Genomic DNA, 55,438 nt, shown 5'->3' with positions numbered 1-55,438 from the left:
GACGAGGCCGTCTTCGAACGCGCCAGGCCCGTCATCGACGCCTATGCCCGCATGGTCGGTCTGATGGGGCCGGCAGGTTCAGGCCAACTGACCAAGATGGTCAACCAGATCTGCATCGCCGGCCTCGTCCAGGGACTTGCCGAAGCACTGCATTTCGGCAAGCGCGCCGGCCTTGATATTGAAAAGGTCGTCGAGGTTATCTCCAAGGGGGCGGCCGGCTCCTGGCAGATGGAAAACCGCCACAAGACCATGAACGCAGGCAAATATGATTTCGGCTTCGCGGTCGACTGGATGCGCAAGGATCTCGGCATCGTGCTCACCGAAGCGCGCCGCAACGGCGCCAAGCTGCCTGTCACTGCCGTGGTCGACCAATTCTACGGCGACGTACAGGCGATGGGCGGCAATCGCTGGGATACATCCTCGTTGCTCGCCCGCCTGGAACAGGATGATTTTAGTCCCGGTCGGACTAAAATCTGAATCTCGTTCTAAATTGAAGGGACAGGTGCATGATGCCGAAAACCGCTCACACTTTTCGGCATCATCCTGTAGAAAAATGATCACGCCCGCCTCCGACGCAGCCGAACTGATCGCGCATCTCGAAAAGCTGCGTTCGGAGGAAAATATCGCCGGCATGGCGCGCTTCGGCATTGTCACGAACCGCGCCCTCGGCATATCCAATCCCGATATCAAGGTGGTCGCCAGACTGGCGAAGAAGGATCAAGTCCGGGCAGTTCAGCTCTGGCGAAGCGATATCCGTGAAGCCCGCCTGCTCGCCCTGTACACCGCCGAGCCGAAGCGGCTGACGGCAAACAAAGCCCGGAATTGGGCCAATGATTTCAATTCCTGGGAGATCGTCGATTGCCCCGCCGATCTCTTCATCGAGGCCGCGCTGGACGAGCTCATCCCAGAATTCGCCGACGACGAGCGCGAATTTGTCAAGCGCACTGCCTTCGCCATGATTGCCGGCGCAGCCGTCCATTGCAAAAAGGAGCCCGACGCCACCATCCTTGCCTGGCTGCCGCTGATCAAGGCTCATTCCGGCGACCCTCGAAACTTCGTCCGCAAGGCGGTCAACTGGGCGCTTCGCAGCATCGGAAAGCGCAATCTCGCCTGCCATGCACCGGCGCTGGCCCTCGCAAGAGCCTTGGCCGAAAGCTCTGATAAAACCGCTCGCTGGATCGGCAAGGATGCCAACAGGGAACTGGCCGGCGAAAAGCTGCTGGCACGGCTGCGATAAAGCGGATGCCGGCTTCAAACCTGAAGCCCCTTCTTGGTCAATGCTGCTTCATCAATGCTGCCGGGATTTTTCGACCAGGAAATCGATCAGCACCCGCACAGCCGGCGACATGCCCTTGGCGGTCGTGAAGACGATATAGAACTGGCTCTCCTCCGACTGCCATTCCGGCAGCACTCGCACCAGCTTGCCAGCCTGGAGATCGGCCTCGCAGGCACTTTCGAGCAAAAGCCCGAAGCCGAGGCCGGCACGGGCCGCGTCGAGGATGGCGGTCATGCTCCGACAGGTCAGCCGCGGCTGATGCCGAATCACCTGTCTGGCGTCATCTGGACCGATCAATTCCCAGGTGTGGAACGACACCCATGACGTCATTGCCAGCGTCGGAAGCTCGGCGAGCTCGTCCACACAATTCAAGCAGCCGGTGCGCTCGACCAGCGAGGGACTTGCGACGAGAATACGCCGCGCCCGGTCAAGCTTGCGCATCGTCAGGCTCGTCTGCGTCTCCGGCTCGTTGGTCGCCCTCACCTCAAGATCGATCCGTTCGTTGATGAGGTCAGCGCGCCGGTCGGAGCCGATGATCTGCAGCTTGATCTTCGGATAGCGCTCCAGGAATTCAGGCAGGATTCCGCCGACCGAAATGTCGACGAGACCGAGAGGGCAGCCCATCCGCACCACGCCTTGCGGGTCGGATTGAGCCTCGCTGACGATTGATTTGGCGCGGTCGGCCTCCTGCAAGATGGTCTGGCATCTTTCGTAGAAAGCCTGGCCGATCTCTGTCACCCGGAAGTGACGAGTCGAGCGTTCTATAAGCCTTGCGCCAAGCCCGTCCTCAAGGCGGCTGACCCGCCTGCTCAACTTCGATCGCGGTATCTTCAGATCGCGACTTGCGGAAGCGAAGCCGCCGCTGGAGACGACAGCGGCGAAATAATAGTAGTCGTTGAGATCGTCCATACAAGCTGCCCGAGAGAAGGAAATGAATGCCAGCCCCCTGCAAGGGGTTGTATCGTCTCTCCAACAAAGCTGTAATCACATTGTCGGCATTGGACCTTCTTTTCACGACCTGTTGCGGCCAAGCCTGGCGAGGCCGACTACGAGAAAGGACCAATAGCTCCCTTACGGTGATGCTATCGATCAATCCAGCTCGCTTGAAAATTGAAAAAGGGAGTGCCTCGAGAGACGGTCCACGCAAGAAGCCGGCGTGCAATACGCAACATCCGCTCCGGTTCACCTGAAAAGGCTGTGCTGAAAGACTGCCTTGAAGACTGCGCGTCAAAAACGCTGCAAGGACGGCCCGGCAGGGAAGACCGGACCCGTCCCCGTAGCTGATCGGAGGTCACTCGGATCAGAAACTGATTTGAAGTGCCCCCGGCCCGAAGGCCGGGAGCATTCACTAAGTTGATTAGAACGAACGCTGCAGACGGAAGTAGCCCGTCGTGGAGTCGTCGCCATCATCCGGATCGAGGTACTGAACCGAAGCCTTGGCGTAGAAGTTGTCGACGATCTGGTAATCAACTGTCAGACCGACCTTCCAAGCATCGCCGAGACCGTCGAAGTCATCCGGAACGGCCTTGTCGCCACCGAAGTAGTTGCCGTAGTACTGAACGGCCGGGGTGATCTTCAGCTTGTCGGTTGCCTTGATGGCGTATTCGGCTGCAATAGCCCATTCAGCCGAGGAGTAGTAGGAGTTTGGTCCGGAAGAGTATACGCCAGCGAGGCCGAGCGTGCCGGGGCCGATTTCAACCGTACCCATAGCGCGGATTGCGCCGTCTTCGTTGTCGAAGTCCCAGCCGCCAGTGACCTGGTAGCTGAAGGCACCAGCCGTGCCGCCGACGCCGAAGGCAACGCCAACGTTGTTTGCTTCTTCGTCGCCCTTGTAAACGCCGTCTTCCAGTTCGTCGACGCTGAGGCCAGCGTAGAAGGTGCCGCTTTCATACTGATAGCGCATGGAGTTGTGGAGCGTTACAACCGAACCGATGTCGTCGGTTTCGCCGGAGAGGCCATCGTCCCACCAGCTGTAGAAGAGACCAGCGCGGAAGCCCGCGATGTCGAGGTAAGCGGAGTCGAGAATAGCGTCCTGATCGGTGGCGTTGTCAGCATTGAACTGCATGACGATGACGCCGGTCAGCGGACCATACTCGGTATCGCTCTTGGCCGTGAACTGAACCTGACCGCGCGTAACGGCATCCCAATCGGAGTCGTTAGGATGAGCTAGCGAACCGCCAACCTGATCGCCAACGTTGACCTGGAAACGAATGTAGCCTTCGATCTTGAGGCAGGTTTCGGTGCCCGGGATGTAGAAGTAGCCGGTGCCGTAAGCGTCGCAGACGCGAACGTATTCAACCGGTTCCGGCTCAGCAGCAACGATAGCGTCAGCTGCAAGAACCGGCGTCGATGCAGCAAATGCTGCTGCTGATGCAAGCAAAACCATTCTGATGTTCATTTACCAATCCATTCCTTTGTCGATCGGGGCTGGCTTCCAATCGAATAGTCGATTTGAAGCCGGCCCAGTTTGAACAGCCATCTCGGCGTGCGGATCGATCGAACCGCCAAACCGTCATCACATACAAGGCCCTATCAAGCAATTCTCGATACATGCAGGATGGGGCCCCGACAGTAACTTTCACCGGCGACGTGATTTTTATACAACAATTTCAATTATTTAGACCAAACACACGCCAAACGGCTCCGCGACGGAAATCCTCCATCGCAAGCCGCAAACACTACGCCCCATTTTGTCAAATTCTCCACCATCCGACCCCCGTCGAACATACTGGTGAAGCGCACAAACTCTACCGCCGGCTAATGGACACATACAAGGCAACGGTTTAGAACATGGTGTCCTGAATTCGATTCCAATGAGACAAAATGATGACATGGCGCTCATTGGTTCAATGCAACATACCCCCGTATTCCTTACCAGGCTATGTATTTCGAGAACCTTGGCGCAATTCGAGCGTTTTTTCGCTATTTTTCGGGATTTTCTGCAATCGGGTCACAATCTGCTGAGAGCTTTGCCTTTCGGCTCAGTCACTCTTTTCGTGGTCGGATTGTCTCTGCAGCCTCAATCCAAGGGGAATGGGGCTCACGTGCGGCCGCAGTCTGCAAACCATCTTAGTGGGTTTAGATGATTGCCTCGGGCGCCCGCAGGCCACATCTCGAATCAACCTTATTGGGTAGTCTCCCGTGCGATCGCAGATCACACGGGGAGAGCTTCAATCCTCGTTGGATTTGGCATTATCGAGAAGCATATAGTCGAGCGGCAACTGCGTCGAATACTTGATCTGCTCCATCGCGAAGGCGGAGGAGACGTCGCGAATCTCGATCTTGGCGATCATCCGCTTATAAAAAGCGTCATAGGCTGCGATATCGGGCACGACGACTCGCAAGAGATAGTCGACATCGCCGCTCATCCGGTAGAATTCGACTACTTCGGGGAACTCGGCGACCACCTCGGAAAAGCGCCGCAGCCATTCGATCGAATGGGTGGCGGTGCGAATCGACACGAAGACGGTGACCTTGGTGTTGACCTTCTCCGGATCAAGGATGGCGACCCGGCGCTTGATGACGCCGTCTTCTTCCATTTTCTGAATGCGCCGCCAGCATGGGGTCGTCGAAAGCCCGACTTTTTTGGCGAGATCGGCCACGGCAAGCGTCGAATCTTCTTGCAGCAGACGCAGTATTTTTCGGTCGAGGCGGTCCATGCGCACAACAGTCCTTTCGAATTATTTTCTTTGTATAACTCGATTCCGCGCGACGAAAAGAATTTTGTTTCAGGAAAGCAGCATTTTCGTTCGATCCTGTAGGATCGGGAGCAATTCTTTCTCGAACCACGGATTGCGCTTCAGCCGGCCGCTGTTGCGCCAGCTGGGATGTGGCAACGGCAGCACCGCCGGCAACCGGTTGGACAGAAGACTGTTACGCCACGCCCGCACCGTCTCGGTCATATTGCCCTGTCTTTCGCCGGCCATATGCCAAGCCTGGGCATATTGGCCGATGACCAGCACCAGTTCGATCTGCGGCATCGCCGAAATCACCCTTCGCCGCCAGAACGGCGCGCATTCGCGACGCGGCGGCAGATCCCCGCCTTTGTCGTCATAGCCGGGAAAGCAGAAGCCCATGGGCACGATGGCGAATCGGTCTCGGTCGTAGAAGCTTGCCCTGTCAACGCCGAGCCATGAACGCAACCGGTCGCCCGAAGCATCGTCGAACGGCAAGCCGCTCTCATGGACCCGAAGCCCGGGCGCCTGCCCGGCGATCAGGATTCGCGCGCTCGATGAGATCACCGCCACCGGCCGCGGCTCGTGCGGCAGCCGATATTCGAGGCCTTTCGCCGGCGTGTCACGACAGATGCGGCAGGAAGCTATCTCCCGCCGCAATGTCTCCAGCTCGGCTTCGCCGGTCATGGCTTCACTCCCATCCGACGATCCGCCTGATAAAGCGCAGCGGGCCATCGAAACCGGAACTCTGGCGCGCATGATCACGCACATCGCGCGGCCGCTCGAAAGTGCCGGCCCAGAGGCCCGCCTTCGCAGCCTTCGCCTCGGTCTCTTCCCTGGCATAACCGCCATAGGAGATGGCCATGCCCCGGCGCACCATGGCGGCATTGATGTCGCCGCCCGCCCCGCTCCGGCAGATGACAAGCAGCCTGTCATAACGGTCGCGCCGGCTGCCCTGGCAAAGCGTTCCCGATGCCAGGACCAGGCCTTGCAGCGCCTCGCGCGCCGCCCGGCCGCAGGCCCAGGACTCGCCCGCCCGGATACAGCTCTGGTTGAGTTCCGGTGCATCGATGCCTTCCAAGCGCAAACGTTCGTCTCCTAATGTCAGACTGTCGCCGTCGGCAGCATGGAAAGCGCCCGCATGCTCAATTTTTGCTGCATCGTTGAGTTTGGCGGCGATCAGCGCCACGAGCGCCAGCAGGGCAAAAGCGGTCACGCCGTCACGAATCAGGCGCAGGCTCCGTGTCACGCTTTTGCCTCCTTAAAAAACAAATCCTTGGCAAAGATGGCAAACATCTTCTTAAGAATTGTCGGTTAAGCTCTTATCCACCCTGGGATGAAGTTTCAACGTGCACATGAGTACCGGCGTAAGCACATCGACCGACAAGATCATCGTCGACAGGTCGCGCAGCCACCGCAACAAGGCCGTTTCCAAGGCCGTGCGGCAGACGCGCGAACGTCTTCAGTCCGGTCATGCGTCCAATTCCTCCTTCGACCGTGACGTGCTCAAGATGTATGTGGCGTCGATGCTGCAGGGCGCGACGATCATGCCGCTCTTCGTCGTCATCATCACCGCACTTGGCGTTTATTTCACCCAAGATACGCAATTGCTCTTCTGGGCGCTGCTGACGCTCACCTGTCACACCGGCAATATCCTGCTTGCGCGGCGTGCGCGCCGGCAGGAAATCACCCCGGAGAGCGCCCGCAAATGGCACCGCCTGCTGTTGTTCGGCCAATTCCTGCTCGGCTGCTGCTGGGCCATATTCGCGCTGCAGGGTTGCGATATCTGCGAGCCGTCCAGCTTCATTCTTTATAAGGGCGCGACGCTGCTGATCGCACTCTCCGTCACGGCGATGTCAAACTTTATGCTGACGCCGACGGTGCTCGTCTCCTTCGCGCCAGCGGTCCTGGCGCTCGCCGCCAAGAGCGGCCTGTCGCGCGACCTCCTTGAAATCAGCCTGACGGCGCTCTTCACCACCACCCTCGTCTTCTTCAACTATATCAGCGACCGGCTCTTCAAGTCGAGCCTCAGGATCCTCTCCTACCAGTCGGAGAAGGATGACCTCATTGCCGAGCTTGAAGTGGCGAAATCGATGTCGGATGAGGCTCGCCGCCGCGCTGAAGAGGCAAACCTCGCCAAGTCCCGCTTCCTTGCCTCCATGTCACACGAGCTCAGGACCCCGCTCAATGCCATCCTTGGTTTCTCCGAGGTGATGTCGGCCGAAGTCATGGGACCGCTCGCCAATCCGACCTACAAGGAATATGCCGGCGATATCCACCGGTCCGGCCAACATCTGCTTGATCTCATCAACGAGATTCTCGACCTCTCCCGCATCGAAGCCGGCAAGTACGAGCTGAGCGAGGAGGCGATCTCGCTGCTCGATATCACCGAGGATTGCATCGGCATGGTCCAGCTGCGCGCCCGCGCCAAGAACATCGCCATTTCGGATCAATTCGAACGGCAGCTGCCAGCCATCTGGGCAGACGAGAAGTCGATGCGCCAGGTGGTGCTCAACCTTCTCTCCAACGCCGTCAAGTTCACCCCACAGGGCGGCGAAATCCACGTCAAGGTCGGCTGGACGGCCGGCGGCGGGCAGTACATCTCGATCAAGGACAACGGGCCCGGCATTCCGGAGGAAGAGATCCCCGTTGTCCTTTCGGCCTTCGGTCAGGGCTCGATCGCCATTAAGAGCGCCGAACAGGGCACCGGCCTCGGCCTGCCGATCGTCCAGGCGATCCTTGCCAAGCATGACGGACAGTTCCTGCTGAAATCGAAGCTGCGCGAGGGAACCGAAGTGATCGCCATCCTGCCCGCCAGGCGCGTGCTTCAGAGCCTGCCGGCTGTGGAAGAGGCTCAGGCGGTCGCGCGCAAGCGCAAGAGTTTTGCCTGATCAAGCTGGGCACGATGTTCTGATTCAGCCCCGTAGGATTATCGGCCTGATCACGCCGGGCTGAAGAACAGGTGCCTGCCGAGGACGAAGGCGAGATAGAGGCAGCAGGCGGCGATCATGCAGGTCACCGCGAAGGAACCGAGATCCTTGGCATGTTTGCCGACGATCGAAATCTCCGGCGAAATCCGGTCGATCACCTCCTCGACGGCGGTATTCATCGCCTCCATCGAAAAGAGCCCGAGAAACAGAAGCACCGCAACGACGATCTCCCCGGCAGTTGCCCCCACCAATGCCAGCGTCGCGATCGAAACGACGAAAAAACCGAGTTCCTGGCGGAAGGCTGCCTCTTTCATCACGCGCAGGAAGCCCGCCCAGGAATAGCCGGCGGCGGCGGTGAAATGTCGAAATCCAGTCTCTTTCGTCACCGCAGGCTTCGTCAAGACGCCTCTCTCCTCTTGCAGACTGGGAAAGACTTTGCCTTCCCTTGATGACTCGCAGGTACCCAATCCATTTGATCGGCGCAAGCCAACCCGAGAGCGGATCGGCGACCGACCACTCGCACCAAAGCGCGTCGCGATCTTTCAGATTCGCTTCTCGCGCTTTAGGTCTTTGTTTTTACGCATGTCGCTATCGCAAAACCGCGGCACACTTTTGCGCGACATTCTTTAATGCTTATTCGTGACACCCGCCTGGGCGAAGGTCGCCATGCCGGAATGGCAGGCGGCAGCGGCCTTGACGATCCCTGCGGCAAGCGCTGCCCCGGTGCCTTCGCCGAGCCGCATGCCGAGCGCCAGAAGCGGCGTCTTGCCGAGCATCTCGATCGAGCGCAGATGTCCGGGTTCGCCGGAGACATGGCCGATCAGGCAATGATCGAGCGCGGACGGATTGGCAGCTTTCAGGATTGCCGCCGCCGCGGTCGCAACATAACCGTCGATCAGCACAGGAATGCGTTCCATGCGGGCGGCGAGAATGGCCCCGGCCATCGCCGCGATCTCGCGGCCGCCAAGCCGCCGCATGATCTCGAGCGGATCATCGAGGTGATCGCCATGCAACGCCACTGCCTTTTCCACCGCCGCGATCTTGCGCTCCAGCATCTCGCCTGCCGAACCGGTGCCGGGCCCAACCCAGTCTCGCGCCGAACCACCGTAGAGCGCATAGTTGATGGCCGCCGCGATCGTCGTATTGCCGATGCCCATTTCGCCGATGCACAGCAGGTCGGTGCCGCCGGCGATCGCCTCCATGCCGAAGGCCATCGTCGCGGCGCAATCGCGCTCGGAAAGCGCTGCCTCTTCGGTGATGTCGCCGGTGGGATAATCCAGCGCCAGGTCGAAGACTTTCAACCCGAGATCATAGGCGACACAGATCTGATTGATCGCAGCACCCCCGGCCGCAAAGTTCTCGACCATCTGCTGCGTCACTGCCGGCGGAAACGGCGTGATTCCCTGCCTGGTGACGCCGTGATTACCAGCAAAGATCGCCACCAGCGGCCGGTTGACGGCAGGGGTTCGGCCCGTCCAGGCGGCAAGCCAGAAGGCGATTTCCTCGAGCCGTCCGAGCGCGCCCGGCGGCTTGGTCAGTTGCGCGTCACGTTCGCGCGCCGCCACCAGCGCACGGGCATCCGGCCCCGGCAGGTCACGAAGCAGGGTACGGAAATCGTCGAACGGCAGGCCTGAAACGCTCATCTGTGCGGTTTTCCTATGAATCCGGGTATTCTTGTTTTTTTCACGCAAATCAGCTTCTTTGCGGGTCGCAACTCTCTTAAAGCGGGCCGACGAGGCAAACAACTCCAAAAGCGCGCCCGCGACCATACGCCGAAACCTACGGCAGAACGAAGCAGAATGAAGATCAAGGACCTTGCGGTCGATACCGCCCGCGCCGTCGCCTTCCTCAGCCGCATTCCCATGCCGCAATCGCTGTTCAAAGGCTATGACGGCAGGCTCGGCAGACTGGTGCGCGCTTTTCCCTTCGCCGGCATCGTCATCGGCTTCGTCCCCGCGCTTGCCCTCCTCTTGGCTTTGGGGCTGCATGCCGATCCGCTGATGGCGGCCCTGATCGCGCTTTCGATCCAGGTTCTCGCCACCGGCGCGCTGCACGAGGACGGGCTGGCCGATACGGCCGATGGCATTGGCGGCGGCAAGAGCCGCGAGCACAGCCTCGTCATCATGAAGGACAGCCGGATCGGCACCTATGGAGCGATAGCGCTGATCCTCTCCTTCGCGATCCGCGCCGCAGCACTTGCCGCCATCGCCCGCCACGCCTCGCCGCTCACATCGGCCCTTGCCATTCCCGCCGTCGCGGCGCTCAGCCGCGGGGCCATCGCCTGGCACTGGCAGCGGCTGCCGCCGGCAAAGGCCGATGGCGTCGCCGCCTCGACCGGCCAGCCGGACGAGGCGGCGATGCAGTTTGCGCTCGCTTCGGCCGGCCTCGTTGCAGCACTTCTGATCTGGCCTGCCTTCGGCTTGCGGCCGCTGGTCGCAAGCCTGCTTGCCACCGGCATCGCGGGGCTTGCCTTCACCGCATTCATCCGCCGCAGGCTTGCAGGCCACACCGGCGACACGCTGGGCGCAACGCAGCAAATTTGCGAGATCGCCAGCCTTTGCGCCCTTGCCACGGCTCTTTGAAACTCCGATATATCGCTCATGCAAACACCCTGCATTCACCTCTGCTCCCTGGAGCCTGCCACCGGATTTTGCGCCGGATGTGGCCGGACTCTTCAGGAAATCGGCAGCTGGGTGAGCTACTCCGACACCGAGCGAAGAGGGATCATGGCGCTGCTGCCGGCAAGGCTTGCAAGCGCCGCCGCGGTGTCGAACCACTGGAAGACAGGCCTTTCCAGCCGGCCGGAGCGGCCTTTATGATCCGTTTGACCGTCTTTCTCGTCGTCATCGGCCTCGGCCTTGCAGTGCTGATCGTCAACAATGACAGCAGCCGGATCCTCGGCCTGCAGAGCGATGATTTCGGCCGTGTCGTCTATCTGCTGCCGATCGCACTGATGTTGTCGGCCGGCATTTGGGCCAGCCGGCGCAGCATTGGCGAAACAGTGCGCCAGATGATGATCTGGCTGGTCATCATCCTGACGCTCGCGACCGTCTATCTCTATCGCCAGGAAGCACTCGGCGTCGGCAACAGGCTGCTCGCCGGCCTCGTTCCCGGCCGCGCCGTCGTCGTCACCACCAGCGAGGGCGGCCAGGAGATCATTCTGCACAAGCTGCTGAACGGCCATTTCGAAGCCGATGTCGCTGTCAACGGCCAAACGATCCAGATGCTCGTCGATACCGGCGCCAGCATGGTGGCGCTGTCGCGCGAAGATGCCGAGCGGATCGGCATCGATCTCTCCCGCCTCACCTATTCCATGACCATCATGACCGCCAACGGTCGTGGCCGCGCAGCACCCGTCACGCTCGAACAGGTGGCAATCGGCCCGATCGTCCGCGACAGTGTCGCAGCCAGCGTCGCCGAGGACGGCCGGCTCGACCAGAGCCTGCTCGGCATGAGCTTTCTGGAAACGCTGGGTTCCCTGCAGATGCAGACCGACGAACTGCGCATGCGCGACTGAGGTCTGGCTTTGACGGGCGCTGCGGCCTCGTGCGACCGATTTTCTTGTGGGTTTAAGCAGAGAAGCGTGGCAATCGCGAAGAATTCAAACACGCTGCTGGTTATCATCCCCTTGCCCCCGCGACCGATGACAGCAACGCTGGACATTTTTCGTGTTAAAATTGCGGCGCTTCTTAGCCAAACGCTGCTCCATTGCCGGCCGGTCCTCTTTGCTGATATTCTGCGCCTGCGCAATGCCGGAACCTGACATGACTCCACGACAACTGAAGACGTTCCTTGCGGTCATCCACCACGGAAACCTCACCCGCGCCGCCGCCGAGGTCAATCTCGCCCAATCGAGCCTCAGCGATCAGATACAGGCGCTGGAAGAGGAATTGGGCGCCGAGCTCTTTCTCCGATCCCGGCAAGGCGTCATCCCCACGCCGGCAGCAGCAGCCTTGAAGGCCTATGCGGAAGAGATCTTGGCGCTGAATAGCGAGGCGAAGGACGCCGTCCGCTCTGCCGCCGGCAATGCCGAACAATCTGTCATACTGGGCACGCTCGAAACCATCGCCACTGAAAGGCTGGCGCACTGGCTCTCTCTCTTCGGTAGGCAGAACCCCGGCCTTGCTCTCAAACTCAAGGTTGGCGGCAGTAGCGAATTGCATGCGCAATTGCAGCACGGCTCGATCGACGTCGCCTTCACCTTCGATCGCGGCCAGCAGAACGAGCGCTTCGCGACGCGCCGCATCTCCAGCGAGCCGCTGGTGTTGATCGCCGGCCGCAACTCGCAAGCCCAGCCGCCGGCAAGCCTCTTAGCGCTGCGCACCGCCCCGTTCATCGCGACCGCAGCCGGCTGCATCTATCGCCACCTGTTCGATACCGCCTTTGCAGAAGCAGGCTTGAATGCGCCGGCCATTGTCGCGGAAGCCGACAGCGTCGCAACGATCATCCGCCTCGTTGCATCAGGCGCCGGCTACGGCCTAGTCCCGTGTCTCGCGGTCGGGGCGTCCGCTTCGCGCGACGATGTCGTCGAACTGCCTTGGCCGGGCCAACCGCTGGCCGCCTCGCTGGTGATGATGTGGCGGCGCAGGCGGGTTCAGCCGCCGGCGCTCACCCTCCTGCTGCAATCGGCCAGCGACGAGCTTTCACCGGTCAGACCAGCCGATGCCCGCCTTCGACATGCAGAATAGTGCCTGTGGTGAAACCGTTGCCGATCAGGAAGCGGATCGCATCGGCGATATCTTCCGGCTGGCCGACACGCCCGGCCGGCAGGCGCTGCGCCATCGCCTCGAGCGTTGCCTGCTTGGCGTCACCCGCAACGACGCTCCAGATCGGCGTATCCACCCATCCCGGCGACACGGCATTGATACGGAGCGGTGCCAGTTCGACGGCGAGCGCCCTGACCAGACCTTCGAGTGCCGCATTGACGGCGGCGACCACAGATCCGCGCGCCGCCGGTCGATAGGCCGCGATACCTGACGTAAAGGTGATCGATCCTGACGGCGGCAGATGGGCGGCGCCATATTTCGCCAGCAGCAGCGGCCCGTAGAACTTGCTCTCGACCACCCGTTGCGCTGCGGCAAGCTCGATCGACGGCAGCAACTGATAGGCGCCTTCAATATCGGCGGCCGTGCTGACGATATGGTCGACCGGTCCGCTATCCCGAAACAGCGCCGCGACCTCCTCCTCCCGCGATATATCGACAGCGCACGCCCCGAGTTTCGGATGGTCGCCGAGCTGGCGGCAAGCCGCCGCAAGCCTCTCTTTATTGCGCCCGGCGATCGTCACCGACGCCCCCTCATCGAGCAGGCGCCTAGCAAGCGCCAATCCCATGCCCGAGCTGCCGCCGACGATCAACACCTTCGCACCTTCGATCCTGATTTTAGTCATCTCGCATCTCCATTTGAATGAGAGAGCAGATGCCTCGGGTCGAAGCGGAAGAAAAACGGAAGAAACCGATAGCATCATCGGCTTTCCCGATGATGCTATTCAGGAAGCGATCAATTGCGCAGCCGGTAGCCGGTCTTGAAGATCCAGCCGAGTGTTCCCAGGCAGATCATCAGGAATACCGTGATCATCGCCAGGCTGATCGCCGGGTTGACATCGGCGATCCCGTAAAAACTCCAGCGGAAGCCGCTGACGAGATAGAGCACCGGATTGAGGTGGCTGACCGCCTGCCAGAACGGCGGCAGCATATTGACCGAATAGAAGCTGCCGCCAAGGAAGGTCAGCGGCGGCACGACCAGCATGGGAATGAGGTTCAGCTGTTCAAAATTGCCGGCCCAGATGCCGATCATGAAGCCGAACAGGCTGAAGGTGATTGCCGTCAGCAGGAAGAACAGGATCATCATGAAGGGATGTTCGATCCTGACATCGACGAAGAGATTGGCTGTCAGGAGGATGATGAAGCCGATGAGCATCCCCTTGGTTGCCGCCGCCCCGACATAACCGAGCAGAATCTCCGTCATCGCCACCGGCGCCGACAGCACCTCATAGATCGTGCCGGTGAATTTCGGGAAATAGATCCCGAAGGAGCCGTTGCTGATGCATTGGCCGAGCAGCGTCAGCATGATGAGGCCCGGCGTGATGAAGGCGCCGTAGGATACGCCCTCCACCTCCTGGATGCGCGAGCCGACCGCGGCGCCAAAGACGATGAAATAGAGCGAGGTCGAAATGACGGGCGAGATGACGCTTTGCAGCAGCGTGCGGCGCGTGCGCGCCATCTCGAAGAAATAGATCGATTTGATCGCCTCGACGTTCATTTGTCTGCTCCTACCAGCGCCACGAAGATGTCTTCCAGCGTGCTCTGCCGCGTCGAGAGATCCTTGAAATGGATATTGTTTTCACCCAGCCGGGTCAGCAGCGTCGCGATGCTCTCCTGCTCGTTGTCGGCGTCGAAATCGTAAGTCAGCCGGCTGCCGCCGACTTCCAGTGTCAGTCCGTTGCCGGCAAAACAATCCGGAAGCCGCTCGAGCGGCTCGGTGAGATCGAGAATCAGCTGCTTGCGGCCGAGCTTGGCCATCAGCGCCACCTTGTCTTCGACGAGCAGCAATTGGCCGCCATTGATCACACCGACGCGGTCGGCGATCTCCTCGGCCTCCTCGATATAATGGGTGGTCAGGATGATGGTGACGCCCGAGGCCCGAAGCTCCTGAACGACATTCCACATGTCCTTGCGCAGCGTCACGTCGACGCCGGCGGTCGGCTCGTCGAGGAAAAGGATATCCGGCTCATGCGAGAGCGCCTTGGCGATCAACACTCGCCGCTTCATGCCGCCCGACAGCTGGCGCAGCATATTGTCCTTCTTGTCCCAGAGCGAAAGTGCGCGCAGCACCTTCTCGATATGGGCGGGATTGGCTTTCTTGCCGTGCAGCCCGCGCGAGAAACTGACTGTATTGAACACCGTCTCGAACTGATCGGTGGTCAGCTCCTGCGGCACCAGCCCGATCATTCCGCGGGTGGCGCGGAAATCCTTCACGACATCGTGGCCGGCGACCAGCACCTGGCCGCCGCTCGGATTGGCGATGCCGCAGATGATCGAAATCAACGTCGTCTTGCCCGCACCGTTCGGCCCGAGCAGCGCCAGGATCTCGCCCTTCTCGACGTCGAGGTTGATGCCTTTCAGGGCCTCGAACCCATTGGCGTAGGTCTTGGTGAGATTCTGAACGGATATGATGGGGGCCATGCGATACTCTTGCGGATTCTCAGATGTTACTTTTGGCCCGCTATATAGGCCCTTCATGACGCTTTGACATCCTTGGAGACGTGAACACAGCATTCGCGCCCTGCTAACACCATGGCCGTTAACGCAGCCGGCCCGCCGACATAGCCGGCATCGGATCTTTGAAACGAGCTGATCCCTTCGGCGAAAAGAAAGACAGCAGCCGGTTTCGGATGTCATCATCCGGTGATCTTGATGTCCGATAAGAAAGCCGAGGCCAGCACGGCATCCGCCCCGCCGCCCACCCTTTTGCGGAGCCGTCTCCGGTGTTCTCGTTGCACCCTTTTTCGCTGCCTCGGCATGTAGTGAAAGTTATTGTTCAGTCACGAAGTGCTTGGAACCGGCCAGCATCCCCTGTTCAGCCGCGTTCGTCTTAGCCGGCCTTGCGCCGGCTTTCTTTTTGCGTGCGGGGCGTAGGCCAAAGGCCGGAGCCTCGAAGGACGAGGGCGGGTGGCAGGAAGTGCCCCTCACAACTCGTCATAATTGAACCAGTCGAAATCCGCGACCTTCCCTCGCCCCGACGTATCGAAGGCAAACACACCGGCAAAGGCGCCGGTGAAGGAGCCGTGTTCGCCGCGTCCGCCTTCGTCGGAAATCATGCCGGCGTCGAGGACCGGACCGATCGGCTGCCAGGCGCCCTTGCCTTCGGTCTGCCAGAAGAATTGCAGGTCGTTCTCGCGGATTTCCATGGCGAGCTGCACGCGGCCCTCGGCAGCGATCGCCACACCGCTTTCGGCCGGAAAGCTCAAGCGGCCGTTCGGATAGTCGCCGTTGCAGGAGAGGATTGTCACGCAACGGCCGAGTGTTTCGTGCAGCGTTACCGCGACGGCGTGAAATTTATGGCGGTTATAGTAGTGCGTCAGCCCTGCCACTTGCTGATAGGTGTCGGGCGAGAACTCGACCACGGTTTCGGCGCGGAAGCTGTGATGTTCCTGTCGACGGGCGACCAGCGACTGCTCGAACCAGGAGCCGATGCTTTCGCGCGCAATCAGCCTGAGATGGCCCGGGCGGTCCGTCAGGTTGAAGATGCGCGCGGGCTCGGGCGTGCGCAGCCATTGGAAATCGGCAGGCAGCGCGCCGCCGTCGAAGCTGTATTCGCTGCGCATCGGCCTTTCCGCAGGCACGGCATTAAAAAGGCCCGGCACATCGACATCGGGCACTGAGGTGCCATTTTCGAGATAGAGCCAGTCGTCGTCGCGCCAGACGCATTTCTGTAAGGATGTCTCTCGCCCCAGCGTGCAGCGCCGCTTCGGCGGCAGCGGCCGGCCGCAAAGATGGGTGTGATAGGCCTCACCGTCTGATGTTTCGACATATTGGCCGTGCCCTGCCCGCTGCAGCACCGCGCCCGGATGGTCCTTGGAGGTGATAAGATGCATGTTCGGATGCATCTCATAGGGTCCGTCGATGTTGCGCGAGCGCGCCATGGTGACGGCGTGGTCGTAACCGGTGCCACCCTCGGCGGTGGTCAGATAATACCAGCCGTTCTTCTTGAAGAGATGAGGGCCCTCGACGAGGCCGAGCGGGCTGCCGGCGAAGATATTCTTGATCGGCCCCGTCAGCGCCTTCGTCGCCGGGTCCCATTCCTGCAGCAGGATGCCATCGAAGGCCGGCGATTTTGGCGAGCCGCCATAGCTTTCGGTGCGGTGGTTCCATTGCATGTTGAGGAACCACTTGCGGCCGTCATCGTCGTGGAACAGCGAGGGATCGAAGCCGGAGGAGTTGACATAGACGGGATCCGACCATTCGGCCTCGATCGAGGGCGCCGTCACGATGTAGTTCGGCGCATCCTTGAAACTGCCGTCGAAACGCTTGACATCGGTATAGACCAGCCAGAACTGCCCGTCGGCATAGGAAAGACACGGCGCCCAGATGCCGCAGCTGTCGGGATTGCCGCGCATGTCGAGCTGTGATCGGCGCTCCAGCGGCCGGCGCACCAGCGTCCAGTTCACCAGGTCGCGCGAATGGTGGATCTGCACGCCGGGATACCATTCGAATGTCGAGGTGGCGATGTAGTAATCCGCGCCGACGCGGCAGATCGACGGATCGGGGTTGAACCCCGGCAGGATGGGATTGCGGATCATGGGCGGCTCCTCCGAGGTTATTGTTGTGGTACGTACGTCAGAAGTGGGCCGGGATATGTCACCAATTCGTCCTCCACCCTCATCTCTGTGCTCGTTACAGAGATCCAGCCAGCCCAAGTCCTTGGGCTGAAAGAACTCTCTTCGCCGCGCCGACGCGCGGCGGCTGGATTTCTGTGACATCCCTCGGGCAAAGCCCTGAGGTCACAGGAATGAGGGAGTTGGCGGAAGTGTCCTGCAAACTCCGGCTCGACCTTCCTATTCCCGTTCCGCCGACTTCGCCCAAAGATTGATATCCGCCTCACGGGCATAGACGTCGATCTCGGCAAGCTCCTCGGCCGCGAATTCAAGATTATCCAGCGCCTTGACGCAATCGACGATCTGCGACGAGCGGCTGGCGCCGATCAGCGCTGAGGTCACGCGTCCGCCGCGCAGCACCCAGGCGATCGCCATCTGCGCCAGGGTCTGGCCGCGTCTTTCGGCGATCTCGTTGAGCTTGCGGATATTGTCGATGATCGAAGGACGGATGTAGTCCCTCTTGAGAAAATGGTTCTGCGCCGCACGGCTATCTTCGGGAATGCCGCCGAGATATTTCGTCGTCAGCATGCCCTGGGCAAGCGGCGAGAACACGATCGAGCCCATGCCGACCTCATCGAGCGTATCGAGCAGCCGGTCGTTCTCGACCCAGCGGTTGAGCATCGAATAGCTCGGCTGATGGATCAGACACGGCGTGCCGAGATCCTTGAGGATCGCGGCGGCTTCGCGCGTCCGCTGCGAATTATAGGAGGAGATGCCGACATAGAGCGCCCGGCCGGAACGGACGATATAGTCGAGCGCGCCGCAGGTTTCTTCGAGCGGCGTGTCCGGGTCGAAACGGTGTGAATAGAAAATATCGACATAGTCGAGGCCCATGCGCTTCAGGCTCTGGTCGCAGGAGGCGATCAGGTATTTTCGGCTGCCCCACTCGCCATAGGGTCCCGGCCACATGTCGTAACCGGCCTTGGACGAGATGATCAGCTCGTCGCGAAGCCCGGAAAATTCGGTGCGCAGGATCTCGCCGAAGGCGGTCTCGGCGCTGCCGGGAGGCGGACCGTAATTGTTGGCGAGGTCGAAATGGGTAATGCCGAGATCGAAGGCGGTGCGGCACATGTCGATCTTGCGGTCATGCGACGTGTCGCCGCCGAAATTGTGCCAGAGGCCGAGCGAGACGGCCGGCAGCTTCAGGCCGGAGCGGCCCGTGCGGTTGTATTTCATTTTCGAATAACGGTCTGCGGCTGGTTGCCAGCTCATGAGACTCTCCTTGCTAAAATATCGGTCTTGATGGTCCGCGAGTGCCTGCTTCATACACCACAAGCGATTTTGGCGAACACCCTGTACTTTCGTCACGCTCGGCCTCGTGCCGAACATCTGCCGCGCTGTTTGCAGATCCTCGGCACAAGGCCGAGGATGACGAGTTGGACGGGTGCCGGGCAGACCCCCGGGCATCACCCTATCACTTCAACAGCGCCTGCGCCTCTTCGATGCCAAGCGCGGCCGGCTGGGTGCAGGTCGTGCTCAGGTCGATGAAACGGCCTTCCTCGCCCGATTTCAGGATCGAGGTCATGACGTCGACGCCGTGCAGGGTGCGGTCGAGTGAGCAGCGCGCGTCGCGGCCCTCGATCAGCGCCATCGCCATGTCGGCAAGACCGGCGGTGCGGTAATTGGCGCGCGATCCGTTCGGGCTTTCCTGGTTGATCTTGCCGAACGGATGCTCCCAGGCGTCGAGCGGCTTGATCTCCTTGTCGCGGCCGCTTGCCTCGACAACACCACCGAAGAAGTTCGGATCCGGCACGTAGAGCGAGCCGTCGGTGCCGTAGAGCTCCATGTTGGCATGACGATGCGACCAGACGTCCCAGCTCGCCGTCAGCGTCACGGTGGCGCCGTTGACGAATTCGAGCAGCGCCTGGATCGTCGTCGGCGTCTTGACCGGGATAAGCTCGCCGTTGCGCGGCTGGCTGGTGATCGTCCGGGTCGGCGACGCCATCGAGGTCATGCCGCCGACACGTTTGACCGGGCCGATCAGGTTGATCAGGTTGGCGATGTAATAAGGGCCGAGATCGAGGATCGGGCCGCCCCCCGGCAGGAAGAAGAAATCCGGGTTCGGATGCCACATTTCCATGCCGGGGCTCATCACGTAGCAGGCGCCCGACGTCACCCGGCCGATGCCGCCGTCGTCGATGAACTTGCGGGCGAGCTGATGGGCGCCGCCGAGGAAAGTGTCCGGCGCGCAGCCGACGGCAAGGTTCTTTGCCTTGGCGATGCGGCGAAGCTCCTCGCCCTCTTCGAGCGAAAGCACCAGCGGCTTTTCGGAATAGACGTGTTTTCCGGCCTCGAGGATCGCCTTCGACACGCGGAAATGCGCATCCGGGATCGTCAGGTTGACGACGACGTCGATCTCGTCATTGGCGAGAAGCGCGTCGATCGTCTGCGCTTTGACGCCATATTCCTTGGCGCGCGCCTCGGCCGCCTGGACGTTGATATCGGCGCAGGCCAGCACCTTCAGCCCTCTGAAGAGCGGTGCCAGCGAAAAGTAGGTGGTGGAGATGTTGCCGCATCCGATGATGCCGACGCCAAGTTCCCTGGTCATGATGTGCCTCAATAAGTCTGGAAGGATGCAATCGAGCGGCTGATATTGCGGTCGATATCTTTAGGGTTGTCATGTTCGACGACGAAGTGTTTGGCCTTGGTGGCGCGTAGCGCCGCCATCAGCTTCGCCCACTCGACCTTGCCGTGGCCGACATCGGCCCAGCCGTCCTCATCCGTCGCTTCGCCGGCCGGCGCGATGTCCTTGACGTGCACGGCGGTGATGCGCGGTCCGAGCTTTTCGACCCAGGCGAAGGGATCGCCGCCGCCGCGGATGACCCAAGCGATGTCGGCTTCCCAGGAAATGTCAGGCGCGCCTTCGAAGATGCGCTCGATCGGCCGCGAGCCGTCCTGCAGCTTGAAGAATTCGAAGTCATGATTGTGCCAGCCGAATTCGTAGCCGGCATCCTTATAGGGCTTGCTCATCTCATGCAGGCGCTTGCCGAAGGCGACCCAGCCGGCGGCGTCGGAGGGGCGCTGGTCGGCGGCCAGATGCGGCGCATAGATCGAATCCATGCCGAGAATCTTGGCAATGTTCAGCGACTTCTGCACGTCCTTCTCCAGGAAATCAGGGCTGAAATGACCGGTCGCCATGAGCAGGCCGTTCTTGTCGAGATCGGCGCGAAGGCTGTTCAGGCCGGCATCGTCGAGATCGGCATAGATGCCGCCGAAGCCCTCGACCTCGGCATAACCTGCCTTGCCAAGCTTTTCGAAAATCGCCGAATAGGGCTGGAAGTTGCGGGCGCTATAAAGCTGGTAGCTGAGTTTCGTCATCATGTTCTCCTTGGGCCTCGTGCCCATTCTTGCAAAGATCAATCCGCCGACTGGCAGGAATGCAGGTCATAGAACCGGAACTCCGGAAGCGCGCCGCAATCGAGCGGCCGGGCCGGAGTAAAGGTGATGCGGCGGCTTTCGCCGGCCGCAAGATCGAAGGCGTTGTCGGAATATTTGCCGTCCGTCTCGGTCTCGATCATCACGAAGAGCGCAAGCCCCCCCGCGGTGACATTGATATCGATCGCGCCGCTCTCCTCGACATATTCGTGGGTAACGGTCAGGCCCGAAGGCTCCAATTCCAACGCCTTATAGGTGCCGTGGATATAGTGCCCCTCGCCGCCCATGCCGTTCGATGCGGTGAAATGCCAGGCAAGCAGCGTGCCCGCGGGAATATCCGAGACGTCGATGCTCGCCGCCGTCACCGCCGCATCCGGCGAGCACACGGCCTGCACATCCCTTACGTTCAGGCGCTCGCCCTTCATCGTCAGGATCGAGATCGAAAGATCGACATTGACATCGGCAAGCGTGTCGTTGACCAGCGAGAGGCGGATCGTCTTGCCGTCGTCGGAAGGGATGGCAGCGACCGCGACCGGCTGGAAGAAGCGCTTGACGAGATAGTGCATCGCCTTCCAGCGGCCGCCATAGTCGAGGCTCGACCACGAGGCGACCGGCCAGGTGTCGTTCAGCTGCCAGTAGATCGTGCCCATGCAATGGGGTTTGAGCGACCGCCAGTATTCCACCGCCGTCTTGATCGCCAGCCCCTGCTGGATCTGCGAGAGATAGACGAAGTTCGGAAAATCCTTGGGGAAGCGGAAATAGCGGAACATCGTGCCGGCGATACGCTCGTTGCCGCCGGCATTCTTCTGATGCAGCTCCATGACCGGGGAAGCGACGTTCATGTCCTTCTCCTCGGCATAGGTCTTGATGACGGGCAGTGAGGTATAGGACTGGAAGCCGAATTCCGAGCAGAAGCGCGGGCGCACCGAACGATAATTGTCGAACGACTTGTTCTCGTGCCAGACCGACCAGTAATGCATGTCGCCGGAGCCGTCCGCATGCCAAGCATCGCCGAAATCGAGATAACCCGAAGCCGGGCTCGACGGCCACCAGAGCGCCCCGGGCAGCGCCTTTTTCACCGCCTGCTCGATCGTGCGGTTGAGCCGGTCGTAGGAGACGAGATAGCGGTCGCGGTCCTTGCGGGACTCTTCGAACCAGGTGAGTGCCCCGACCAGCTCGTTGTCGCCGCACCAAAGCACGATCGAAGGATGCGAGGAGAGCCGCCGCACCTGGTAACCGACCTCGATCGTCACATTGTCGAGGAAGTCTTCGGTCGAAGGGTAAAGGTTGCAGGCGAACATGAAGTCCTGCCAGACCATCAGGCCCAGCCGGTCGCAGAGATCGTAGAAATGATCCTGCTCGTAGAAGCCACCACCCCAGACGCGGATCATGTTCATGTTGGCGGCCTTGGCCGATTGCAGCAGGTCCTCGGTCTTTCCAGGCGAAGAGAGCGAAAACAGCGCGTCTGCCGGAATCCAGTTGGCGCCGCGGCAGAAGATTTCGCGGCCGTTGACCTTGAAGGCGAAGCGGCTGCCTGATGCATCCGGCGTGGTGATCAGCTCGATGGTGCGAAGACCGATCTGCTTCGTCACCTCATCGGTCGGCAATTCGACGGACAGCCTGTAGAGCGCCTGGTCGCCGCTGCCCGATGGCCACCATAGGCGCGGATTGTCGATATGAAAGAGATGGTTGACATGGGTCTCGCCATGGACCCCGACATCGAGCCGCACCCGCTCGCCGTCGAGATCGAAATAGACCTGGGCAACGCTTGGCCCCTTGGAAAACAGCGTCGCCGTCACCGTCAAATCGACTGAACCATCGAAATTATGGGTTTGGCGGGTGACCACATGCTCGATGCGCGCGGTCTCGAGTTTTTTCAGCGCGATCATGCCGTAGAGGCCGAACGGCGCGATGGCGATATTCCAGTCCCAGCCGAAATGGCATTGCGGCTTGCGCAGCATATTGCCGTCTGGAATCGGTGAATTGCCGGTACTGTAGGGAATGTAGAAGGGCTGCTTCTTCTGCCGCTCGGCCCCGATGGCGATGTTGGAGGCAAAGACGATGCGGATCGAGTTGTCGCCTGATTTCAGCATGCTGGAGACATCGGGCCGGTAGCGGCGGAAGCTGTTGTCGGCTTCCAGCGCCAGAAAGCCATTGACGTAGACGCTGGCGACCGTGTCGAGATAATCGATATCGAGATACCAGTCGCCGTCGACCTCCGGAAGCGTGAAGCTGCGCACGACCGCCCATTCGCGCTCGGCAACCCACTGCACCTTTTCCTCGTTGCGGCCGAAATAGGGGTCGGGGATCAGGCTTGCGCGGTGGAGCGCTGTGTGCACGTCGCCCGGCAGCATGATTGCGGTGCGAATTTCGCCGTCGACGGAGGCGAGCTGCCACGAACCGGAAAGATCGATGTTGGAGGTGGTCGATTGTTGCGTCACGATATCGTTTCCGAATTACGTTTTTGAAATGGACCGCGCATGGTCGCCGTCCGGTAATTGTCGTTCGTCATGACCCTTCCATCCGCCCCGCGCTCCGTCATTCTCGGGCTTGACCCGAGCATCCACACGGCATCCATCGGCAGTTGCGGCATGGATCCTCGGGTCAAGCCCGAGAATGACGAAGAGCGGAGCAAGCATCTTGCCAAGCTTGCCCCCGCCTGAGGAAGGGTTGAGCATCGGTCGAATTCATACAAACAGCCTTGCAGCAAGCAGGCGACACCATCCGGCCCCGCCCGCAAAAATCTCTAAAGTCGCAACTCGTTCTCGGCATCGAAGACCGAGGCGACCGTCATGTCGAAGTTCAGTTTCACCTTGGCTCCGACGTTGAAGCGGCGCGCGCCGTTGACCCGTACCGACATCGTGTGACCGGCATGTTTCAGCCACAGAAGGTTGTCCGCGCCCATCGGCTCCTCGATATCGACAGTGGCGTCATGTTCTTCGCCGCCGGCATTCTCGTTGACCTTGATGTGCTCGGGGCGAACGCCGAGCACCACCTTGCGGCCGGGTTGCAGCGTCTCGCTGGCGTCGTAGGCAGCGAGCGAGAAAATGACGCCGTTGGCAGAAAAGGCAATGCCGTCGCCTGTGCTGACCAACTCGCCGTGCAGGAAGTTCATCGACGGCGAGCCGATGAAGCCGGCGACGAAGAGATTGCGTGGTTTGTTGTAGATCGTCGTCGGATCGTCGAGTTGCTGGATGATACCGCTCTTCATGATGGCGATACGGTCGGCGAGCGTCAGCGCCTCGATCTGGTCGTGCGTCACGTAGATCATCGTGTTCTTCAGCGACTGGTGCAGGCGCTTGATTTCGACGCGCAATTCCGAGCGCAGCTTGGCGTCGAGGTTGGACAGCGGCTCGTCGAACAGGAAGACGTCGACATCGCGAACCAGCGCCCGGCCGATCGCCACGCGCTGGCGCTGGCCGCCGGAAAGCTCGGCCGGCTTGCGCTTCAAGAGCGGCTGAATCTGCAGGATCTCGGAGGCACGCGCCACGCGCTTGTCGATCTCGGCCTGCGGCACCTTGGCGACGCGAAGGCCGAAGGAGAGGTTCTTTTCAACCGTCATCTGCGGATAAAGCGCATAGGACTGGAAGACCATGCCGATGCCGCGGTCCTTCGGCTCTTCCCAGGTGACGTTTTTGCCTTTGATGAAGATCTGCCCTTCCGAGGCGTCGAGCAGGCCGGCAATGCAGTTCAGCAAGGTCGACTTGCCGCAGCCGGACGAACCGAGCAGCACCAGGAATTCGCCGTCGTTGATGTCGAGGTTCAGGTCCTTGAGGACGCTGACCGAGCCGAAATTCAGCGACAGATCCCTGATGGAGACACTTGAGTTGGAGACACTTGAATTCATGTTCATGGGATCAACCCTTCACTGCGCCGGCGGCGATGCCACGGACGAAAAGCCGTCCCGACACGAAATAGACGATCAACGGCACGAGACCCGTCAGGATCGTCGCGGCCATGTTGACGTTGTATTCCTTCACGCCCTGGACGGAATTGACGATGTTGTTGAGCTGCACGGTCATCGGATAGGTATCCGGCCGGGTGAAGACCACACCGAACAGGAAGTCGTTCCAGATACCGGTCACCTGCAAGATCATAGCGACGACGAAGATCGGCAGCGACATCGGCACCATGATCTTCAGGAAGATCTGCCAGAAACCCGCGCCGTCGACGCGTGCCGCCTTGAACAGCTCTTCCGGCAAGGACACGAAATAATTGCGAAACAGCAGCGTCAGGATCGGCATGCCGAAGATCGAATGCACGATGACGAGGCCGCTCAGCGTGCCGTAAAGGCCGATTTCGCGAAGGATGATGACGATCGGATAGATCATCACCTGATAGGGAATGAACGCCCCGACGATGAGGATCGAGAAGAACAGCTCGGACCCCTTGAAGCGCCAGTTTGCCAATGCATAGCCGTTCACCGAGGCGATGGCGATCGAGATGATGACCGACGGCACCGTGATGCGCACCGAATTCCAGAACCCGCGCGACAGTCCATCGCAATTGAGCCCGGTGCAGGCCTCCGCCCAGGCCTTCACCCAAGGTTCGAAGGTGATCTCCATCGGCGGCGAGAAAATGTTGCCGAGGCGGATTTCCGGCATGCCCTTCAGCGAAGTCACGACCATCACGTAGAGCGGCAGCAGATAATAGAGTGCCGCAACAGTCAGCGTGCCGTAGAGCATGATGTTGCGCGACGACAGCGCCCGGCGCGGCTTAGCGCCGCTCGGACCTTCGCCGAGTCTCGGTGCAACGGCGTCGATGCCAGCGGCAACGGTATTGAGAGTTCCTGTATCAGCCACGCTTGCGCCCTCCTCCGAATTCCAAATAGGCCCACGGGACGATAATGATCGCGACCGTCACCAGCATCATCGTCGAGGCGGCGAAGCCCTGCCCCAGGTTCTGTGCCTGGAACATGTAGTCGTAGACATATTTCGCTGGCACTTCCGAGGAGATGCCGGGACCGCCAGATGTCTGGGCGACGACAAGATCGTAGACCTTGACGATACCGGAAGCGATGATGACGATCGTCGTGATGAAGACCGGCCGCATCATCGGAATGACGATGAAGAGATAGGTCTTCCACATCGGAATGCCGTCGACGCGCGCCGCTTTCCAGATGTCCTCGTCGATGCCGCGCAAGCCGGCAAGCATCAGGCACATGACCAGACCCGTTCCCTGCCATAGCGCCGCGATCAGGATGCCGTAGATGACAATTTCGGGCGTATAGAGCGGATTGAAGGTGAAGCTCGTCCAGCCGAGCGAACGCACAACCGACTGAATGCCGAAATCGGGGTTCAGAATCCACTGCCAGACGAGGCCCGTCACGATGAAGGACAGCGCGAAGGGGTAGAGGAAGATGGTGCGGAACGTATTTTCGAAACGGATCTTCTGATCCATCAGCGCAGCAAGCAGGAAACCGATGACCAGGCTGAAGATCAGCGAAAGAACGCCGTAGAGAGCCAGATTCTCGATCGCCGTTACCCAGCGCGGTGCGGCCCAAAGCCGCTCATACTGATCAATCCCAACGAAGCTCAATCGCGGAAGGAGCTTCGAATTCGTGAAGGAATAAAAGACGGTCCAGAGCGTGCCGCCGACAAAAATCACCAGCGCTGTCAGGATCATCGGAATGGACGCAATCTTGGCATTCAGATTGCGCAGTAACTTGATTGGCCGGCCTGCTTGCGCTTGACCTGTCATGAACACTTCTCCTCAAATCGCAACTGCGACCGGTGACAGAACAAGCCTGGCCCGTCTGCCCATCCCTGCCCCCGGGATTTGCCGGGGATGCCGGAAAGACGCCGCCAGCCGAACATCAGTCCGGGGACACGATCCGGCTCTTGAGAAGCCGGATCGCAAAGGCGGCGAATCTAGCGATCAATCAGCCGAAGCGATGATCCCAGCAAAACGCTTCTGAGCGTCCTCAGGCGTCATCGACGGATTGGCGAAGAATTCGGAGAAGAGGTCTTCCTTCTGCTTCTGGCTGTCTGCCGAAAGCAACTGGTCGGTGCCCTCGATCACGTTGCCCTTGGCCAGGATTTCGAGACCCTTCTTCATGCAATCGTTGGCGGCGGCGAGATCGACGTCGCCGCGAACCGGCAGCGAACCCTTCTTCAGGTTGAAGGCAACCTGGGTCTTGGGATCGAGCAAGGTCTTGGCAAGCACGGCCTGCGCCTTGGACTTTTCGGCGTCCTTCAGCAGCGGGAAATAGAAGGCGTCGCCGCCGGTCGAGATGATCTCGTTGACGCCGAGGCCCGGCAGGCAGGTATAATCGGTACCGGCCTTCTGACCGGCGAGCGCGAATTCACCCTGCGCCCAGTCGCCCATGATCTGACCGCCGGCCTTGCCTGTGATGACGAGGTTGGTGGCCTGGTTCCAGTCCTGGACGTTGCTGCCTTTGGCCATGCGCCGCGCATCGTCGGCCGCCTTGAAGACCTTGGCGATTTCAGGACCGGCAGCAACCTTCGCGTCCTTGTCCTTGAAGACCTTGTTGAAGGTATCCTTGCCGGCAACCGCAACCATCAGCACGTCGAACGCGCCTGTCGCCTGCCACGGCTGACCGCCGACGGCGAGCGGAATGATGCCGGCCTTTTCGAGAGCCGGAGCGGAAGCGACGAACTCGTCCCAGTTCTTCGGAACCTCGACGCCGGCCTTCTTGAAGGCGGCATTCGAAAGCCACAGCCACTGCCAGGAGTGGATGTTGACGGGCGCGCAATAGATCTTGCCGTCGATGGTGCAGGAATCGAGCAGGCTCGCCGGACGGATGATGTCCTTCCAGTGCTCTGCGGTCGCCACGTCGGTCAGGTCGCGCATCAGGCCGGCCTGGACGAGTTCCTCAGCCTGGCGGCCATGGTTGAACTGCGTGGCGCCCATCGGGTCGCCGCCGGTGATGCGGCTGATCATGATCGGACGGGCAGTGCCGCCGGAACCGGCGATTGCGCCGTCGACCCAGTGGTTGCCGGTGGCGTCGAATGCCTTAGCCAGCTCGGCGACGGCGGCCGATTCGCCACCTGATGTCCACCAATGCGTGACTTCGAGATCGGTGGCGTTGGCGGCTCCGAACGGAAGCGCGACCGAAGCGGCAAGCATTGCTGCCATAATACGGATTTTCATGAGTTTTCCTCCCTCACTGAAACGTTGCCGGAAAAACTTAGATCAATCGATTTCAGCACGCAACCGTCCGCCTGCAAATTTTTCCACGACAGGCGGAATTGCTACTTGTGCCTGTTTCTGGTCGGACGGTCATTCGCTTAAAGCCGGCATCTTGTCATGCGCTCTCGGAATCGAGCAGTCAGATTATCACAATGAAAACACAGAGAAAATTTTGCCAATCGGTTTTTCTTTCGCCTTATTCCTTTCGCAAGCGCAAAAAAACAAAGCTTGAGCGACGGATTCAACCTATGCGTACAATGCTGCAACGCACACAAGAAAAAGCCCTCGACATTTCTACTGTATCGTTACAGATTGCATTCCTTAGGGAGGCGCGATTTTGGCAGGCGGCGGGCTTACGGCGCTTGAAAAAGCCTCTATAAGCGACACCAATTCGCGCGAGGCAGGCCTACAGGGATGGAAAACAAGGGAAATTTCGGGCAAGCGGTATCGACGCCGACGGCGCGCGAGCGCCCGACGTTGAAGACGATCGCCTTCATGACCGGTCTCGGCGTGACGACGGTATCGCGCGCCCTGAAGGATGCGCCTGACATCGGAGCGGAGACCAAGGAGCGGGTGCGCATGGTCGCCCGCCAACTCGGCTACCAGCCGAACAGGGCCGGTGTGCGCCTGCGCACTGGCAAGACCAACGTCATCGCCCTCGTCCTCAGCATTGATGAAGAGATCATGGGCTTTTCGAGCCAGATGGTCTTCGGCATTTCCGAGGTCCTGTCCGGCACACCCTATCATATTGTTGTCACGCCGCATTCCCACAGCAAGGATCCGATGCTGCCGGTGCGCTACATCCTCGATACCGGTTCGGCCGACGGCGTCATCATCTCGCGCATCGAGCCGGACGATCCGCGCGTGCGTCTGCTGACCGAGCGCGGCATGCCCTTCGCCACGCATGGGCGCACCGATGCGGGTCTCACCCACCCCTTCCACGATTTCAACAACGAAGCCTTCGCCCACCAGGCGGTGGAACGGCTCGTCAAGCGCGGCCGACGCCGCATCGCCCTGTTGCAGCCGCCAAGCAAGCTCACCTATTACGCCCACATCCGCATCGGCTTCCAGACCGGCCTGCACGATTACGGCGCCGAGGAAGTGCCGCTGCGTATCAACAGCGATGCGCCGCTTGCCGATATCCGCGACGTCGTCGAAGTGATGATGCGCTCGGAAAACGCCCCTGACGGCATCGTCTGTTCGGCCGGCAGCGCGGCGATTGCCGTCAATGCCGGCATCGAGGCTGCCGGCAAGGCGCTCGGCCGCGATCTCGACATGGTGTCGAAGCAATCGGTGCCGATCCTGAACTGGATCCGCCCCGAGATCATCACTGTACAGGAAGACGTGCGCCAGGCTGGCCGCGAAATGGCCAAAGCCGTCATCGCCCGCATCGACGGCGTCGAACCGGAACTGCTGCAGAGCATCAGCCAGCCGATCTGGCCGGAAAGCGGGAAATAGCACGGATTGAGAAGCGCGACCCGTCGGACTTCCCGGCTGACGCCGGAAAACTCATCTTCGGCGGTCCAAATCGGTTCCAGCCGCGCAATGATCTCAGCTCTCCCACGGACTTCACCGCGCTGATCGCAAGCGCGGCATCGCCTCGAAAAAAGCCAAGATTGCCCGCCATCTCACCAGCGTGTCAGGGAGATCGACAGAATGCAGCCGAGCGGCGTGCCCTATTTCAGCCAATGGGAAACACCTGGCATGACGCTGCCGGTGCTTGCTGAGGGATCGCAGGCCCTGTTGCGTGATCCGCTCTGGCGCCGTTCGGGCGCCGGCACGATCGAGGAATATGCGCGCTGGGCGGTCAATGTCTGCGGCATGGCCTGCCTGAAGATGATGCTTGCCGCCCGCGGCGAGATCCATCCGACCCTCGAGCTTGCCCGCGCCTGCACGGCCTATGGCGGTTATGTCGTCAACGAGATCGATGCCTCGATCAAGGGGCTGATCTACGCACCCTTCGTCCGCTTCGCCGCTGACCGATTCGCGCTGAGTGCGGAGACGATGACAGGCGTCGAGACACCGGCCATTCCGGAGCTTCTATCGAAACGGCGCTTCTTCATCGCCTCGGTGCATTCGGGCATCCGCTGGCCGGAGCGTCAGCCACCATCGAAGGGCGGCCATCTGGTGCTGGTGACGTCAGCAAGCGACGAGACGATCCGCTTCCACAACCCGTCCGGCCATGACGAGGCGAGCCAGGCCGATGTGACGCTGCCGCTCGCCCTCTTCGACTGCTTCTTCGCCAATCGCGGCATATCTGTCGACGCCTGACCTTTTCAACACCAGATCGCTTCGGAGGCTTGCATGACCCCTTCCCCAAACAGGCTGCGCATCGCCGTGCTCTTCGGCGGCCGCTCGGCCGAGCATGAGGTTTCCATCCTTTCGGCAACCAACGTCATGGGCGCGCTCAAGCCCGAAAAATATGACGCCATCCCCGTTTTCATCACCCGGGAGGGACAATGGCTGATGAGCAATTTCGAGGGCGGCATACTAGCGACACCGTCATCAGGCGTCGAAATCTGCCTCGTTCCGGGCGGAAAGGGCCGGATGCTGGCAATCCCGGCCCATGGGGCGCCGCATGAATTGCCGGGGATCGACATCCTGTTTCCCGTGCTGCACGGCCTGCATGGCGAAGACGGATCGGTGCAGGGTCTGGCGGAGGTGGCGCGCGTTCCACTCGCCGGCTGCGGCATCCTCGGCTCGGCCGCAGCGCTAGACAAGGACATCGCCAAGCGTCTGCTGAAGGCGGCGGGTCTGCCGGTGGCGCGCGCGGTGGCGATCCGGGAGGACGCGGCTCCATCGCTTGCCGCGCTCGAAGGCGAATTGGGCCTGCCGCTGTTCATCAAGCCGGCGCGGCAGGGATCGTCGGTCGGCGTCGCCAAGGTTCATGCCAGCCAGGAATTCGCGGGCGCTCTTGCCGAGGCCTTCCGCCACGATCGGATACTGCTCGCCGAGGAGTTCGTTGCCGGCCGCGAGATCGAATTCAGCGTGCTGGAGGATGCGGCAGGCGAACTCTTCGTCTCCCGGCCGGGCGAGATCGTGCCGGCCGAAAGCCACGGCTTCTACAGCTACGAAGCCAAATATATCGACGAGAAGGGCGCGGCGCTGAAAGTCCCGGCCGAACTGCCTGAGGATGTCGAGGCTGCCATGCGCGACATGGCCGCAAGGGCCTTCCGGGCGGTCGGCTGCGACGGCATGGCCCGCGTCGACTTTTTCCTGACGGACGACATGCAGTTCCTCGTCAATGAGATCAACACCATCCCCGGCTTTACCAATATCAGCATGTATTCCAAGGCGATGGCGGCAAGCGGCGTCGGCTACGCCGAGATCATCGAGAGGCTCATCGATCACGGCCTGGCGCGCGCCGGTCGGGCTGCCTGACACAGCGCCGGACGCCAGCTATAGGCCAGTCAGAGCTCAGCGCCTGCGAAAGACGCACCACTGGAACGACTGCCAGCGGCCGCCGGGTGTCGTGTGCTCCTCGCGCCAGTCGCGCTGAGGCGCGAAGGCAGACGAGAATTCACCCGCAAGCGCGGCCGCGTCGTAACGTTGGACCGGCAAACCACTGCACCGTTCCGGCCCGTCCGGTGCGAAGGTGGCGATGATCACGGCGCTGCCCGACGCCGTGCCGATTTCGAGCGCGTGGCGATAAGCCAGCCGCTGCTCGGGCTCGGTGAGGAAGTGAAAGACGGCGCGGTCGTGCCACACGTCGTACTGGCGCTCCGGTCTCCATGCGGTGACATCATCAATCACCCAGGCGACGCGGGCGGTCTCGTCCCCCAGCCGTGCCTTGGCGAGGTCGAGCGCCGGCGCGGCGATATCGAGAACGGTGAGATCGGACCATCCGCGCTCGACAAGCCGGTCGACAAGGCTCGATGCACCGCCGCCCACATCGATCAGCGAGGCCGAAACCGGCAACCGCAACTCGTCAAGCGCCCGCAAGGAAGGCTCGGGCGTCGGCTGATACCAGCTGACGCTGTCGGCAGCTTTGGTGCGGTAGACCTCGTCCCAGTGCTCCCGCTTCGTCTCCGTCATCAGGCATCCCCATTGTCTTGCGGCACCGCTTGCTAACCGATCAACATGTAAGAACGGAGACGTCTGCCGCCAAGCGCCGTTCCTATGACCATTTTCTCAGGACGCGAGATGACGATAAACGAGGTCCGCGGGATCAGTCCGGGGTGCAGTCAGATCGAGACGCCCGCCCAGCCGCTCCGTAACGGCAATCGAAGCGGCATTGCCGGGAGCGATATAGCTGACGAGCGACGGCAGACCCAGGCTTGCAAAGGCCCAGTCCCGTAACGCCAGGGCCGCTTCGGTCGCATAGCCTCTGCCCTCATAGCCCTCATAGACGAACCATCCCAGTTCCCTTTCCGGAAAGAGCGGCCCATGATTGATCCCGACCTGCCCGACGCATTCGCCGGGCTCGGCAACGTCGATCATCAGCGCCCCGTGCCCGAAAAGCTGCCAGAGCGCCACGTCGTGACAGAACATTCCCCAGGCCGCGCGCAGATCAAACGGCCCGCCCATTCCAACCGATCGCGGCGAGGCCATCAGCCGCGCATAGGCGGCGAAATCGTCCCTGTCGGGCATGCGGAGCCTAAGACGCTCGGTCTGGATGATCATCACGCCCGTTTAGACATGTTGTCGCCGTCTGCTGGAAGTTGGAGCGGAGCCGCTAGCCTTCAAACGCCGCAGAAAATTGAAGCGTCCCGCACGGCGCCGGCCCGCGAAGGACAATCCACTGCACCAGCCGCCTATCGACATCGAGATAGCGTAGTTGCCCGTCGCTGCTGAATCCGGCGCGGCTATAGATGTCGGGATTGCCGATCAGCGCGCACCCGCTGGCGGCCATCTCCTCCAGCAATTCCAGTCCTCTGGCGATCAGCGCCTTGCCGATGCCCTGCCGCTGTCTCTCCGGCTTGACCGATATCGGGCCCAGTCCGAACCATCCCGCATGCCCACCGTCGATTGTCACCGGCGAAAACGCGACATGCCCCAGAATCTCGCCTTCTTCTTCAGCAACCAGCGATATCGTCAGATCGCCTGCCGCGCGAAGCCTCCGAACAATCTCCGCCTCCGTGCCGTCGCGGTAAGGCGTCGACTTAAAGGCAATCGATGTCAGATCGTGGATCGCACCGATATCCGCCAGCGTTTCATATCGGATAAGCATCTCGGTCAATTCCTCATCCTGATCGCTCGCAGATTCTATGCAAGGAAAGTCGAAGGCCAGCAAGCCGGGTTCGTCCAGCGGCAGTTGCGCCAAGACCTGCCCTTCCGGGTTCAGCACCGCCGTCGGCCTCTTTCGGACGGCTCGCCGCCGGAGCGGCTCAAACCACGAAAAAGCCCGGCGCGACGGCCGGGTTCTTCGTTGATGTCGTCTCAGCAAACCTTAGAAAGTCGAGGCACCGCTGCCCCAGGGGCCGTGGTGGAAATCCTTGCCATCCAGGCGGTCGAAGCCGTGGGCGCCGAAGAAATCGCGCTGGGCCTGGATGAGGTTGGCGGTTCCCCTGCCCTGGCGATAGGCGTCGAAATAGGTGAGTGCCGAGGACAGCGCCGGCACCGGCAGGCCTGCCGAAATGGCAGCTGTGACGACACGGCGCAGCGCCGGGATCGATTCCTTGACCATGTTGGAGAAGGCCGGCGTGACGATCAGGTTTGCTGCGTCGGGCGCCTTGGTGAAGGCCGAGGTGATCTCATCGAGGAACTGCGAGCGGATGATGCAGCCGGCGCGCCAGATCCTGGCAATCGTCGGCATCGGCAGCGACCAGTTGAACTCGCGCGACGCTTCGGCCATTACCGCGAAGCCCTGCGCATAGGCGCCGATCTTGGCGGCAAACAGCGCCAGCTCCAGATCCTTGTTGAGCTCGGGGCCGTAAGCGATCGGGAAGGATACCGCCTGCTTGCCGAAGATCTTTTCGGCGGCTTCGCGCTGCGACTTCATCGAGGAGAGGCTGCGGGCAGCGACTGCGGCTTCGATCGCCGTCGCCGGAATGCCCATGTTCTGCGCCTCGATTGCCGACCACTTGCCGGTGCCCTTCTGACCGGCCTTGTCGAGGATCATGTCGACCATCGGCCCGCCGGAAACCGGATCGGTGGCGGCAAGCACCTTCTCGGAAATCTCGATCAGGTAGGAGTTCAGGCGGCCCTTGTTCCACTCGCCGAAGATGCCGGAGATGTCGGAGGCAGTCTTGCCGAGGCCGTCGCGCAGGATGCCGTAGATTTCGGCGATCATCTGCATATCGGCGTATTCGATACCGTTATGGATGGTCTTGACGAAATGGCCGGCGCCGTCATTGCCGAGCCAGGCGACACAGGGCTCGTCATTGTAGCGGGCGGCGATCGAGGTCAGCACCTGCTCGACGCGCGTCCAGGATTCCTCCGTGCCGCCGACCATGATCGACGGGCCGTGGCGCGCACCTTCCTCGCCGCCGGAAACACCCATGCCGATGAAGGTCAGATCGGTATTCTTCAAGCGGTCGAAGCGGGCGACGGTGTCGCGGAAATTGGCGTTGCCGGCATCGATCATGATGTCGCCCTTGGACAGATGCGGGCGCAGCAACTCCATCTGTTGGTCGACGGGATCGCCCGCCTTGATCATGATGATGATCGGGCGCGGCGGCCGGATCGCATCGACGAACTCTTCGATGGTCTTGCACGGAATGATCTGTTTTTTCAGATCGCCGGCGCTTTCGTAGAACTCGTCGGTTTTCTCAGGCGTACGGTTGAAGACCGCAATTTTATTGCCTTTCTCGGCGATGTTGAGCGCCAGGTTGGAGCCCATGACCGCAAGACCGATCAGTCCAATTTCTGCCTTTTCCACGACAAACCTCCGATGTGTCATTTGGACCGGTGTTGTGGCACTGTCTCGGTCAAACGGCAAGTCTCGCAAGGGTCTAATCGGTTCGCAAAAGCCAATGAAATGAAGCTTGCAATATCCCGGCTTGTCCGACAACCGCTTGCGCCGGCTCATCGGCAACCAAGTTTTCTCGCGCCCTGCCCTTGATGCCCTATCTGATGGTATCATCCACATTTCGGGAGATATCGCGTTGGTCTCGGAAAAACGAAAAGATACGGCTCTGCTCGCGGCCCGCGCCGGCCGCTACCGCGAATGTGCGCCACCGCCGCCGCTGCGGCGCCATTTCAGCCGGCTCTGGTCGCATGCGTTCCATGACGGACCACCGGCAATGGTGGCGATCGTGCCGGACGGTTATTGCGATCTCCTTTGGATCGATGGCCGGCTGGTTGTCGCCGGTCCCGACAGGACAGCGGCCTTTCCCGTCCTCCGGCCTGGCGCGACGGTCATCGGCGCACGTTTTGCGCCGGGCGCCGCGGCACCGTGGTTGAAGACGCCGCTTTCGGCGCTTGTCGGCTGCTCGGTGCCTCTTGCTGACATCGGCCGGAAGGACGCGGCCGAATTCGAGGCGCGGCTTGGCGAATGTCGCGATCCTTCGGTCGCCATGGCGCTGTTTGGCCGCTTGCTGGAAGAGGCCATCCGCGATGAGGACGAACCTGCCCGGGATGCCGCCATTATCTTCACCGCCGCCGACAGCGGTCGCCCGGCATCCGGTCTGTTTGGGCGGCTTGGCATGAGCGAAAGGCAGTTACGCCGCCGCTGCCACCATCATTTCGGCTATGGCGCGAAGACGCTGGAACGGATCCGCCGATTCCAGCGTTTCCTCGACTTCTGCCGCAGCTCGGACACGATGCCGCTTGCCAGCCTCGCACTCGAAGCGGGCTTTGCCGATCAGGCCCACATGACGCGCGAGGTCGGCGAATTCTCTAGCCTGACACCCGCCGTCGTTCTCGGCCAGCTCAGCATCTCGAAAAGGCCAAACTGACCGTTTTGTTCAAGACGCCGCGGATCGGCCTGTTATTACAGCCAGACCAAATGCCAAGGACCTGCAAGCCATGTCGACGATGCCTGCGAAAATCATCCACCAATCGATCGAGCGCGACTGGCGCGACGTCTATGATTTCGCCGGCAAGCCGGAGAACATGCCGCTCTGGGCCTCCGGACTTGCGAGCGGCCTCGTGCCAAACGGCGCCGACTGGATTGCCCATGGCGCGCTGGGCACCGTCAAGGTGAGCTTCGTGCCCACCAATGAATTCGGCGTGATCGACCACACGGTGACGATCGAATCTGGCCTCAGGGTCTATAATGCGCTGCGCATCGTGCCGAACGGCGATGGCTGCGAGGTCATGTTTACGCTGTTGCGCCTGCCCGGCATGACCGATGCGCAGTTTTCAGCCGATGCCGCCCATGTCGAGAAGGATCTCGCCATGCTTAAAGCCCTGATGGAGAGATAGATGGCAGAGAAGTCAGAAAACCACGATCGCCGCATCGATTATGTCGAATTCAACGTCGCCGACATCGCCGCCGCCAAAGCCTTCTACGGCTCGGCCTTCGGCTGGCGTTTCACCGACTACGGCCCGAACTACTGCGAATTCGACGATGGCCGGCTGAAAGGCGGCTTCACCGATTACGGACCCGTGCGGCCGGGCGGCCCGCTTGTTGTCGTCTATGCCAGGGATCTCGAAGACGTGCTGACGTCGGTCGAGAGGGCCGGCGGCACGATCGTCCGGCCGATCACTGATTTTCCCGGCGGCCGCCGCTTCCACTTCCTCGACCGCGACGGGTATGAACTCGCCGTCTGGGCGACTGCCTGAAGGCGGCTGGCTGGTCGTGGGCAGCCAGTTGATCAGCTATAGAGCATGATGCCGAAAAGTGTGCGCGGTTTTCTTATGACATCATGCTCCAACTCTCTAATTTAGAACAGGATTCAGATTTCAGGCCGACCCGGCCTAAAATCATTCTGTTCCAATTGCTCGCTGCCGATCGATATCCTCCATGACGAGCAGCGCGCCGATCACCGTACCACCCGCATCGCGCAACGGCGACATGCGACAGCGCACCTGCCCCGATCCGGCACCGCCGCCCGGGCACTCATAGGCATAGTCGACCTGCTCACCGGCAAAGCAGGCGTCGAGCTTGTATTTGGCGCACGCGGCAAACAGCTCCTCTCCGATGAATTCGGAAAGGTGCCGTCCGATGAGTTCCATCGGCTTCTTGTCGAGATCGGCGCAGTTGGCTGGATTGGAATAGAGGTAGCGGTAATCCCGTGTCAGCACCGCGACGCGGTCCGGCAGGGTTTCGAGGATCGCAGCATTGAGAAACTGACCGTTGTCGGTATCCGGCACATAGGCTGCCGGCGGCTCGATACGCACGTCCTGCGGCGAAGGCACGCGCCAGTCTGGGCCATGTGTGCCGAAATAGCGGTCCAGCAGATAGGAAAGCACCGTCGTGTGCTCGGTGACGCTGGCGCTGTCGTCGGCGTCCTGGCTAATCAAGTGGCTCACGAACTGCAGTTGCATGTAGACTTCGAGCAGATTGACCGCCCGATGGGCGAGGATGGCCTCGACCAGCGGTTCGACATGCCGGTCGAGCGCCGTGACGCGCTGATCGTCGCCCACCCGTATGGCATCCTCGATCTGCGTGCAACGCAAGGAAAAAGCTCGAAAAAGCTCCAGCAAAACGCCTCCCATCCCACTGTCCCAAGAGACGAGTCCGAAACCTCACGGCGCATCATCTCCACTGCATAATTCTATCCTTAAATCGGAATCGATTTAAAAATAAAGTAAACAGCAATTCAAAGTACTACAGCGTCCTTTGCGCGTCCAAGAGTCGCGCGGCGCTGTAGAATTCGCCCTACGGTAAATATTATTCGCGTCTTGGTGGTGACGGGTAACATGAAGTGCCCTCAGTTTCAATCCGAGAGCACCTGCCGCTTTTCACCGCTCATAAATGAGGGTGGACGTTTCTGCAGCATGATGCCGAAAGTCTAGGAGCTGAGCGTCTGCTTGATCTGCCAGCGGTCGTGATACCAAAGCCACTGCTCCGGGTATTCCCGCACCCAGCCTTCCACCTTGTCGTTGAGCAGCTGGGCGGCCGCCGGCAGGTCGAGAGTGCCTCTGGCGTCGCGCGGCATGTCCAGCCGCGGCTCGATTTCCAGCCGATAGCGATTACCGGGCAGACGGATGCAACGCGCCGGATAGACCTCGCAGTCGAACTGGCGCACCAGCTTCGGCAGCAGCGGATTGGTCTTGACCTCGCGCCCGAAGAAGATTCCCTTCAGCCCCTTGCGGAATTTCTGATCGACGAGCACGCCCACGCCTTGGCCTGCTTCCAGCTGACGGGCGAGCGCGAAGGAGGAGCCGGCATGCGAAGGCACCAGCTTGCCCATGCGCGCGCTCCTGAAATCGAAGACCTTCTTGGCGATATAGGGATTGTTCGGCGGCCGGAAGAGCACGGTCACATGAAGTCCGAAGGCGGCGCCCGCCACCGGCAGCAGCTCAAAATTGGCGGTATGGCCGGTAAAGACGATGAAGGGGCGCGGATTGTCACGCAGATCGAGGAAGATCGGGATGCCCGACACCTCCACTCTGCCCGGCTCCGGTTTTTCGGGGTCATAGTCGAACAGCTGGTCGAGAAAGACGTATTCGGCCGCAAGCCGGCCCATATTGCCCCAGCTTGCCAGCGCGATCTCTTCGATCTCGGCCTCGCTCTTCTCAGGAAAGGCGTTGCGCAGATTGGTCAGCATCAGTCTGTGGCGGCTGGTCAGCCGGCCGAGGCGGCGCATCGTCCTGTCGGCGAAGCGGATCGCGCCATCGGCCGGAAACAGCTTCAGGAAATTCAGGAAGCCGAACATCACCTGCGCCACCAGCCACTGCTGGAAGTGCCTGAGCGCCAGGACGATCCGGGTGATGAACAGCTTCACTTGGGGCTCAATCCATCTTCAGGATGATCTTGCCGAAGATCTGGCGCGATTCCATCCGCTCGAGCGCCCGGTCGATATCGCTGAAGCTGACCTCGGTGTCGATGACGGGATGCACGAGCCCGCGGCCCATCTTCTGCATCGCATTCGCCATGTTCTCCATGCGGCAGCCGAACGAGCCGAAGAGCTTCAATTGCTGCTGGAACAGCATCATCAGGTTCATCTCTGTGGAAACACCCGAGGTCGAGCCGCAAGTGACGAGGCGCCCACCGCGCTTCATGCAGAGCATCGAGCCTGCCCAGGTGTCCTTGCCGACATGTTCGAAGACGACGTCGACGCCCTTCTTCTTGGTGAGCTTGCGCACCACGCCTTCGAAACGGTCGGTGCGATAGTTGATGACGTGATCGGCGCCGAGCGCCCTGGCCTTTTCGATCTTGTCGTCCGAGCCGACCGTGGTGATGACGGTGCAGCCGATCTTCTTGGCAAGCTGGATCGCCGCCGTGCCGATGCCGGAGCCGCCGGCATGGACGAGAATGGTTTCGCCGGGTTCGAGCTTGGCATTGTCGAACAGCATGTGCTCGACCGTCCCGAAGGTGACGGGAGCAAGCGCTGCACCGATCGCATCGACGCCGGGAGGAGCCGGCACCAGCAGGCGCGCGGGAAGGTTGACCTTCTCCTGCGCAAAGCCGTCGAGATGGAAGCCGTGCACGCCGGAGACATGTTCGCAGAGATTGTCGCGGCCTTCGCGGCATGGGCTGCAGAGGCCGCAGGTGCGCGCGCCGTAGATCGAGACGAGCTGGCCGGGCAGCACGTTGGCGACACCCGGGCCGATCGATTCCACGACACCGGAAGCCTCCGCACCGATGACCAGCGGCATCTTGCGCTTGGCGAAGGCCATGCCGCGCCAGCCCCAGAGATCGATATGGTTGAGTGCCACCGCCTTGACGCGCAGCGTCACCTCCCCGGCTGCAGGCGCGTCCGGTTCCGGCAGGTCGGTGATCTCAAGCTTGCGGTCATCGATCAGTTGCAAAGCGCGCATGGCAAAATCCCTCGCCTAGACGGCGTCATCTCGTCTCAAAAATGTGTCGGGAACCGCTTAAGCCGGTTCGAGCGCCATGACAAGGCTGGCATTCTGCCCGCCGAAGCCGAAGGAGTTGGAAAGCACGGCTGAAACCTGTGCTTGCCGCTTCTTGTTCGGCACGACATCGAGAACGATCGACGGATCGGGATTGGTATAGTTGATCGTCGGCGGCAACGTGCCGGTCAGCATCGTCTGCAGCGAGAACACCGCCTCGACAGCACCCGCCGCCGTCAGCGTATGACCGATCATCGACTTGTTCGACGAAACCGGGATGCCGACGATCCGTTCGCCGAAGACGGCCGACATCGCCCCATATTCCATCTTGTCATTCTCGGGCGTCGAAGTGCCATGGGCATTGATATAGCCGATGCCGCTCTCGTCGATGCCGGCATCGGCAAGCGCCGCGCGGATCGTCGCGATTGCCGGGCCGCCATCCGGCGACGACCGGGTGCGGTGAAAGCTGTCGGCCTTGTCGCCGGCGCCCTTCATGATGCCGAGCACCTTGGCGCCACGGGCGACCGCCGCTTCCAGCGATTCCAGCACCAGCGTCGCTGCACCTTCGGCGATGACGAAACCGTCGCGATCCTTGCTGAACGGCTTGGAGGCCTTGGTCGGCGGGTCGTTCTGGGTCGAAAGAGCCGACAGTAGCGAGAAGCGGATCAGCGCTTCGGCGCTCAGCGATCCGTCGGTTGCAACCGTCAGCGCTCGGGTCGTCCGGCCCTGGCGGATTGCCTCGATGCCGAGTTGGATCGCCGTGACGCCGGAGGCGCAGGCGGTCGACAGCGTGACGGGAAGACCGCGCGTGCCGAACCGGTCGGCAAGGCGCTCGGAAATCGCGCCGAACAGGGCTGCCTCATGGAAGGCCGGGTCCGGGCGCTGACGCAGCGCCGTCAGGAAACGCTCATAGGCATCACCGGGATGCTCGGAGGCCGGCGAACGGTCGGCAAGCTCGAAACGCGCGCTCCATTCCGGTTCGATCGGCGGGGCGGCAAGGAACAGCGGGCCGTTGAAATCGCCGGAAAGGCCGGCATTGGCCAGCGCCTCGATCGTCGTTTCGCGGGCGAAAGCGTAGGAGCGCTCGACGGCATTTGGTACCGGGATGCCGATAAAATCGACGGTGCCGGCGATCCGCGTCGACAATCCCTCGGTCGGAAAACGGTTGATCTCGTGAATGCCCGACGTGCCTGACGAAAGCGCTGCCCAGTTGTCGCTGAGGCCCTGACCGAGCGAGGTGATGATACCCATGCCGGTCACGGCCACGATCGGACGGCCAAGGTGATCCTTGTAAGCGGAAGCTGTCATATCTTTCACTCCTCACGCATTTGCGGAAAGAACGGCGACGCCCTCGCCGCGCTGGTGCCCGACCGCGGTCACGACGGCGGCGGTGGCGCCTGCCCGCATCGGCGCCTCATGGGCGGCGTCGAAGGGCGGAACCTTGGCCTTGCCGTCGACGGCAAGCGCCGCAAGCGCCAGACCCAGCGTGAACTGCGTCTCGATCGTATGGCCGGTGACGCCACTAAAGCCGCGGATCGCAACGTCGGGCAATTGATGTTCGAGCACCGCCCGCTCGCGGGCGGCAAGATCGTGCATGCCGGTCGAGCCGGAAAAGATCGCCGTGCTTTCGGTCGCAAGCCCCGTGGCCGGTGCCAGGAGCCGCTCCAGCCGGGCTTCGAGATTGCCGGCATTGCGGTTGCCGCGGTCGCCCTCGACCGCGTCGATCACGGCATAGATATGCGCGCCGCGAGCTTCCGCATGCTGGCGCGATTCGAGCACCAGGAAGGCGCCTGCCGAGCCGGTGATCATGCCGCCGCCGTCGCTGGGTCTGCGCGACCAGAGCGGCACCCAGTCGCCGCGCGCATGGGCGCCGATCGCTTCGGTGAGCAGGATCATGTCCGGCCGCTCCGCCGCGAAGGCGCCGCCGACCAACGCATGCGAGGATTCGCCTGATTTGATGCGATAGAAGGCAGTCTCGACGGCTGAGATTCCGGCCGCTTCCTCGCCCATGAAGGTGCGCGACGAGCCTGTGACCTTGTGCACAATCGAGATGTTGCCGGCGAGCAGGTTGGAAAGCTGGGCGAGGAACAGCGTCGGCCTCAACTCCGTCGTCAGCTTCTCGTTCAGCAGCAATTCGCGGTCGTTGCGCTTCAGGGCCTCGTCGACGATCAGTGTATCGACATTGATATCGCGCTCGCCGCCGCCGGCCGCCACGATCATATCCATCGCGCCGCAGGCCTCGAGATCGTCCTTGAAACCGGCATCGTCTAGTGCCAAGCCCGCGGCGAAGACACCGATGCGCTGCCAGTTTTCCATCTGGCGCTGATCGCCGCGCTTAGCGATCTGCTGCGACCAGTCGATCTCGGGCAGCGGATGCACCGGATAGGGCTTGAACTTCTCGGTCTCGACGATCGTCTTGGGCGCGCTTGCCGCCGAAAGCAGCGAGATATGCGCATCCTTGCCGACGCCCTGACAGGTGACGATGCCTATACCAGAGATGACGACGTCGTTTGCAGCCTTGCTCATCCAATCACTCCCTGCGCCGCGATCGCTTCGAGAAGCCCAATCTCGCCGGCACGTTTCTTCACGATATCGCCGAGCGGCACCTCGGAAAACGGCATGGTGCGAAGCTTCAGCTGCGCATCGCAGACCTTCTTGCCGGCGCTGGTGATTTTAGCCTTGGTAACGGCGAAACCCGAACCGTCGTGCTCGAGCACCGCCTCGATGTCGAGCACGGCTTCCGGTTCGACGAAAGTGCGCATCTTGGCCCCGTCGACCGTCATCAGGAAGGGCATGGCGGCGAAATTGGTCACGGCAAGCACCAGCATGCCGGAGGCCTGCGCCATGGTTTCGATCAGGAGCACGCCAGGAACCAGCGGCATACCAGGAAAGTGGCCCTCAAATACGGGGCTCTTGGCCGGCACGACGGATCGCGCCTTCAGCGTGCCCTTCTTCAGGTCCACCGCTTCGACGCGGTCAATCATCTGGAAATATTCCAGCAGCATTCGGATCCTCCGGCCCGACAGGCCAGATCCGCCCGCCGGTGACGCCTACTTAGGAACGAAACCGCCCGGCCGCCATATTCAAGGCGGCAGGGCGGTCAAAAAAGATTGATATGTCGCTCAGGCCTTGGCGGCTTTGAGCTCGTCGATCTTGGCGCAGAGGTTCTTCAGCACGAAATATTCTTCGGTGGAAACCTTGCCCTCATTGACTTCCTGCGTCCACTTTTCGAGCGGGATCTTGATGCCGAATTCCTTGTCGATCGCAAAGACGATGTCGAGGAAATCGAGGCTGTCGATACCGAGGTCGTCGATCGTATGGCTCTCCGGCGTGATCGTCGCACGATCGATCTCGCTGGTTTCTGCAATAATGTCGGCAACTTTATCGAATGTAGCGGTCACGCGCTGTACCTCATGAAATGACGATTTAAACCCCTCATAGGCAAATCCATTTCAAAAGCCAATGCTTTCATCCGGGCGTGGCGGCAATTTGCCGGCTGGGTGTTGCCTAAACAGCAATGGAAGCGGCCTTTGCCGTCACCCGAGGCGGGAGGCGATGCCGCTGCAGAAAACCCCGTCGGCTCGAGCAGAGTAAAGAAGCCGTCCGAATCAGGCCTACGGACCGGCGCGCCTCGGCGCGGGTACTTCCAACGAGAGCCAGGCTACCGAAACTTTGATCTGGATCAAATCGCGATCCCGGCGAAATCGATAATCATCAAGTCGCGCTGGAAGAAATCGGGATAGCCGAACCAGTAATCGCGGCGTAATCGTCTCGGTTATACCGCGCGGGCAAACGCGGATTTCGAAGGGATCAGGAGATGGACGTCGCACGCAGTGAGATTCCCGAGGCCGGCACGCCCGTCGCTTGCCGCTCCTGCCAAGCGCGGCACGGCGTCGTCTGCGGCGCCCTGTCCAGCCGCCAGCTCCGGGAGCTCGGCCGCCACTCGCTGCGCCGCAAGGTCGATGCCGGCACAGAGATCATCGCTCAAGGGTCGGAAAGCTCGTTCTACTCGAACATCATGCGCGGAGTGGTAAAGCTCTGCAAGGTGATGCCGGACGGACGCCAGCAAATCGTTGGCCTGCAATTCGCCTCCGATTTCGTCGGCAGACCCTTCGTGCGTGAAAGCACGCTGTCGGCCGAGGCCGCGACCGACACGGAGATCTGTGTCTTCCCCCGTAACCTGCTCGACCGTATGATATCGGAGGCGCCGGAGCTGCAGCGCAGCCTGCACGATCAGGCGCTGAAAGAGCTGGATGTCGCGCGCGAATGGATGCTGACGCTCGGCCGGCGCACCGCCGAGGAAAAGGTCGCAAGCCTGCTTCACCTCATCGCCACGCACGTCGAACCGCAAACGGCGACGAGCACCGCCTTCGACCTGCCGCTATCACGCGCCGAGATCGCCGATTTCCTCGGATTGACGATCGAGACCGTCAGCCGCCAGATGACTAGGCTGCGCAAGAGCGGCGTCATCCATATCGAGAACTTCCGACATATCGTTGTCCCCGATATGGATGAGCTGGAAAAGAAAATCAGCGGGTAATCACCACACGGGTATTGGCAAGGCCGGCTTGGCGCGCCAGCGAGAAGAACTCGGCCGCATTGTCGGGATGCAGGCGGACGCAGCCATGCGAGGCCGGCCGGCCCAGGCGTTTCAGGTCGAAAGTGGCATGGACGGCGTAACCGCCGTTGAAGAACACCGCGTAGGGCATCGGTGCATTGTCGTATTTCCGGGAACGGTGATCGCGCGACAGCCACTTGGCGCTCCACGAACCGGTCGGCGTGACATAGCCGTTGCGCGCGGTCGAAACCTTCCAACGATACTTGACGAAGCCGTTCTCGGTGACGGTCATCGTCTGCTTGCCAATGCTGACATTGGCGACCAGCGTTGCTGCCTGAGCGGCAATGGGAGAAAATTGCAGCAATAAACTTGCGGCGGCGGCCGCCAAAATCGTCTTCATGATACCCCTCTTCGAACCCGCGCAGTTTAATTGCGCCATCGCGAAAGAGAGACTACGGCAATACTTATTATATAGCTTTAACCCGAATGGTAATCACAATTTTAACATGTTTAAGCCGGAAACGCCGCCGCAGGACAGCGGCCCACTTCACTGGAGCTTGCGTGGAACCGAGGGCGGGTTCAGCCGCTGGTAGGCCTTGTTCATCTTCTCTCGGATAGAGGCCATGGTGCCGAGGTTATGACCGCAAGCGGCACAGGTGATAATATCCGTCTCCCGAATCTCCGGACGCTCGAACTTCATCTTGGTGCTCTTGCACTTCGGGCACGGTAATTCAACCTGAACTGTCATTGCTCTGCTTCCGGTCTGATGGAGGTATGAGGCGTTTCGCATAAACGTTTGAGCCGGAGCTGTCCACCGCGGTGTGTCCGCGGTGCGTAGCACCCTACAGAAAACACAGAAACAACCCGAATGTCAGACCGGCGAGCACCATGCAGCTGGCATAAAACACCGATACGCCGTCTTCGACGTCGCCGGCGGTAGCTATGTCCCGGCCAGCGTTGTTGATCATCGGCTCCGTCACGATGACACCGCCGTAGATGCGCGGGCCGGCGAGCTGGACGTTGAGAGCGCCGGCCATTGCCGCCTCCGGCCGGCCGGAATTCGGCGAACGGTGCAGGCCGCCGTCGCGCATCGCCACGCGAACCGCCTGGCGGCAGGCGCTGGTACCGCGCCGGACCCAGGCGCCGGCGGCGATCAGCAGGATGGAGAAACGCGCGGCCGGCCAGTTGGCGATATCGTCGAGCCGGGCCGATGCCCAGCCGAAATCGATATATTTTTCCGACTTGTGGCCAATCATCGAATCCGCCGTGTTCAGCATTTTGTAGGCGAGCAAGCCCGGCAGGCCGAAGACGGCATACCAGAGCGCCGGCGCGACGACGCCGTCGGAAAAGTTTTCGGCCAGGCTTTCGATCGCCGCGCGGCACACCGCCGGCTCGTCCAGCGTTTCAGGATCGCGCCCGACGATCTGAGAAACGGCGGCCTGTCCACCGGCAAGCCCCACGTCGCGCAGGGCGACGGCGACCGCCGCGACGTGATCGGCAAGGCTCTTTTGCGCCAGGAAGATCGCCACCAATCCGGTCTCGAGCAGGATGCCGGCGAGACCGAACAGCGCGAAGAACCGGTTGAACACGAAGCCCGCGGCCACCGCCAGCAGCAGCAGCGCCAGGATGGCGGCGACGCCGTTCATTCGGCGTCGGGAGCCGGTGAGACTTGCGGAGTTGAGTTGCCGGTCGGCATAGGAAATCGCCGCGCCGAAGATGACGACGGGGTGCGGTACCCGCGACCACAGCCATTGCGGATCGCCGGCGATCCGGTCGAGCAGCAGCGCCAGAAGCAGCACGAGAAGGTTTTCGTCGATCGTCATCGCTCAAATCTCTGAAGGGCTTCGCAAAGTCGTCGGTCCGCCGCCGGATCCGGCGTCAACCCGAAACGCAGCTGATCCGGCGCATAGTCGAACTTGCGGACGAGAATATGATGGCGGCAGAGATGGGTGTAAATGTCGCTCGCCCTGCCGTCGGCGACAAGAGTGAACAGCGCCGTTCCTCCCGATATCCGCAATCCGGCCGCAGTCAGCACCGCATGCAGGCCGGCGCAGCGTTCATCGATGCGGGCGCGGATTGCAGACACGTCCGAACGCAACAGCGAACCTGCAATCGAAAGAGCCGGGCCCGAGACTGCCCAAGGGCCGAGCCAGTTCTCGAAACGCTCGAGAATATCTTGGCGCGCAATCGCAAAACCGAGCCGGAGACCGGCAAGCCCGAAGAACTTACCGAAGGAGCGGAAGATGATCAGGTTGGAAAGTGATTGCGCTTGGGCTGCTAGGCTCAGCGCCGGATCGGTATCACCGAAGGCCTCATCGACGACGAGAAGCCCGTCTGCCGCCTTCATCCTGTCGTGCAGGGCAATCAGCGTTTCGGCCGGCCAGACCCTGCCGTCCGGATTGTTCGGATTGACGACGACGGCCAGCCGATGCTCGGCCCCGATCGCCGCGACATCGCCGACCGCATCGACGGCACAACCGGCCGAAGCAAAGGCGCGCACATATTCGCCATAGGTCGGCGACACCACTGCGACTTTGTCGTCCGTCACTGCGACTTTGTCGTCCGTCACGGCAACTCTGTCTGTCAAAGAGACTTGCCTGTCCTGCCGGAGCAGGCGCGGCAGAAGCTGGATCACCGATTGCGTTCCGGGCACCGGCAGCGGCAGGATCGCCCCGCTGCCGTAATGCTCGCACGCGGCATGCCTTGCCTCATCGGCGAGATGGCCGTCCGGCAGGCGGTGCCATGCCCTTGCCGGAACGTCAGGCAGGGCGACGGGGCACGGATTGATGCCTGTGGAAAGGTCGAGCCAGTCTTCCGGCCTGCCGCCGAAGGCGGCGGCAGCAGCGGTGATGCCGCCGCCGTGGGCGATGGGCGCGCTCATGCGGCAGCTCTCGCAAGATCGATCAGGTGCATATAGGACCCCGCCACCTGGCCGCGCCGCAACCCGACAGCACCGAGATCGGTTCCGAGCGCATCTTGCGCTGCAAACAGCCGCTTTCCCTCGCCCTCGGACACAACAGTGGAATAGTGGAATTCATGCGCGGTCATCGTCCGCGCGAAGAAGGCGCCGTCGAGCGGTGTCACACGGCGGTAGCCGAGATGGCGTCGGCGTTCGGCATAGCTGGTGACGACGGGCAGCAGGCCGAGCATTTCGTGGCGCTTTCCGCCCGCATCGATCAACCCATCGCCGAGCACCATGTAGCCGCCGCACTCCCCGTAAATCCTGATGCCGCGTGCCGCCGCGTCGAGCATGCCGGCGCGAAAATTCTGCGCCGCCGAAAGCCGCCCGGCATGCAGCTCGGGATAGCCGCCGGGCAGATAGATCGCATCGGCGTCACCGGTCGGCGCCTCGTCGGCGAGCGGCGAGAAGAACGAAATATCAGCCCCGCGGCGACGCCAGCCGAGCAGCATATGCTCGTAGGAAAAGGCAAAGGCGACATCGCGCGCCACGGCGATGCGGGCGCCGATCGGCATCAGCCGGTCGATATTGGCGGCAGACGGCCGGTTGAGCCCCTGCCTTGCAATGCGCAGCAGGAATTCGAAATTGCATTCCTCGGAAACGGCATCCGCCGAATGGTCGATGAAATTATCGAGCGTGGTGTGTTCACTGGCCTGGACGAGACCGAGATGGCGCTCCGGCAAGGCGAGCGCCTTGTCGCTGCCGATTACGGCGATAACAGGCATGCGGATCGCTTCGAGCGCCTGGCGCAGCATCGCCTCGTGCCGGTCGCTGCCAACCTTGTTAAGGATGACGCCGGCGACGCGGACATCGGCGCGGAAGCCGGCAAAGCCTGATACCAGCGGCGCCACTGACTGCGACATGCGCGAGGCATCGACGACCAGCACCACGGACAGGCCGAGCTGAGCGGCAAGATCGGCCGCAGTTCCCCTTCCGTCGGCCGCTCCGTCGAAAAGTCCCATCATCGCCTCGATGACGAGGATGCGGTCGCCGGAACGGTGAAGGGCTGAATTGGCCGAGATCAGCTCCGGGCGCATCGCCCAGGGATCGAAATTCAGGCAGGGCGTGCCACTTGCGGCCGCATGAAAGGCGGGATCGATATAATCGGGACCGGCCTTGCCGGGCGCGACCGCGATGCCGCGCCGGCGCAACGCCCTGAGCAATCCGAGCGTCACCGTCGTCTTGCCGGCGCCGGAGGACGGCGCTGCGATCAGGAGGCCGCTCATGTCAGCACCTTGCCGGACCGGCGGAACGGATCGGGTTGCAGCCGCCGTCCGGCGAGCGCGCCGAGCCAATCGAGCGAGGCTCTGAGCCGCACCACCTCGCCGACGACGACCACGGCTGGCGGTTCGAGCCCGGCAGTGGCGATGGCCGCGGGCGCCTCGGCCAGCGTCGTTTCCAGCACCTGCTGCCGGCCGGTGGCAGCGTTGCAGACGAAGGCGACAGGTTCGGTAGGCTCCCGGCCGGCGGCGATCAACCGGGCGCTGATCTCGGCGATGTGTTTCATCGCCATATACATGACGATCACGGGAGAGCCCCGGCCGATCGCCTCCCAGTTGATCCTGTCGGGCACGATGCCGGAGGAATCATGGCCGGTGAGGAAGGTCACGGCGTGGTTGATGTCGCGATGCGTCACCGGGATGCCGGCATAGGCAAGCCCGCCGATGCCGGCGGTGATGCCGGGCACGATGCGGAAGGGGATATTGTGCTCGACCAGCGTCAGCGCTTCTTCGCCGCCGCGGCCGAAGACGAAGGGATCGCCGCCTTTCAACCGCAGCACCCGCTTGCCGGCGCATGCCAGTTCCACCAGCCGCAGCGAGATGTCACGTTGTTTGGCCGAAGGCTTGCCGCCGCGTTTTCCGGCATATTCCACCACCGCTTCCGGCCGCGCCAACGCCAGGCATTCCTCGTTGACCAGCGCGTCGTGCACGATGACGTCGGCCTCGGAAAGCCCTCTTGCGGCGAGCAGCGTCAAAAGCCCGGGATCGCCGGGACCGGCACCGACCAGCCAGACGGTGCCCGGCTCCAGCGCCGGAAGATGGGAGAATGCGGCATCGATCATCTTGCTGATCTAGAGCATGATGCCGAAAAGTGTAAGCGGTTTTCGGACGACATTATGCGCACCTGTTTGTTTTAGATCCGCCGGGCGCCCTGTCTCACCGGAAGTTGCCGAGATGACCATGACTCACTTTGCTAGGAAGCGGAATCAAACTCTCGGAAAACCCGAATAACAATATGAATATATTATCATATAGTCGCGACGACCGGCCGCGAAGCGGCCGGTCTTCCAATCGGTCAGGCCCTGAGCAGCGTGTCGCGGATGAGATCGATAACCTTTTTCGATTCGATGCCGGTGCAGACGATCTGTCTCGGCAGGCCATCCCAGTCACCCGGCGGAAAACGGCGACCGTCCGGCTTTACGATGGTCTGGCCGTCGGCGATGCCGCCACAGACGACACGCACCGCACCCGATATCGACGAGAACAGTTCGGGCGCCACGACATAGACTGAGGCGCAGCTGTCATGCACCATCATGCCGTCCTCAACCGCATGCTTGTAAAAATCGATGTAGGACTGCGAGAGTTCATTGAGCTGTTTGACCGCCTTGTCGCCCTTGGCCGCCATCTCGCCAAGATAGCTGCGGCTCATCGTGGTGACCGCGGTGACGTCGAGGCCGATGACGGTCACCTTCCAGGGCGCGGTCATGACGATATCCGCAGCTTCGGGATCACCATGGATGTTGGCCTCGGCGACCGGCGAGACATTGCCCGGCACATAGAAATTGCCGCCCATGATGACGACGTCCTTGACCAGCGTTGCGATCTCGGGGGCTTCCTTCAGCGCCAGCGCCAGATTGGTCATCCGCCCGACAGCGACGAGGCGCACTTCGCCCGGATGGGTGCGCACGGTATCGATGATGAAGCGATGCGCCGGGCGCAGATCGAGCGGCAGGTCGATCGTCTCCGGCACGTCGATATCGCCGAGGCCATTGTCACCATGCACCATGGCCGGCCAGGGCCGCTCGGCGCGCGAGGGGTCGATGGTGACGCTGGCGCCCTTGGCAACGGGTGCCGGAATATTCCAATCGCGCTTGAGGAAGAGCGCATTGCGTGTCGTCGTCTCGACCGAGGCGTTACCGAAAACGGTGGTGATGCCGATCAGATCGATTTCGGGGTGGCGGTGCAGGAAAAGAAGCGCCATGGCGTCATCGACGCCCGGATCCGTGTCATAAATGACCTTGTGCATTGATATCCTCTAAATGTAGATCGCGAAGCTGCCGGACGGCGTCGCAACGTGTGGCCACCATAACGCCCGTCAGGCTTTCCGCAACCCGATGCCGGCAATCGCCGCTGTCGCATGCGCGGATTTGATCTTGCCGAGCAGCAGCTCCGCATCCGCTCCAATGGCCGCAAGTGCCGCGGATTCCGCCACGCCATGGCAGCCGACACGGGCAAAGACGATGGCAGAGGGATTTTTAAGCCGCGGCGTTTCCTCTTCCAGCCGCGGCGCATCGAAGAAGACGGCGGGCACGGCAAAATGCCTGGCAACGGCAAGGATCGCCGCTTCTTCGGAACGGCTGTCGATCGAGGCAATGGCAGCAAGCTCCGCCCCGATGATACCGGCCGCTTCAACCGCTTCGATGGCCAGTGCCAGCACTTCAGCGGGCGGCGTTTTGCGCTCGCAGCCGAGCCCGAGCACGTGATGTCTGCTCCTGTCGAAGGTAATGTCGCTCATGTTGCTGCCGAATGCGCCTTGCCATGTCCTTTGCAGCCATTGCAGCCCGAGGCGGGAAATGCAAGAAGGCGGCCTGAAAGCCCCTCCGGAACTCCGTCTTGCCCGATATCACCTTCCATCTGCTTCTACTGCTCTGCGCGGCGGCCTTTTTTGCTGGTTTCGTCGATTCGATTGCCGGTGGCGGCGGCCTCATCACCGTTCCCGCCATGCTGATTGCCGGCATTCCGCCGCTGCAGACGCTCGGCACCAATAAGGTGCAGTCGATCTTTGGTGCCGCCTCGGCAACGCTCGCTTATGCCCGCAAGGGCCACGTGCAGCTTCGCGAACAATTGCCGATGGCGCTGATGGCGGTCATGGGCGGGGCGCTCGGCGCTGCCCTTGCCACGATCGTACCCGGACAGGTGCTGCAGGCGATCATGCCGGTGTTGCTGCTGTCGATCGCGATCTTCTTTGCCGTCAAGCCGAACCTCAACGACGTCGATACCCATCGCCGCATCACGCCCTTCGCCTTCGGCCTGACGCTGGTCCCGGCCATCGGCGTTTATGACGGGGTCTTCGGCCCGGGCACCGGCTCCTTCTTCATGCTCGCCTTCGTCACACTCGCCGGCTTCGGCGTGCTGAAGGCAACCGCCCACACCAAGCTTCTCAATCTCGGCTCGAATTTCGGCGCGCTGATTGTCTTCGCAAGCTTTGGCGCGATACTCTGGAAGATCGGCCTGTTGATGGGCATCTGCCAGTTCCTCGGCGCGCAGCTCGGTTCGCGCCTTGCCATGCGCATCGGTTCGAAGCTGATCAAGCCGCTGCTGGTGATCGTGTGCGTCGCCCTGGCGGTCAAGCTCCTCGCCGACCCGGCAAATCCGCTGCGCTTGTGGCTCGGCATCTGACGGAGACGCTTGGCCGTCTTCCATTACCTCTGGCGTAATTGATAGGGTGCACCACCTTCCCGCATGATCGCCCTGCCTGAATGACGGGCGATCAAAAGGAGATGACCCGATGAACGATGCAAACAGCAATGCCGAGCGCTACCTCGCCATCTGGAACGAGACGGATGCGGCTCGCCGCCGCGCTCTCATCGCCGAGAGCTGGGCGGAAGCCGCAACCTACATCGATCCGCTGATGCGCGGCGAAGGCCACGAGCAGATCAATTCGCTGGTGGAGGCCGTGCAGAACCGTTTCCCCGGTTTCCGTTTCGAACTGATCGGCACGGCTGACGGCTATGGCGACAATCTGCGTTTCTCCTGGGGCCTCGGACCTGCCAATGGCGAAGCACTGATCAAGGGCACGGATTTTGCCGAACTCGAAGACGGCAAACTGAAATCCGTCCGCGGCTTCATCGACCAATTGCCGGAAGCTGCCTGATGAAGCCGACCGCCCGCCCTCTTGGAGATCATCTGCGCGGATGGCGCCAGCGCCGCCGGATGAGCCAGCTCGACCTGGCGCTGGAGGCAGATATCTCGCAGTGGCATCTGAGCTTCATCGAGAGCGGGCGCTCGACGCCGAGCCGCGACATGCTGCTGCATCTTGCCGAACGCCTCGGCGTGCCGCTCCGCGACCGGAACCCGCTGCTGCTGGCGGCGGGTTTCGCTCCCGTCTTTACCGAGCGTGCACTCGACGATCCCGCCTTGGAACCGGCGCGCCGCGCCATCGACATGGTGTTGAAAACTCATCAGCCTTTCCCGGCGCTCGCGATCGACCGCCACTGGACGCTCATTGCCTCCAACGCGGCGCTGGCGCCGCTCATCTCAGGCATTGCCGATCCCTCCCTGCTGGAACCGCCAGTCAATGTGCTGCGCCTCAGCCTGCACCCGCAAGGACTGGCGCCCCGCATTGCAAACCTCCCGGAATGGCGCGCCCACCTTATCGACCGGCTGCGTCAGCAAATATCGGCTTCGGGCGATCCGGTATTGGAGAGGCTGCTGAACGAACTGCTGTCCTATCCGGCGCCCGAAGCGGCGAACGATGCGCATACCGACCACGCCGGCATCGCCATTCCGCTGAAGCTTTCGACCAAGGCCGGTCTGCTATCCCTGATCTCGACGACCACGGTCTTCGGCACGCCCGTCGACATCACTCTGTCGGAACTGGCCGTGGAATCCTTCTTCCCGGCGGATGAGGAAACGGCCGCGATCCTGCGCGGCCTCTCTCTCAACTGATGCCTAGAATTCCACGCCCGGCTGGCCCTTGATGCCGGAGCGGAACGGATGCTTGATCAGTTCCATCTCGGTCACCAGGTCGGCGATCTCGATCAGTTCCTCCCTGGCGTTGCGCCCCGTCAGCACGACATGCGTCATGGGCGGCTTCTCGTTCTTCAGGAATTCCACGACCTCGTTGATATCGAGATAGTCGTAGCGTAGCGCGATGTTGATCTCGTCGAGCAGCACCATGGAATAGCGATCGTCGCGGATCAGCTCCTTGGCCTTTTCCCAGGCAGCCGAGGCGGCGGCAACGTCGCGGGCGCGGTCCTGCGTTTCCCAGGTGAACCCCTCGCCCATGGTGTGGAACTGGCAGAGATCGGAGAAATGCTTCTCGATCAGATCGCGCTCGCCGGTCCACATCGCACCCTTGATGAACTGCACGACGGCAGAGGGCTTGCCATGGGCGATGTGGCGGAAGATCATGCCGAAGGCGGCCGATGACTTGCCCTTGCCCTTGCCGGTGTGGACGATGATCAGCCCCTTGCCATCGGTCTTGGTCGCCATGATCTTGTCGCGGGCGGCCTTCTTCTTCGCCATCTTCTCGGCATGGCGCGCATCGTCCTTTCCAGCTTCGCCTTCTGGGATCGCGCTCTCCGGTGTCTCGTCGCTCATCGGTTCACCTTGTTCTATTGTTGGCGGCCAGGTCGAACCGGGCCGAATTGCTGCGCGGCGTCCAGAGGCTGCGGTCGATCGCCTCGCACAGCCGCTCCTTCATCTCGTCGAATGCTGCCGGGTTCTTCTCCATCATGAAGGTACTCACAATGGGATCGGCGACGAAGGCCTGGTATACCGCCTCGAAATGATGGGCGCCGACTGCACCCGTCGTCGCCGAAAAGGCGAAGAGATAGTCGACGGTGGCGGCAATCTCGGCCGCACCCTTGTAACCGTGGCGCATGACGCCCGATATCCATTTCGGATTGACGACGCGCCCGCGCACGACGCGGCCGATCTCCTCTTCCAGCGAACGGATCACCGGCCGTTCCGGCCGGGAATGATCGTTGTGATAGATCGAGGGGCGGGCGCCGGCGAGCTGTTCCGCCGCCGCCGCCATGCCGCCTTCGAACTGGTAATAATCGTCGCTGTCGAGCAGATCGTGTTCGCGATTATCCTGATTCTGAACGACGGCCTGCACCGAGCGCAGCCGCTCCTCGAACAGGCCGCGTTCGGCCTTGCCCTCCTCGCCGGCGCCATAGGCATAGCTGCCCCAGACGAGATAGGCCTCGGCGAGATCGGCGCGCCGCTCCCAGCCTTTTTCGTCAATCAGCGCCTGCAGCCCCGCGCCATAAGCGCCGGGCTTCGAGCCGAACACCCGGTAGCCCGCTCGCCTTCTGGCCGAGACCTCGTCGAGGCCGGCTGCGGCAAGCCTTGCCGCCTCGCCGCGCATGCGCGCTGCGATCGGATTGTCGGCCTCGTCCTCTTCAAGCGCGCCGACGGCGCGGACCGCCTTGTCGAACAGGGCGATCTGCTCGGGAAAAGCGTCGCGGAAGAAGCCGGATATCCTGAGCGTCACGTCGACGCGCGGCCGCCCGAGCATTGCCGGCGGTATGATCTCGTAGCCGGTGACGCGGCGCGAGCTCATGTCCCAGAGCGGCTTGACGCCAATCAGCGCCAGCGCCTGGGCGATGTCATCGCCGCCGGTGCGCATGTTCGACGTGCCCCAGGCTGTCAGCCCTAGGGAAGCCGGCCATTCGCCGTGATCCTGCGCATAGCGGCGAACCAGCAGTTCCGCGGATTTCTTGCCGAGTTCGTAGGCGGCCGGCGTCGGCACGGCGCGGCTATCGACCGAATAGAAATTGCGGCCCGTCGGCAGCACATCGGGCCGCCCGCGCGTCGGCGCCCCGGAGGGGCCGGGCGCAACGAAGCGGCCGTCGAGGCCGTTAAGAAGGCCTGCGATTTCGGCTGGCCCGCAGGCCAGGATCGAAGGCTTGAGGCGGGTCTCGATCTCGGAAAGCACCGCCCGCGTCGCCGGCCAGTTCTCAGGGCAGACGATCTGGCCGGAAACGAACTTCGCCGCCAGGAGCTCGATGCGCTCGACGGTGTCGCCGTTGGTGCGCCAGGGGGCGTCGAGGAGATCTGCTAGGATGGCATGACGTGGGGCTGTCCAGGGGGCGGCCATGTCGCAGTCGAGAGGATCGAACGTGGAGTTACCCCCCTCTGTCCTGCCGGACATCTCCCCCACAAGGGGGGAGATCGGGGATGAGAGGTCCCGCTCCAACTGCTCGGCCGAAGGTGCGGCAACTTCAAACGTTTCTTTTGTGGGAAGCCCAAGCCTCTTGCCGATCTCCCCCCTTGTGGGGGAGATGTCCGGCAGGACAGAGGGGGGTGCCACAGGCACACCGCCCACCCCCACATCACCCGCAAT

Annotated in this window: 60 protein-coding genes (1 of these 60 cut by a window edge); 20 read left to right on the top strand and 40 right to left on the bottom strand. The window is 61.7% G+C overall.

Annotated features, from left to right (window positions below):
- Nucleotides 1-477, top strand: partial view of an NAD(P)-dependent oxidoreductase gene (locus HJB89_RS29285; protein WP_207580754.1) — the 3' portion only. Its footprint begins 423 nt before the window's first position; the window shows 477 of its 900 coding nt (coding positions 424-900); the start codon falls outside the window, past its left edge; its stop codon occupies nt 475-477.
- A gap of 76 nt (nt 478-553) precedes the next feature.
- On the top strand, nt 554-1,237 hold the full coding sequence (locus HJB89_RS29280; protein ID WP_207580755.1) for a DNA alkylation repair protein: 684 nt from the start codon (nt 554-556) through the stop codon (nt 1,235-1,237).
- A gap of 51 nt (nt 1,238-1,288) precedes the next feature.
- Here the strand turns inward: HJB89_RS29280 and HJB89_RS29275 are convergent, their stop codons facing one another.
- The 5 genes from HJB89_RS29275 to HJB89_RS29255 all read right to left on the bottom strand — a co-directional run bounded on the left by HJB89_RS29275 (nt 1,289) and on the right by HJB89_RS29255 (nt 6,199).
- Nucleotides 1,289-2,185 (bottom strand): LysR substrate-binding domain-containing protein, encoded by an 897-nt coding sequence (locus HJB89_RS29275; protein ID WP_221150874.1) that lies wholly within the window; start codon nt 2,183-2,185, stop codon nt 1,289-1,291.
- 448 nt (nt 2,186-2,633) lie between these two features.
- Entirely contained in the window at nt 2,634-3,674 is a 1,041-nt protein-coding gene (locus HJB89_RS29270) for a porin (RefSeq protein ID WP_221142324.1), read from the bottom strand.
- Nucleotides 3,675-4,446: 772 nt separating this feature from the next.
- The gene (locus tag HJB89_RS29265) at nt 4,447-4,935 is read right to left on the bottom strand and encodes an Lrp/AsnC family transcriptional regulator (protein ID WP_007629545.1); all 489 of its coding nucleotides are present in this window, start codon (nt 4,933-4,935) and stop codon (nt 4,447-4,449) included.
- A gap of 69 nt (nt 4,936-5,004) precedes the next feature.
- On the bottom strand, nt 5,005-5,637 hold the full coding sequence (locus tag HJB89_RS29260; RefSeq protein WP_221150873.1) for a uracil-DNA glycosylase family protein: 633 nt from the start codon (nt 5,635-5,637) through the stop codon (nt 5,005-5,007).
- A gap of 4 nt (nt 5,638-5,641) precedes the next feature.
- Nucleotides 5,642-6,199, bottom strand: coding sequence for a thermonuclease family protein (locus tag HJB89_RS29255; RefSeq protein ID WP_207580759.1), 558 nt, complete (start codon nt 6,197-6,199; stop codon nt 5,642-5,644).
- A 106-nt stretch (nt 6,200-6,305) separates the two neighbouring features.
- On the opposite strand from HJB89_RS29255, the gene HJB89_RS29250 reads away from it, so the two are divergent.
- Complete coding sequence (locus tag HJB89_RS29250) at nt 6,306-7,841, top strand: HAMP domain-containing sensor histidine kinase (RefSeq protein WP_221150872.1); 1,536 nt, start codon at nt 6,306-6,308, stop codon at nt 7,839-7,841.
- A gap of 50 nt (nt 7,842-7,891) precedes the next feature.
- On the opposite strand, the gene HJB89_RS29245 is transcribed toward HJB89_RS29250, so the two are convergent.
- Both HJB89_RS29245 and cobT read right to left on the bottom strand, forming a co-directional pair.
- Nucleotides 7,892-8,281 carry a diacylglycerol kinase gene (locus tag HJB89_RS29245; protein WP_221117156.1) on the bottom strand — a complete coding sequence of 130 codons (390 nt, stop codon included), beginning with the start codon at nt 8,279-8,281 and terminating at the stop codon, nt 7,892-7,894.
- A gap of 225 nt (nt 8,282-8,506) precedes the next feature.
- Nucleotides 8,507-9,523 carry a nicotinate-nucleotide--dimethylbenzimidazole phosphoribosyltransferase gene (cobT, locus tag HJB89_RS29240; RefSeq protein ID WP_164011876.1) on the bottom strand — a complete coding sequence of 339 codons (1,017 nt, stop codon included), beginning with the start codon at nt 9,521-9,523 and terminating at the stop codon, nt 8,507-8,509.
- Nucleotides 9,524-9,679: 156 nt separating this feature from the next.
- Between cobT and HJB89_RS29235 the strand changes: the two genes are divergently transcribed.
- From HJB89_RS29235 to HJB89_RS29215, 5 genes are all read left to right on the top strand, one after another.
- Nucleotides 9,680-10,462, top strand: a complete 783-nt coding sequence (locus HJB89_RS29235) for an adenosylcobinamide-GDP ribazoletransferase (RefSeq protein ID WP_221150871.1) — start codon at nt 9,680-9,682, stop codon at nt 10,460-10,462.
- 18 nt (nt 10,463-10,480) lie between these two features.
- Entirely contained in the window at nt 10,481-10,699 is a 219-nt protein-coding gene (locus tag HJB89_RS29230) for a DUF1289 domain-containing protein (protein ID WP_221150870.1), read from the top strand.
- Entirely contained in the window at nt 10,696-11,397 is a 702-nt protein-coding gene (locus HJB89_RS29225) for a TIGR02281 family clan AA aspartic protease (RefSeq protein ID WP_221150869.1), read from the top strand. The genes HJB89_RS29230 and HJB89_RS29225 overlap by 4 nt, the downstream gene beginning before the upstream one ends.
- Nucleotides 11,398-11,463: 66 nt before the next feature.
- Nucleotides 11,464-11,643: a hypothetical protein gene (locus HJB89_RS29220; RefSeq protein ID WP_221150868.1), complete on the top strand. Its 180-nt coding sequence runs from the start codon at nt 11,464-11,466 to the stop codon at nt 11,641-11,643.
- A gap of 1 nt (nt 11,644) precedes the next feature.
- Nucleotides 11,645-12,568, top strand: a complete 924-nt coding sequence (locus HJB89_RS29215; RefSeq protein WP_221150867.1) for a LysR family transcriptional regulator — start codon at nt 11,645-11,647, stop codon at nt 12,566-12,568.
- Here HJB89_RS29215 and HJB89_RS29210 read toward each other — a convergent pair.
- The 8 genes from HJB89_RS29210 to HJB89_RS29175 form a co-directional block, all read right to left on the bottom strand.
- Nucleotides 12,531-13,268, bottom strand: a complete 738-nt coding sequence (locus tag HJB89_RS29210) for an SDR family oxidoreductase (protein WP_207580768.1) — start codon at nt 13,266-13,268, stop codon at nt 12,531-12,533. The genes HJB89_RS29215 and HJB89_RS29210 overlap by 38 nt on opposite strands.
- A 110-nt stretch (nt 13,269-13,378) precedes the next feature.
- On the bottom strand, nt 13,379-14,140 hold the full coding sequence (locus HJB89_RS29205) for an ABC transporter permease (RefSeq protein WP_207580769.1): 762 nt from the start codon (nt 14,138-14,140) through the stop codon (nt 13,379-13,381).
- Complete coding sequence (locus HJB89_RS29200) at nt 14,137-15,063, bottom strand: ABC transporter ATP-binding protein (protein WP_207580770.1); 927 nt, start codon at nt 15,061-15,063, stop codon at nt 14,137-14,139. The genes HJB89_RS29205 and HJB89_RS29200 overlap by 4 nt, the downstream gene beginning before the upstream one ends.
- Before the next feature lie 503 nt (nt 15,064-15,566).
- Entirely contained in the window at nt 15,567-17,180 is a 1,614-nt protein-coding gene (locus tag HJB89_RS29195) for a glycoside hydrolase family 43 protein (RefSeq protein WP_207580771.1), read from the bottom strand.
- A 255-nt stretch (nt 17,181-17,435) separates the two neighbouring features.
- Nucleotides 17,436-18,467 (bottom strand): L-glyceraldehyde 3-phosphate reductase, encoded by a 1,032-nt coding sequence (mgrA, locus tag HJB89_RS29190; RefSeq protein WP_207580772.1) that lies wholly within the window; start codon nt 18,465-18,467, stop codon nt 17,436-17,438.
- Between the two features lie 202 nt (nt 18,468-18,669).
- Nucleotides 18,670-19,803: a Gfo/Idh/MocA family protein gene (locus tag HJB89_RS29185; RefSeq protein ID WP_207580773.1), complete on the bottom strand. Its 1,134-nt coding sequence runs from the start codon at nt 19,801-19,803 to the stop codon at nt 18,670-18,672.
- An 8-nt stretch (nt 19,804-19,811) separates the two neighbouring features.
- Nucleotides 19,812-20,573: a sugar phosphate isomerase/epimerase gene (locus HJB89_RS29180; protein WP_207580774.1), complete on the bottom strand. Its 762-nt coding sequence runs from the start codon at nt 20,571-20,573 to the stop codon at nt 19,812-19,814.
- Between the two features lie 38 nt (nt 20,574-20,611).
- Complete coding sequence (locus HJB89_RS29175) at nt 20,612-23,071, bottom strand: glycoside hydrolase family 2 protein (RefSeq protein ID WP_221150866.1); 2,460 nt, start codon at nt 23,069-23,071, stop codon at nt 20,612-20,614.
- A 69-nt stretch (nt 23,072-23,140) separates the two neighbouring features.
- On the opposite strand from HJB89_RS29175, the gene HJB89_RS29170 reads away from it, so the two are divergent.
- Nucleotides 23,141-23,293 (top strand): hypothetical protein, encoded by a 153-nt coding sequence (locus HJB89_RS29170; RefSeq protein ID WP_207580776.1) that lies wholly within the window; start codon nt 23,141-23,143, stop codon nt 23,291-23,293.
- A gap of 83 nt (nt 23,294-23,376) precedes the next feature.
- Here the strand turns inward: HJB89_RS29170 and HJB89_RS29165 are convergent, their stop codons facing one another.
- The 4 genes from HJB89_RS29165 to HJB89_RS29150 all read right to left on the bottom strand — a co-directional run bounded on the left by HJB89_RS29165 (nt 23,377) and on the right by HJB89_RS29150 (nt 27,743).
- Complete coding sequence (locus tag HJB89_RS29165) at nt 23,377-24,483, bottom strand: ABC transporter ATP-binding protein (RefSeq protein ID WP_207580777.1); 1,107 nt, start codon at nt 24,481-24,483, stop codon at nt 23,377-23,379.
- A 4-nt stretch (nt 24,484-24,487) separates the two neighbouring features.
- Complete coding sequence (locus tag HJB89_RS29160) at nt 24,488-25,432, bottom strand: carbohydrate ABC transporter permease (RefSeq protein WP_207580778.1); 945 nt, start codon at nt 25,430-25,432, stop codon at nt 24,488-24,490.
- Entirely contained in the window at nt 25,425-26,330 is a 906-nt protein-coding gene (locus HJB89_RS29155; RefSeq protein WP_007629571.1) for a carbohydrate ABC transporter permease, read from the bottom strand. The genes HJB89_RS29160 and HJB89_RS29155 overlap by 8 nt, the downstream gene beginning before the upstream one ends.
- A gap of 177 nt (nt 26,331-26,507) precedes the next feature.
- A complete protein-coding gene (locus HJB89_RS29150; protein WP_207580779.1) occupies nt 26,508-27,743 on the bottom strand; it encodes an ABC transporter substrate-binding protein in 1,236 nt (411 codons plus the stop codon).
- Here HJB89_RS29150 and HJB89_RS29145 point away from each other — a divergent pair.
- The 4 genes from HJB89_RS29145 to HJB89_RS29130 all read left to right on the top strand — a co-directional run bounded on the left by HJB89_RS29145 (nt 27,742) and on the right by HJB89_RS29130 (nt 31,163).
- Complete coding sequence (locus HJB89_RS29145; RefSeq protein ID WP_221150865.1) at nt 27,742-28,014, top strand: hypothetical protein; 273 nt, start codon at nt 27,742-27,744, stop codon at nt 28,012-28,014. The two genes, HJB89_RS29150 and HJB89_RS29145, sit on opposite strands and share 2 nt — an antisense overlap.
- A gap of 182 nt (nt 28,015-28,196) precedes the next feature.
- Entirely contained in the window at nt 28,197-29,240 is a 1,044-nt protein-coding gene (locus HJB89_RS29140; protein WP_207580780.1) for a LacI family transcriptional regulator, read from the top strand.
- Nucleotides 29,241-29,438: 198 nt separating this feature from the next.
- Nucleotides 29,439-30,053, top strand: a complete 615-nt coding sequence (locus HJB89_RS29135; RefSeq protein WP_207580781.1) for a C39 family peptidase — start codon at nt 29,439-29,441, stop codon at nt 30,051-30,053.
- A 33-nt stretch (nt 30,054-30,086) separates the two neighbouring features.
- Nucleotides 30,087-31,163: a D-alanine--D-alanine ligase family protein gene (locus HJB89_RS29130; protein WP_221117163.1), complete on the top strand. Its 1,077-nt coding sequence runs from the start codon at nt 30,087-30,089 to the stop codon at nt 31,161-31,163.
- 36 nt (nt 31,164-31,199) lie between these two features.
- Here the strand turns inward: HJB89_RS29130 and HJB89_RS29125 are convergent, their stop codons facing one another.
- The 4 genes from HJB89_RS29125 to gndA form a co-directional block, all read right to left on the bottom strand.
- Nucleotides 31,200-31,817 (bottom strand): class I SAM-dependent methyltransferase, encoded by a 618-nt coding sequence (locus HJB89_RS29125; protein ID WP_207580783.1) that lies wholly within the window; start codon nt 31,815-31,817, stop codon nt 31,200-31,202.
- A 96-nt stretch (nt 31,818-31,913) separates the two neighbouring features.
- Nucleotides 31,914-32,405: a GNAT family N-acetyltransferase gene (locus HJB89_RS29120; protein ID WP_221117164.1), complete on the bottom strand. Its 492-nt coding sequence runs from the start codon at nt 32,403-32,405 to the stop codon at nt 31,914-31,916.
- 52 nt (nt 32,406-32,457) lie between these two features.
- Nucleotides 32,458-32,952: a GNAT family N-acetyltransferase gene (locus tag HJB89_RS29115; protein ID WP_221150887.1), complete on the bottom strand. Its 495-nt coding sequence runs from the start codon at nt 32,950-32,952 to the stop codon at nt 32,458-32,460.
- 219 nt (nt 32,953-33,171) lie between these two features.
- Nucleotides 33,172-34,623, bottom strand: coding sequence for an NADP-dependent phosphogluconate dehydrogenase (gene gndA / locus HJB89_RS29110; protein ID WP_221150864.1), 1,452 nt, complete (start codon nt 34,621-34,623; stop codon nt 33,172-33,174).
- 205 nt (nt 34,624-34,828) lie between these two features.
- On the opposite strand from gndA, the gene HJB89_RS29105 reads away from it, so the two are divergent.
- The 3 genes from HJB89_RS29105 to HJB89_RS29095 all read left to right on the top strand — a co-directional run bounded on the left by HJB89_RS29105 (nt 34,829) and on the right by HJB89_RS29095 (nt 36,449).
- Nucleotides 34,829-35,620 (top strand): helix-turn-helix domain-containing protein, encoded by a 792-nt coding sequence (locus HJB89_RS29105; RefSeq protein ID WP_221150863.1) that lies wholly within the window; start codon nt 34,829-34,831, stop codon nt 35,618-35,620.
- A gap of 70 nt (nt 35,621-35,690) precedes the next feature.
- Nucleotides 35,691-36,089, top strand: a complete 399-nt coding sequence (locus HJB89_RS29100) for an SRPBCC family protein (RefSeq protein ID WP_164012302.1) — start codon at nt 35,691-35,693, stop codon at nt 36,087-36,089.
- Nucleotides 36,090-36,449: a VOC family protein gene (locus HJB89_RS29095; protein WP_207580787.1), complete on the top strand. Its 360-nt coding sequence runs from the start codon at nt 36,090-36,092 to the stop codon at nt 36,447-36,449.
- 141 nt (nt 36,450-36,590) lie between these two features.
- Here the strand turns inward: HJB89_RS29095 and HJB89_RS29090 are convergent, their stop codons facing one another.
- The 7 genes from HJB89_RS29090 to HJB89_RS29060 form a co-directional block, all read right to left on the bottom strand.
- Nucleotides 36,591-37,313 carry a PAS domain-containing protein gene (locus HJB89_RS29090; RefSeq protein WP_221150886.1) on the bottom strand — a complete coding sequence of 241 codons (723 nt, stop codon included), beginning with the start codon at nt 37,311-37,313 and terminating at the stop codon, nt 36,591-36,593.
- A 308-nt stretch (nt 37,314-37,621) separates the two neighbouring features.
- Nucleotides 37,622-38,557: a lipid A biosynthesis lauroyl acyltransferase gene (locus tag HJB89_RS29085; RefSeq protein ID WP_221141551.1), complete on the bottom strand. Its 936-nt coding sequence runs from the start codon at nt 38,555-38,557 to the stop codon at nt 37,622-37,624.
- A gap of 7 nt (nt 38,558-38,564) precedes the next feature.
- Nucleotides 38,565-39,593: a zinc-binding dehydrogenase gene (locus HJB89_RS29080; protein WP_207580789.1), complete on the bottom strand. Its 1,029-nt coding sequence runs from the start codon at nt 39,591-39,593 to the stop codon at nt 38,565-38,567.
- Nucleotides 39,594-39,650: 57 nt separating this feature from the next.
- Nucleotides 39,651-40,937 (bottom strand): beta-ketoacyl-ACP synthase, encoded by a 1,287-nt coding sequence (locus HJB89_RS29075; RefSeq protein ID WP_207580790.1) that lies wholly within the window; start codon nt 40,935-40,937, stop codon nt 39,651-39,653.
- A gap of 12 nt (nt 40,938-40,949) precedes the next feature.
- A complete protein-coding gene (locus HJB89_RS29070; RefSeq protein WP_221117166.1) occupies nt 40,950-42,155 on the bottom strand; it encodes a beta-ketoacyl-ACP synthase in 1,206 nt (401 codons plus the stop codon).
- A complete protein-coding gene (locus HJB89_RS29065) occupies nt 42,152-42,634 on the bottom strand; it encodes a 3-hydroxyacyl-ACP dehydratase FabZ family protein (protein WP_049731880.1) in 483 nt (160 codons plus the stop codon). Before HJB89_RS29065 ends, HJB89_RS29070 begins: the two co-directional genes overlap by 4 nt.
- Before the next feature lie 117 nt (nt 42,635-42,751).
- Nucleotides 42,752-43,030, bottom strand: a complete 279-nt coding sequence (locus tag HJB89_RS29060) for an acyl carrier protein (protein ID WP_003540486.1) — start codon at nt 43,028-43,030, stop codon at nt 42,752-42,754.
- A 416-nt stretch (nt 43,031-43,446) separates the two neighbouring features.
- Between HJB89_RS29060 and HJB89_RS29055 the strand changes: the two genes are divergently transcribed.
- Nucleotides 43,447-44,169: a Crp/Fnr family transcriptional regulator gene (locus HJB89_RS29055; protein ID WP_221117167.1), complete on the top strand. Its 723-nt coding sequence runs from the start codon at nt 43,447-43,449 to the stop codon at nt 44,167-44,169.
- Here the strand turns inward: HJB89_RS29055 and HJB89_RS29050 are convergent.
- The 8 genes from HJB89_RS29050 to HJB89_RS29015 all read right to left on the bottom strand — a co-directional run bounded on the left by HJB89_RS29050 (nt 44,159) and on the right by HJB89_RS29015 (nt 50,881).
- Entirely contained in the window at nt 44,159-44,587 is a 429-nt protein-coding gene (locus HJB89_RS29050; protein WP_207580793.1) for a L,D-transpeptidase, read from the bottom strand. The genes HJB89_RS29055 and HJB89_RS29050 overlap by 11 nt on opposite strands.
- A 147-nt stretch (nt 44,588-44,734) precedes the next feature.
- A complete protein-coding gene (locus HJB89_RS29045; protein ID WP_207580794.1) occupies nt 44,735-44,935 on the bottom strand; it encodes a hypothetical protein in 201 nt (66 codons plus the stop codon).
- A gap of 94 nt (nt 44,936-45,029) precedes the next feature.
- Entirely contained in the window at nt 45,030-46,010 is a 981-nt protein-coding gene (gene cbiB / locus HJB89_RS29040) for an adenosylcobinamide-phosphate synthase CbiB (RefSeq protein ID WP_207580795.1), read from the bottom strand.
- Nucleotides 46,007-47,068: a threonine-phosphate decarboxylase gene (locus HJB89_RS29035; protein ID WP_221117169.1), complete on the bottom strand. Its 1,062-nt coding sequence runs from the start codon at nt 47,066-47,068 to the stop codon at nt 46,007-46,009. Before HJB89_RS29035 ends, cbiB begins: the two co-directional genes overlap by 4 nt.
- Nucleotides 47,065-48,372, bottom strand: coding sequence for a cobyrinate a,c-diamide synthase (locus HJB89_RS29030; protein ID WP_207580797.1), 1,308 nt, complete (start codon nt 48,370-48,372; stop codon nt 47,065-47,067). The genes HJB89_RS29035 and HJB89_RS29030 overlap by 4 nt, the downstream gene beginning before the upstream one ends.
- Nucleotides 48,369-49,208, bottom strand: coding sequence for a uroporphyrinogen-III C-methyltransferase (cobA, locus tag HJB89_RS29025; RefSeq protein ID WP_221117170.1), 840 nt, complete (start codon nt 49,206-49,208; stop codon nt 48,369-48,371). Before cobA ends, HJB89_RS29030 begins: the two co-directional genes overlap by 4 nt.
- A gap of 233 nt (nt 49,209-49,441) precedes the next feature.
- Complete coding sequence (locus HJB89_RS29020; protein ID WP_221117171.1) at nt 49,442-50,392, bottom strand: nucleoside hydrolase; 951 nt, start codon at nt 50,390-50,392, stop codon at nt 49,442-49,444.
- 69 nt (nt 50,393-50,461) lie between these two features.
- Nucleotides 50,462-50,881: a cobalamin biosynthesis protein gene (locus tag HJB89_RS29015; RefSeq protein WP_207580800.1), complete on the bottom strand. Its 420-nt coding sequence runs from the start codon at nt 50,879-50,881 to the stop codon at nt 50,462-50,464.
- A gap of 98 nt (nt 50,882-50,979) precedes the next feature.
- Here HJB89_RS29015 and HJB89_RS29010 point away from each other — a divergent pair, with 98 nt between their 5' ends.
- From HJB89_RS29010 to HJB89_RS29000, 3 genes are all read left to right on the top strand, one after another.
- Nucleotides 50,980-51,765 carry a TSUP family transporter gene (locus tag HJB89_RS29010; protein WP_207580801.1) on the top strand — a complete coding sequence of 262 codons (786 nt, stop codon included), beginning with the start codon at nt 50,980-50,982 and terminating at the stop codon, nt 51,763-51,765.
- A gap of 109 nt (nt 51,766-51,874) precedes the next feature.
- Nucleotides 51,875-52,240, top strand: coding sequence for a nuclear transport factor 2 family protein (locus HJB89_RS29005; protein WP_207580802.1), 366 nt, complete (start codon nt 51,875-51,877; stop codon nt 52,238-52,240).
- Nucleotides 52,240-53,034 (top strand): helix-turn-helix domain-containing protein, encoded by a 795-nt coding sequence (locus HJB89_RS29000; RefSeq protein WP_221150862.1) that lies wholly within the window; start codon nt 52,240-52,242, stop codon nt 53,032-53,034. Before HJB89_RS29005 ends, HJB89_RS29000 begins: the two co-directional genes overlap by 1 nt.
- 3 nt (nt 53,035-53,037) lie before the next feature.
- Here HJB89_RS29000 and cobO read toward each other — a convergent pair whose 3' ends face one another.
- Together cobO and HJB89_RS28990 are read right to left on the bottom strand one after the other, a co-directional pair.
- Nucleotides 53,038-53,688, bottom strand: a complete 651-nt coding sequence (cobO, locus tag HJB89_RS28995; RefSeq protein WP_207580804.1) for a cob(I)yrinic acid a,c-diamide adenosyltransferase — start codon at nt 53,686-53,688, stop codon at nt 53,038-53,040.
- 4 nt (nt 53,689-53,692) lie between these two features.
- On the bottom strand, nt 53,693-55,438 hold a 1,746-nt coding region (locus tag HJB89_RS28990), incomplete at its 5' end, for a cobaltochelatase subunit CobN (protein WP_221150861.1).

It is taken from the genome of Rhizobium sp. NZLR8 (assembly GCF_019685025.1).
Taxonomy (GTDB): domain Bacteria; phylum Pseudomonadota; class Alphaproteobacteria; order Rhizobiales; family Rhizobiaceae; genus Rhizobium.
The sequence above is the reverse complement of the archived record's forward strand: the minus strand, read 5'-3'. Positions and strand labels throughout refer to the sequence as shown.

Bases quoted from the DNA above. Each gene is read 5' to 3' on its own strand.
- HJB89_RS29280 (WP_207580755.1), top strand. From the start codon at position 554: ATGATCACGCCCGCCTCCGACGCAGCCGAACTGATCGCGCATCTCGAA.
- HJB89_RS29275 (WP_221150874.1), bottom strand. From the start codon at position 2,185: ATGGACGATCTCAACGACTACTATTATTTCGCCGCTGTCGTCTCCAGC.
- HJB89_RS29270 (WP_221142324.1), bottom strand. From the start codon at position 3,674: ATGAACATCAGAATGGTTTTGCTTGCATCAGCAGCAGCATTTGCTGCA.
- HJB89_RS29265 (WP_007629545.1), bottom strand. From the start codon at position 4,935: ATGGACCGCCTCGACCGAAAAATACTGCGTCTGCTGCAAGAAGATTCG.
- HJB89_RS29260 (WP_221150873.1), bottom strand. From the start codon at position 5,637: ATGACCGGCGAAGCCGAGCTGGAGACATTGCGGCGGGAGATAGCTTCC.
- HJB89_RS29250 (WP_221150872.1), top strand. From the start codon at position 6,306: ATGAGTACCGGCGTAAGCACATCGACCGACAAGATCATCGTCGACAGG.
- cobT (WP_164011876.1), bottom strand. From the start codon at position 9,523: ATGAGCGTTTCAGGCCTGCCGTTCGACGATTTCCGTACCCTGCTTCGT.
- HJB89_RS29235 (WP_221150871.1), top strand. From the start codon at position 9,680: ATGAAGATCAAGGACCTTGCGGTCGATACCGCCCGCGCCGTCGCCTTC.
- HJB89_RS29230 (WP_221150870.1), top strand. From the start codon at position 10,481: ATGCAAACACCCTGCATTCACCTCTGCTCCCTGGAGCCTGCCACCGGA.
- HJB89_RS29225 (WP_221150869.1), top strand. From the start codon at position 10,696: ATGATCCGTTTGACCGTCTTTCTCGTCGTCATCGGCCTCGGCCTTGCA.
- HJB89_RS29215 (WP_221150867.1), top strand. From the start codon at position 11,645: ATGACTCCACGACAACTGAAGACGTTCCTTGCGGTCATCCACCACGGA.
- HJB89_RS29210 (WP_207580768.1), bottom strand. From the start codon at position 13,268: ATGACTAAAATCAGGATCGAAGGTGCGAAGGTGTTGATCGTCGGCGGC.
- HJB89_RS29205 (WP_207580769.1), bottom strand. From the start codon at position 14,140: ATGAACGTCGAGGCGATCAAATCGATCTATTTCTTCGAGATGGCGCGC.
- HJB89_RS29200 (WP_207580770.1), bottom strand. From the start codon at position 15,063: ATGGCCCCCATCATATCCGTTCAGAATCTCACCAAGACCTACGCCAAT.
- HJB89_RS29195 (WP_207580771.1), bottom strand. From the start codon at position 17,180: ATGATCCGCAATCCCATCCTGCCGGGGTTCAACCCCGATCCGTCGATC.
- mgrA (WP_207580772.1), bottom strand. From the start codon at position 18,467: ATGAGCTGGCAACCAGCCGCAGACCGTTATTCGAAAATGAAATACAAC.
- HJB89_RS29185 (WP_207580773.1), bottom strand. From the start codon at position 19,803: ATGACCAGGGAACTTGGCGTCGGCATCATCGGATGCGGCAACATCTCC.
- HJB89_RS29180 (WP_207580774.1), bottom strand. From the start codon at position 20,573: ATGACGAAACTCAGCTACCAGCTTTATAGCGCCCGCAACTTCCAGCCC.
- HJB89_RS29170 (WP_207580776.1), top strand. From the start codon at position 23,141: ATGACCCTTCCATCCGCCCCGCGCTCCGTCATTCTCGGGCTTGACCCG.
- HJB89_RS29165 (WP_207580777.1), bottom strand. From the start codon at position 24,483: ATGAACATGAATTCAAGTGTCTCCAACTCAAGTGTCTCCATCAGGGAT.
- HJB89_RS29155 (WP_007629571.1), bottom strand. From the start codon at position 26,330: ATGACAGGTCAAGCGCAAGCAGGCCGGCCAATCAAGTTACTGCGCAAT.
- HJB89_RS29145 (WP_221150865.1), top strand. From the start codon at position 27,742: ATGAGTTTTCCTCCCTCACTGAAACGTTGCCGGAAAAACTTAGATCAA.
- HJB89_RS29150 (WP_207580779.1), bottom strand. From the start codon at position 27,743: ATGAAAATCCGTATTATGGCAGCAATGCTTGCCGCTTCGGTCGCGCTT.
- HJB89_RS29140 (WP_207580780.1), top strand. From the start codon at position 28,197: ATGGAAAACAAGGGAAATTTCGGGCAAGCGGTATCGACGCCGACGGCG.
- HJB89_RS29135 (WP_207580781.1), top strand. From the start codon at position 29,439: ATGCAGCCGAGCGGCGTGCCCTATTTCAGCCAATGGGAAACACCTGGC.
- HJB89_RS29130 (WP_221117163.1), top strand. From the start codon at position 30,087: ATGACCCCTTCCCCAAACAGGCTGCGCATCGCCGTGCTCTTCGGCGGC.
- HJB89_RS29125 (WP_207580783.1), bottom strand. From the start codon at position 31,817: ATGACGGAGACGAAGCGGGAGCACTGGGACGAGGTCTACCGCACCAAA.
- HJB89_RS29120 (WP_221117164.1), bottom strand. From the start codon at position 32,405: ATGATCATCCAGACCGAGCGTCTTAGGCTCCGCATGCCCGACAGGGAC.
- HJB89_RS29115 (WP_221150887.1), bottom strand. From the start codon at position 32,952: ATGCTTATCCGATATGAAACGCTGGCGGATATCGGTGCGATCCACGAT.
- gndA (WP_221150864.1), bottom strand. From the start codon at position 34,623: ATGACACATCGGAGGTTTGTCGTGGAAAAGGCAGAAATTGGACTGATC.
- HJB89_RS29100 (WP_164012302.1), top strand. From the start codon at position 35,691: ATGTCGACGATGCCTGCGAAAATCATCCACCAATCGATCGAGCGCGAC.
- HJB89_RS29095 (WP_207580787.1), top strand. From the start codon at position 36,090: ATGGCAGAGAAGTCAGAAAACCACGATCGCCGCATCGATTATGTCGAA.
- HJB89_RS29080 (WP_207580789.1), bottom strand. From the start codon at position 39,593: ATGCGCGCTTTGCAACTGATCGATGACCGCAAGCTTGAGATCACCGAC.
- HJB89_RS29075 (WP_207580790.1), bottom strand. From the start codon at position 40,937: ATGACAGCTTCCGCTTACAAGGATCACCTTGGCCGTCCGATCGTGGCC.
- HJB89_RS29070 (WP_221117166.1), bottom strand. From the start codon at position 42,155: ATGAGCAAGGCTGCAAACGACGTCGTCATCTCTGGTATAGGCATCGTC.
- HJB89_RS29065 (WP_049731880.1), bottom strand. From the start codon at position 42,634: ATGCTGCTGGAATATTTCCAGATGATTGACCGCGTCGAAGCGGTGGAC.
- HJB89_RS29055 (WP_221117167.1), top strand. From the start codon at position 43,447: ATGGACGTCGCACGCAGTGAGATTCCCGAGGCCGGCACGCCCGTCGCT.
- HJB89_RS29050 (WP_207580793.1), bottom strand. From the start codon at position 44,587: ATGAAGACGATTTTGGCGGCCGCCGCCGCAAGTTTATTGCTGCAATTT.
- HJB89_RS29045 (WP_207580794.1), bottom strand. From the start codon at position 44,935: ATGACAGTTCAGGTTGAATTACCGTGCCCGAAGTGCAAGAGCACCAAG.
- cbiB (WP_207580795.1), bottom strand. From the start codon at position 46,010: ATGACGATCGACGAAAACCTTCTCGTGCTGCTTCTGGCGCTGCTGCTC.
- HJB89_RS29035 (WP_221117169.1), bottom strand. From the start codon at position 47,068: ATGAGCGCGCCCATCGCCCACGGCGGCGGCATCACCGCTGCTGCCGCC.
- HJB89_RS29030 (WP_207580797.1), bottom strand. From the start codon at position 48,372: ATGAGCGGCCTCCTGATCGCAGCGCCGTCCTCCGGCGCCGGCAAGACG.
- cobA (WP_221117170.1), bottom strand. From the start codon at position 49,208: ATGATCGATGCCGCATTCTCCCATCTTCCGGCGCTGGAGCCGGGCACC.
- HJB89_RS29020 (WP_221117171.1), bottom strand. From the start codon at position 50,392: ATGCACAAGGTCATTTATGACACGGATCCGGGCGTCGATGACGCCATG.
- HJB89_RS29015 (WP_207580800.1), bottom strand. From the start codon at position 50,881: ATGAGCGACATTACCTTCGACAGGAGCAGACATCACGTGCTCGGGCTC.
- HJB89_RS29005 (WP_207580802.1), top strand. From the start codon at position 51,875: ATGAACGATGCAAACAGCAATGCCGAGCGCTACCTCGCCATCTGGAAC.
- HJB89_RS29000 (WP_221150862.1), top strand. From the start codon at position 52,240: ATGAAGCCGACCGCCCGCCCTCTTGGAGATCATCTGCGCGGATGGCGC.
- cobO (WP_207580804.1), bottom strand. From the start codon at position 53,688: ATGAGCGACGAGACACCGGAGAGCGCGATCCCAGAAGGCGAAGCTGGA.